This is a genomic window from Umezawaea endophytica (assembly GCF_025061645.1).
In the GTDB taxonomy this organism is placed as follows: Bacteria; Actinomycetota; Actinomycetes; order Mycobacteriales; family Pseudonocardiaceae; genus Umezawaea; species Umezawaea endophytica.
Genome location: NZ_JANYMP010000001.1, coordinates 492,277 through 549,947 on the forward strand (window position 1 = coordinate 492,277; position 57,671 = coordinate 549,947).

Here is a 57,671-nt window from a genome sequence, read left to right on the forward strand (position 1 = left end):
ACCTTCAAGGGAGGTGTCGAACGAGAACACCGCCGACAACGCCACCCGCAACCGCCGACCCCGAACAAAATCTTCACGGTGGTTCACCAGCAGGTTCACCAGACTGCGATGCTCGACCACCACACCCTTCGGCCGACCCGTCGACCCGGACGTGTAGATCACGTAGGCCGCGTGGTCCGGACGCACCGGCGGCAGTTCCGAGGAGTCCTGGTGGTCGGACGCGGGCAGTGTCCCGCGCACCACCAGCACCGGCCTCGCGTCCGCTAGCAGGAACTCCACCCGATCAGCGGGCAACGCCGGATCGACGGGGAGGTAAACCCCACTGGCCTTCCAGATCGCCAGCAACGCCACCACGAACTCCACCGACCGCGGCAACATCAGCGCCACGAGCCGCTCCGGACCGACCCCTCCGGCCAGGAAGACCCGCGCGAGCCTGTTGGCCCACGCGTTCACCTCGGCGAACGTCAACGACCGGTCGCCCACCACGAGAGCGGTCGCGTCCGGCGTCGCCCGAACGGCGGCCTCGAACAGGTCGACCAGGGTCCCCGCCGGCACCTCACCGGCCGTGTCGTTCCACTCCACCACCACTCGGCGCCGCTCGTCGTCCGCCATCAACGGCAGTTCGGCGAGGGTCCGGTGCGGGTCGGTCGCCAGGTTCTTCAGCAGCACCAGCAGGTGCGCGGCGACGCGCTCGACCGTCTCGGCGTCGAACAGGCGCGGGTCGTAGTCGAGTTCGAGGCGCAGCCGGTCACCCAGGTTGGCGCTCAGCGCCAGCGGGAAGCTCGTCGTGTCGGCGCCTTCGACGTCGAGCACCCGCACGCCCTGCTCGGCGTCGAGCAGTTCGTCCACCGGGTAGTTCTCGAACACCACGGCGCTGTCGAACAACGACGACCCGGCGGGCACACCGCTCCACGACCGCAGGTCCGACAGCGACACGAAGTCGAACCGCCGTGACTCCCACTGCGCGGCCTGGACCTCCCTCAGCCAGGTCAGGGCGTCGGCGTCACCGCGCACCGCGATCCTGGTCGGCACGGTGTTGATGAACAGGCCCACCATCGACCCGACACCCGGCAGTTCCGCCGGACGACCCGACACCGTCGTACCGAACACCACGTCGGACTCGCCGGTGTAGCGGGACAGCAGCAGCGCCCAGGCGCCCTGCACCACCGTGTTGGCGGTCAGCCCGGCGGCGCGGGTGACCCGGTTGAGGTCGGCCGACCGCTCCGGGTCCAGCTCCACCCGGACCGACGCGCTGGACTCGGCGCGGTGCGCCTCGACCGGCGGGCGGTCCCACGGCAGCGGCGTCGGCGAGTCGACCCCGCCGAGCACCTGCCGCCAGTGCCGTTCGGCCGCCGCCGCGTCCTGGTCGGCCAGCCAGCGCAGGTAGTCGCGGAACGGCCGCCGCGCCGCGAGCCTCGGCTCCCGGCCGTGGACGAGGGCGGCGTACTGCTCGCACACCTCCGCGAGCACCTGGGCGAAGCTCCACCCGTCCACCAGGACGTGGTGCGCGGTCCAGAAGAGGGTGACCTCGTCGTCGGTCAGCCGGGCGATGGCCAGGCGCAGCAGGGGCGGCCGGGTCAGGTCCAGGCCCTCCGCGTCGCCCTCGGGGCGCGCGGCCTCCTGCTCCTCGGCGGACAGGTGGCGCCAGTCGTGGTGGGCGATCGGCACGTCGACCCGGTGGCGCACCACCTGCACCGGGGTTTCGACGCCCTCCCAAACCACCCCGGCGCGCAGCACGGGGGTGCGGTCCACGACGCGGCGGCACGCCTCGGCCAGCGCGTTCGGGTCGGACACGCCGGACAGCCGCAGCCGGAACCGGTTGAAGTACGCCGTCGACGTGTCGTCCACCAGCGCGTGGAACAGCATCCCCGTCTGCAACGGGGTCAACGGGTAGACGTCCTCCACGTCCCGGTCGACCAGCCGGTCCACGGCCGCCTGGTCCAGGCGTGCCAACGGGAAGTCCGACGGCGTCCGGCCTCCCGAGTCCGGCAGCGCGCAGTGCGCCACGATCTCGCGCAGCGCGCCCGTCGTCGCGTCGGCCACCGCCCGCACGGTCGACTCGTCGTGCACGTGCTCGGAGTAGAGCCAGGACAGCACCAGCTCGCCGTCCTCCACCCCGCCGACCACGTCGAGCAGGAACGCGCGTTCGCCCTCCTCGGTTCCGGGGCTGTCCAACCGCTTCCGGAACAGACCGCTGTCCTCGGCCGACGCCACGTCCCACCGACCGTGGTAGTTGAAGCTGACCGGCGGCAGGGCGGTCCCGGCCAGGTCGGCGGCCGATCCGAGCTGCCGCAGCGCCTCGAAGCCAAAGCCCCGGCGCGGCACGGCGCGGAGCTGTTCCTTCACCGACTTGAGCACCGCGCCCCAGTCGCCGTCGGGCACGGTCAGCGCGACCGGGTACTGGGTGGTGAACCAGCCGACCGTGCGGGAGGTGTCGACGCCGTCGAGCACGTCCTCACGGCCGTGGCCCTCCATCGTGACCGCCACGCGGTCCCGGCCCGTCCAGTCCGCCAGTGCCCGGCCCAGCGCGCTGAGCAGCACGTCGTTGGCCTGCGTGCGGTAGACGTCCGGAACGCGGTGCAGCAGGGCGTCGGTGTGCTCGCGGTCGAGCCGGACCGACACCACCCTGATGGAGCCCGCGGTGTTGGGCCCGTCGCGGTCCACGGGCACGACACCCGCCGCCCGGTCGAGCGCGGCGGTCCAGTGGGGCAGTTCGTCGTCGAACGCCCCGGACCGCACGTGCTCGGCCAGCCGGTGGGCCCACTGGGTGAACCGGGTGCCGACCGGCTCCAGCTCCACCCGCTCGCCCGCGACGGCCTGGCGGTAGGCGGTCTCCAGGTCACCGAGCAGGATTCGCCAGGACACGCCGTCCACGACGAGGTGGTGGACCACGAGGAGCAGGCTCGGCCGTTCGCCTTTCACCAGCCGCGCGCGCAGCAGCGGGCCGCGGGTGATGTCCAGGCCGGTGTCCGCCCCGTCGTGCTCCACGAGGTGACCGGGCTCGGCCGGGACGACGTCCTGCCGCCAGTCGCCGTCCACGCGGGTGAAGCGGGTGCGCAGGCCCTCGTGGTGCGCCACGACCGCGTCCACGGCCCGCGACAGCGCCGCCGGGTCCACGTCCTCGGCCAGTTCCAGGTGGAACGACATCGTGAACGCGTGGGGGTCGTCCGGGTGGGAGTCGAGGTACCAGCGCTGGATCGGCGTGAGCGGGGCCGGTCCAGCGATCTCGGGCAGGTCCGCCTCCGGACCGCGCGCCCGCACGACGGTCGCGAGTTCGGCGATGGTCTGGTGGGTGAACACGTCCTTGGTGACCAGCTCCAGACCGGCCTGGCGGGACCGGGACACGATCTGGATGCTCAGGATCGAGTCGCCGCCCAGGCCGAAGAAGTTGTCGTGGACGCCGACCCGCTCGACGCGCAGCGCCTCCGCCCAGACGCGGGCGAGTTCCCGCTCCACGGGCGTGCGCGGCGGCACGTAGCCCTGGGCGAGCCCGGCCGACGCGTCGGGCGCGGGCAGGGCGCGGCGGTCGACCTTGCCGCTGTCGGTCCTGGGCAGCTCGTCGAGCAGCACGAACAGCGACGGCACCAGGTGGTCCGGCAGCCGCAGCTTCAGCTCGGCCCGCAGGTCGTCCACCGCGGCCGTGCCCACGACGTAGCCGACGAGGCGGTGCGTGCCGGGCTCGACCTCGCGCGCGACGACGACGGTCTCCGCGACCCCCGGCAGGCCGATCAGGGCGGCCTCGACCTCTCCGGGTTCGACCCGGTAGCCGCGGATCTTGACCTGGTCGTCGGCGCGGCCCTGGTACTCCAGCGCGCCGTCGGCGGTCCACCGGGCGAGGTCGCCCGTGCGGTACACCCGTGAGCCGGGCGGACCGAACGGGTTGGCGGTGAACCGGTCCGCGGTCAGTCCGGGCCGGTTCAGGTAGCCGCGGGCCACCTGGTCGCCCGCCAGGTGCAGTTCGCCGGGCACGCCGATCGGGACCGGCCGCAGGTCGGCGTCCAGCACGTAGGCGCGCAGGTTGCGGCCGGGGCCGCCGATCACCGGGCGTTCGCGGTCGGTGATCACCGTCCACACCGAGTCCACAGTGGACTCCGTTGGCCCGTAGAGGTTGACGCCGGTGACGCCGTCGGCCTCGGCCAGCGCTCGCCACAGCGGTTCGCCGACGGCTTCGCCGCCCAGCGCCACCAGCAGCGGCCGGTGCCGCCTGCCGGTCAGCACGCCCTCGGGCAGTAGCTGCTGGAAGTACGACGGGGTGCAGCTCAGGAAGTCGATCCGGTGCCGGGTGATGTGCTCGACCAGCGCGCGCGGGTCCAGCCGCACCGAGTCGTCGACCACGTGCAGCTCGTGGCCCGCGGCCAGCAGGAGCAGCCCTTCCCAGGAGGCGTCGAACGAGTACGCGGCCGTGGCGATGCCGCGCAGGCGGGTCCCGTCGCGGGGCAGCAGGCGGGTGTGGTGGTCGGCGACGAGGTTGGCGAGGTTGCGGTGCTCGACCACGACCCCCTTGGGGCGCCCGGTGGAGCCGGACGTGTAGATCACGTACGCGGCGTGCTCCGGGCGCAGCGGTGCCGTGCGGTCGGCGTCGGTCGGATCGGTGGCCGGGCGGTCGGTGGCGGCGGGGTCGTCCAGCGCCACGCGCGGCAGCCCGCCGGGCACGGTCCCGCCGTCGCCGGTCGTGACCACGAGCACCGGCCGGGCGTCGTCCAGCAGGAACGCGACGCGCTCGGCCGGGTGGTCGGGGTCGACCGGCAGGTAGGCGCCACCGGCCTTGAGCACGGCCAGGACGGCGAAGACCATCTCGGCCGAACGCGGCAGCGCCAGCGCCACCACGGACTCGGGCCCGACCCCCGCGGCGATCAGGTGGTGGGCGAGCCGGTTGGCGTGGGCGTTCACGTCGGCGAAGGTCCACGACCGGTCGCCCGCGACCAGTGCCGTCACGTCGGGAGTGCGGGCGGCGCGGTCCTGGAACACCTCGTGGTACGCCGGGGCGGGCTCGTCGGCGGCGGTGTCGTTCCAGTCGTGCAGGACGTGCCGCAGCTCGTCGTCGGTGAGCAGCGGCAGGTCGGCCACGGCGTGGTCCGGGTCGGTGGTCGCCCCGTCGAGCAGCACGCCGACGTGCGCCACCAGACGCTCGGCCGTGACGGCGTCGAACAGCGCCGTGTCGTAGGTCAGCACCGCTTCCAGTCGGCCGTCGACCTCCTGGAACTGGAACGACACGTCGAAGCCCGCCGCGACCGACGGCGGCGGCAGCTCCTCGACGTCCAGGCCGGGCAGGCCCGGTCCGTCGTCCGGGGTGTTCTGGAGGACGACCATCGCCTGGAACAGCGGTGTGCGGCTGGGATCGCGCACGGGGTGCACCTCGTCCACGACCCGCTCGAACGGCACGTCCTGGTGGGCGAAGGCGTCGAGCACCGTCTCGCGGACCCGGCCCAGCAGGTCCCGGAACCCGCGGCGCGGGTCGACCGGGGTGCGCAGCACGAGCGTGTTGACGAAGAAGCCGACCAGCCCTTCCAGTTCGGTGCGGTCGCGGCCGGACACGACCGTGCCGACCGCCACGTCCCGCTGCCCGGACCAGCGGGCGAACAGCACCTGGCAGGCGGCCAGCAGCGCCATGAACAGGGTGCCGTCCTGCTCGCGGGCCAACGCCTTGAGCCTGCCGGTGACGTCGGCGGGCACCTGGAAGTGGACCAGCGCGCCCTGCTTGCCGCGGGTCGCGGGTCGGGGCCGGTCGGTGGGGAGTTCCAGCGGCCGAACGCCGTCGAGCGCGCGGCGCCAGTAGGACAGGTGCTCCGCGAGCGCCTCCTCGGTGGACTCCCGCCGCTGCCACACCGCGTAGTCCGCGTACTGCACGGGCAGGTCGGGCAGCTTCGCGTCCGCGCCTCGGGTGGCGGCCTCGTAGCAGGCGCCCAGTTCGCCGAGCAGCACGCCGTTCGACCAGCCGTCGGTGACGATGTGGTGCAGCACCAGGGAGAGCACGTGGTCGTCCTCGGCCAGCCGCGCCAGCAGCACCCGCACCAGCGGGCCCCGCCGGAGGTCGAACGGGGTGGTGGTCTCCCCGTCCAGCACCCGTTCCAGGTCGTCCTCGGACACCTCGACCACCGGGACCACGACCCGGTGGGGCGGGTGCACGACCTGCGCTCCCCGACCGTCCACGGTCTCGAAGGTGGTGCGCAGCGACTCGTGCCGCGCCACCAGCGCCGTCAACGCGGTGCCCAGGGCGTCCACGTCCAGGTGACCGCGCAGCCGCAGGATCGACGGCGTCAGGTACTCCACGCCACCGGGTTCGAACTCGTCGAGGAACCACAGGCGCTGCTGCGCGAACGACAGCGGCAGACCACCCTCGCGGGGCACGACCGGGATGTCGGACCGCCGGACGCCCTTGGCCTCGGCGACCAGTGCGGCGATGCCCGCGACGGTGGGGCTGGTGAACACCGACCGCGGCGACATCTCCACGTCGAACGCGGCCCGCAGCCGGGAGATCACCCGGATGCTGAGGATCGAGTCGCCGCCCAGGTCGAAGAAGCTGTCGTGGACGCCGATTCCGGGCACGCCCAGCACCTCGGACCAGATGTCGGCCACCTCCCGCTCCACGTCCGTGCGGGGCGCGACGTGGTCGGTGCCGGTGGCCGTCAGGTCGGGGGCGGGCAGGGCACGGCGGTCGACCTTCCCGTTGGCCGTCATCGGGAACTCGTCCAGCGCGACGAACGCGGAGGGCACCAGGTAGTCCGGCAGCCGCTCGGCCAGCCACGCCCGCGGGTCCGCCGCCCCGGTCGGGGTCACGTAGGCGACGAGCCGCTGGTGACCGCCGTCCTCCCGTGCGACGACCACCGCTTCGCGGACGTCGGGGTGGCGGACCAGGGCCGCCTCGACCTCGCCGGGTTCGATGCGGAAGCCCCGGATCTTGACCTGATCGTCGGTCCGACCCAGGTAATCCAGGGTGCCATTCGCCAACCACCGCGCCCGGTCACCGGTGCGGTACATCCGCTCCCCCGCACCACCGAACGGATCCGCCAGGAACCGATCAGCCGTCAACCCCGGACGACCCAGGTAACCACGAGCGACCTGGGCACCGGCCAGGAACAACTCCCCCGGTACACCAACCGGAACCGGCCGCAACCGCTCGTCCAGCACGTACGCCCGCACGTTGCGCAGCGGACGCCCCACGACCGGCGGCCCGTCCCCTGCGATCAGGCAGGACAGGGCGTCCACAGTGGACTCGGTCGGGCCGTAGAAGTTGTAGCTCTCGGTACCGGGCAAGTCGGCCAACCGCCGCCATAACCCTTCACCGATCGCTTCTCCGCCCAACATCAGCACCTTCGGCCGGTGCTCGCCGTCCAACAGCCCCGCCTCCAGCAACTGCCGGGCATAGGACGGCGTCAGGTCCAGGAAGTCGATCCGCAGATCCACCACGTACTCCACCAACGCGGGCGGGTCCAACCGGATGTCCTCGTCCAACACGTGCAACTCATGACCATCGGCCATCAGCACAACGCCCTCAAGGGACGTGTCGAACGAGAACACCGCCGACAACGCCACCCGCAACCGCCGACCCTGAACAAAATCTTCACGGTGGTTCACCAGCAGGTTCACCAGACTGCGATGCTCGACCACCACACCCTTCGGCCGACCCGTCGACCCGGACGTGTAGATCACGTAAGCCGAGTGGTCCGGACGCACCGGCATCAGGTTGTCGGAGCCGTGACCGTCGACCTCGGGGAGCGCTCCGCGCACCACCAGCACCGGGTTCGCGTCCGCCAGCAGGAACTCCACCCGATCGGCGGGCAACTCCGGATCGACGGGGAGGTAAACACCACCCGCCTTCCAGATCGCCAGCAACGCCACCACGAACTCCACCGACCGCGGCAACATCAGCGCCACGAGCCGCTCCGGGCCCACGCCTGACGCGACGAAGGCCCGTGCCACCCGGTTTGCCCACGCGTTCAACTCCGCGAACGACAGCGACCGGTTCCCCACCACCAGCGCGACGGCGTCCGGCGAGGTTCGGGCCTTGGCCTCGAACAGGTCCACGATCGTCGCGTCCGGCACCTCGCCGTCCGTGGCGTTCCACTCCACGACCACCCCGCGCCGCTCGTCCTCCGTCATCAGGGACGGCTCGGACTCCGCGGCGATGGCGTTCACCAGCAGGAGCAGGCGGTCGGCGAGGCGGTGGGCCGTGTCGGCGTCGAAGAGGTGCGGGTCGTAGGCGAGGTCCAGGCGCAGCCGGTCGTCGAGGACGGCGCTGAGGGTGAGCGGGAACGTGGTCGTGTCCCGTGCCCGCACCTCGGTCGCCCGGATGCCGCCGACCTCGGCGACGTCGTTGAGCGGGTAGTTCTCGAACACGACGGCGCTGTCGAACAGCGACGACCCCGCGGGCACGGCGCTGTACGACCGGAGTTCCGGCAGCGACACGAAGTCGAACCGCCGCGCTTCCGTCTGCGCCGCCTGCACCTCCCGCAGCCAGGCCGCGGTGTCGCCGTCGTCGCGCACGGAGACCCTGGTCGGCACGGTGTTGATGAACAGGCCGACCACCTGCTCGACGCCCGGCAGTTCCGCCGGACGGCCGGACACCGTCGTGCCGAACACCACGTCGGACTCGCCGCTGTGCCGGGACAGCAGCAGCGCCCACGCGCCCTGCACCACGGTGTTGACGGTCAGGCCGTGGCGACGGGCGGTGCGGCGCAGCCGGTCGGTCTCCTCGGTGCTGAGGGCCACGAGGACCGCCTCGGAGGACTCGGTGGCGTGGTCCGGCCGCGGCTGCCGGTCGTACGGCAGGGCGGTGGGCGCGGAGAAGTCCGCCAGCACCTCGCGCCAGTGCCGTTCGGCCTCGGTCCGGTCCTGGTCGGCCAGCCAGCGCAGGTAGTCGCGGAACGGCCGCCGCGCGGCCAGCCGCGGCGGCCGGCCGTCGGTGATCGCCCGGTACTGCTCGCACACCTCGGCGAACACCTGCGCCAGGCTCCACCCGTCCAGCAGGACGTGGTGGAACGTCCAGACCAGCAGCACCTCGTCGTCCGACAGCAAAGCGATGGCGATGCGCATCAGCGGCGCGCGGCGCAGGTCGAGGCCTTCGGTGGCCAGCACGTCGAGTTCGCGCGCACGGTCCTCTTCGGACAGTCCGCGCCAGTCGTGGTGCGTGGTGGGCAGGTCGACGCGGGACCGGATCACCTGCACCGGGCGCTCGACGCCCTCCCACACCAGCGCGCCGCGCAGCACCGGCGTGCGGTCGACGACGCGTTGCCACGCGGTGGCGAGCGCGCGTTCGTCCTCGACGCCGGTCAGCCGCAATCTGACCTGGTCGAAGTAGGCCGTGGACGACGGGTCGGCCAGGCCGTGGAACAGCATCCCCTCCTGCAACGGGGTCAGCGGGTAGACGTCCTCCACGTCGACGGGCAGCCGGTCCACGGCCGCCTGGTCCAGGCGTGCCAACGGGAAGTCCGACGGCGTCCGGCCGCCCGAGTCCGGCAGCGCGCAGTGCGCCACGATCTCGCGCAGCGCGCCCGTCGTCGCGTCGGCCACCGCCCGCACGGTCGACTCGTCGTGCACGCGCCCGGAGTACAGCCAGGTGAGTTCGAGTTCGCCGTCCTCGACCAGGCCCACGACGTCCAGCAGGTGCGCGCGGGTGTTGCCGGGCGCGGTGTCCCGGCCGATCGGGGCGCACCGGGCCCGGTAGAGGCCGTCGTCGTCGGCCGCCACGTCCCACTGGCCGTGGTAGTTGAAGCTGATCGACGGGTGCGGGTCGTCGCGCAGGACCTCCGTGGGACCGAGGTACCGCAGCGCCGCGTAGCTCTGGCCGCGCCGCGGCACCGCGCGCACCTGCTCCTTGACCGACTTCAGCACGTCGCCCCAGCCCCCTGCGGGCACGTGCAGGGCAAGGGGGAACTGGCTGGTGAACCAGCCGACCGTGCGGGACACGTCGAGGTCGTCCGGCACGTCCTCGCGCCCGTGGCCCTCCAGCCCGACCAGGACGCGGTCCCGCCCGGTCCAGTCGGCCAGCGCCCGGCCGAGCGCGCTGAGCAGCACGTCGTTGACCTGCGTGCGGTAGACGCCGGGCACCTGGTGCAGCAGCTCGTCGGTGTCGGCCCGGCCGAGCCGGACGGTGACCGCGCGGACGTCCTGGGCGGGGTCGCCGTCCGCGTGGTCCACCGGGAGGTCGGCCGGGGCGGACGCGGCGAAGCCGGTCCAGTGGGCGAGGTCGGCGTCCAGGTCGCCTGCGGCCACCCGGTCGGCCAGCCTGCGCGCCCACGTGGCGAACGCCGTGCCCACGGGCTCCAGCGCGACCGGTTCGCCGCGGGACACCTGGTGGTAGGCGGTGTCCAGGTCGCCGAGCAGGACGCGCCAGGACACGCCGTCCACGACGAGGTGGTGCACGGCCAGGAACAGCCGGGAGCGGCCCGCGCCGAGGCGGAACAGCAGGGCCCGCACGAGCGGCCCGGCGGTGAGGTCGAGGCTCGACTGGGCGGTGAGCGCGTCGGCGTCCGCGGCCTCCCGCTGTTCGCGCTCGTCGAGCCCGGTCAGGTCGCGCACGCGCAGCACGCCGGTCGGCGCGGTGGGTGCGACCTCCTGGACCCACCGGTCGCCGTCGCGGGTGAAGCGCGTGCGCAGGGCGTCGTGGTGCGCCACGACGGCGTCCAGCGCGGTGCCCAGCGCGCGTTCGTCGAGGTCCGGGGGCAGCTCGACGTGGGTGGACATGGTGAAGTGGTGCGGGGCCCGCGGTGTGGTGTCGAAGAACCACTCCTGGATGGGCGTCAGCGGCGCGGGCCCGGCGGCCGGGGTGTCCGGCGCGTGGTCGACGGCGGCCGTGGCGGTCGCGGCCAGTTCGGCGACCGTGGGGTGCAGGAAGACGTCCTTGGACGACAGCCGCAGGCCCGCCTGTCGGGCGCGGGCCACGAGCTGGATGCTGAGGATGGAGTCCCCGCCCAGTTCGAAGAAGTTGTCCTCGACGCCGACCCGGTCGACGCGCAGCACCTCGGCCCAGACGCGGGCCAGTTCCCGTTCGACGGGTGTGGTGGGCTCGACGTGGCCGGTGTCCGGGCGGCCCTCCGGCGCGGGCAGCGCACGGCGGTCGACCTTCCCGTTGCCGCTCAACGGGAGCGCGTCCAGCGGCACGAACGCCGACGGCACCATGTAGTCCGGCAGTTCCCGCGCGAGCCACGTCCGCAGCTCGGCGTGCGCCAGGTCCGCCGTCGGCACGACGTAGGCGACGAGCTGCTTGCGGCCGTCGTCGGTGCGGGCGACGGTGATCGCCTGCGCGATGGCGGGGTGGCGGGTCAGCAGGGCGTCGACCTCACCGGTCTCGACCCGGAAGCCGCGGATCTTGACCTGGTCGTCGGTCCGGCCGACGAACTCCACCACTCCCGTCGCGCGCCACCGCGCCACGTCGCCGGTGCGGTACATCCGGGAACCGGGCGGGCCGAACGGGTCGGGCAGGAAGCGCTCGGCGGTCAGACCGGGTTGGCCGAGGTAGCCGCGGGCCACCCCGGCGCCCGCGAGGAACAACTCCCCCGGCACGCCAACGGGAACCGGCCGCAGGCCGTCGTCCAGGACGTAGGCCGCCATGCCGTCGAGCGGGCGGCCGACCGGGATCACGTCGGGCACGACGTCCGTCATGGGAAACGAGGTGGCGAACGTCGTCGTCTCGGTCGGGCCGTAGCCGTCGACCACGGTCAGGCCGGGGCACGCGTCGAGCACACCGCGAACGGCCGCGGCGGGCACCACGTCGCCACCGGTCCACACCTCGCGCAGCCCGGCGAACGCCTCGGGCGACTCGTGGGCGACCAGCCGGAATAGCCCGGCGGTCAGCCAGATCGCGGTCACGCCGTGCTCGGTTATGGCGCGCCGCACCGCGTCGGCGTCCACGTCGCCGGGTCGCGCGACGACGACCTGACCGCCGCGCAGCAGCGGCACCCACAGCTCGTAGGTCGACGCGTCGAACGCCGACGGGGAGTGCAGCAGCACGCGGTCGTGCGCGCCGCCGTCGAAACGGGAGTCCAACGCCAGCGCCACCACGTCCCGGTGCCGCACGGCCACGCCCTTCGGCGTGCCGGTGGACCCCGAGGTGTGCATGACGTAGGCGAGCTGGTCCGGGTGCACCGCGACGCCGGGATCGGGAGCACCGGGCAGGTCGCCGTCGAGCACCAGCACCTGTCCGGTGTGGACGGACGTGACGACCTCCTCCCCAACGGGGTCGGTGATCACCGCGGTCACCCCCGAGTCGGCCAGCACGCGCCTCAGGCGCTCGGCCGGGGCGCGCCCGTCCAGCGGCATGTAGGCCGCGCCCGCCTTGGCCACCGCCAGTTCGGCGACGACCAGGCCGACGGAGCGCTCCACGAGCAGCCCCACCGGGTCCTCGGCCCGGACCCCGAGGTCGAGGAGCCGACGCGCGAGGTGGTTGGCCCGCGCGTCCAGCTCGGCGTAGGTGAGGACCCCGTCGTCCGCGAGGACGGCGGGCGCGTCCGGGGTCCGGCGCGCCTGCTCGGCGAACAGGCCGGGAATCGTGGCCGCCGTCGGTGGGCGGTGGGCGTCGTTCCAGCCCGTCAGCACCTGCTCGCGCTCGGCGTCCGACAGCCACGGCAGCTCGCCGAGGGGCAGGCGCGGATCGGCCGCCACACCCCCGAGCAGCAGCACGAGGTGGTCGGCGAAGCGCTCGACCGTGGCGGCGTCGAACAGGTCGGTGTTGTACTCCAGCACACCCGCCAGCAGGCCGTCGCGCTCCTGGAACTCGATGGTCAGGTCGAACAGGGCGTCCCGCCTCGACAGGCCGATCGGCTCGACGCGCAGGCCCGGCAGCGACGGCGGCGTGCGTTCGGCGTTCTGGAGCAGCACCATCACGTCGAACAGCGGGTTGCGGCTGACGTCGCGGTCCGTCCGGACGGCGTCGACGAGCTGCTCCAGCGGTGCCTCGTCGTGGGCGAAGGCCTCCTTGACGGTGTCCTTGACCTGGTCGAGGAACTCGGTGAAGGCCCGACTGGTGTCCACTGTGGACCGGAGGACGACGGTGTTGACGAAGAACCCGACCAGCCGTTCCAGGCCGGGGTGGTCGCGACCGGTCGTGACGGTGCCGACGGCCACGTCCTCCTGACCGGCGTAGCGGGCGAGCAGCGCCTGGCACCCGGCCATGAGCACGGAGAACAGGATCGTGCCGTGCTCGTGGGCGAGGTCGCGCAGCGCGGTGGTGACGGGCGCGGGCACGGTGAACGGGTGCGTGGCGCCGTGGGTCGTGCGCACCGGCGGGCGGGGCCGGTCGGTCGGGAGGTCCAGCGGGGCCGTGCCCGCCAGCCGCCGCGTCCAGTGGTCGAGGTGGCCGCGCAGCACGTCGTCGGACAGGCGTTCGCGCTGCCAGGCGGCGAAGTCGGCGTACTGGACCGGCAGGGCGGGCAGCGACGCCTCCCGACCCGCCACGACGGCGCCGTACACCTCGCCCAACTCCTCGGTGAGCACGCCCATCGACCAGCCGTCGGTGACGACGTGGTGCGCGGTCACCAGCAGCACGTGCTCGTCCTCGGCGAGCCGGACCAGCAGCGCCCGCACCAGCGGACCCGCCTCCAGGTCGAAGGGGCGGGAGTACTCGGCGACCAGCACGTCGTCCAGCCCGGCGGGGTCGTCCTGGCCGACCACGGGCACGGGGAGGTCGAACGGCGGGTGCACGACCTGCGCGCCGCGCCCGTCGACCTCGGCGAGCGTGGTGCGCAGCGATTCGTGCCGGGCCACCAGGCCGGTGAGCGCGGCGGTCAGCGCGGCCACGTCGAGCCGCCCGGTCAGGCGCAGCGCCAGCGCGCTGTTGTAGCCGGAGCCGCCCGGCTGGAACCGGTCGAGGAACCACAGGCGCTGCTGCGGGAACGACAGGGGTAAGGACTGGTCGCGGCGGACCGGTCTGATGGTGTCGGCCTGCCCGGTGTTGCCGGAGAGGCGGCGGCGCATCTGCTCGCGCAGGTGCGGCGGAAGTGCGGCGACGCGGTCCTCGATCGACGACGACATGGTGTGGTGTCTCCTCACAGGTCCGGGGTGGCGCCGTCATCGAAGGCGACTCGTTCGAGTTCGAGCAGGATCTTCTCCTCGACCAGCCGCGCCAGGTCGGCGACCGTGCGCGTGGTGAGGACGTCGTGCGGGGTCAGCGGCACGCCGAAGGCGGCGCGGCAGCGGGACGTGACGAGCAGGCTGCGCATGGAGTCGCCGCCGAGGGCGAGGAAGTCGTCCTCGGCGCCCACGCGGGGCACGGCCAGCGCCTCCTGCCAGATCCCGGCCATCACCTGCTCGGTGTCGGTCCGGGGCGCCACGTACCGGGCCGCGGGGGCGGGCGCGGACGGCTCGGGCAGTGCGGCCCGGTCGACCTTCCCGTTGGTGCTCAACGGCAACGCGTCGAGCACGGTGAACACCGACGGCACCATGTAGTCGGGCAGGTGGCGGCCGGCGAACGCGGCGAGGTCGGCCGGGTCGGGCGCACGACCGGGATCGGCGGGCACCGGGTAGGCCACGAGCCGCTGGCCGCCGAGCGCGTCCGCGCGCACCACCACGACCACCCCGGCCACGTCGGGGTGGCGGCCGAGCACCGCCTCCACCTCGCCCAGTTCCACGCGGAAGCCCCGCAGCTTGACCTGGTCGTCGGCGCGGCCCGCGAACTCCAGGACCCCGCTCGGCAGCCACCGCACGACGTCGCCGGTGCGGTACATCCGCTCCCCCGGCGCGCCGAACGGGCAGGCCACGAACCGGGACGCGGTCAGGCCGGGCCGGTCGAGGTAGCCGCGGGCCAGTCCGGCGCCCGCCAGGTGCAGCTCGCCGGGAACACCGACCGGCACCGGGCGCAGCCGGTCGTCCAGCACGTAGGCGGACATGCCGTCCAGCGGCGTGCCGATGGGCACGGTGTCGGGCACGTGGTCGGTCATCCGGTGGGCCGACGCGAACGTCGTGGTCTCGGTCGGCCCGTACCCGTCGACGACGACCAGGCCGGGGCAGGCCGCCAGGACGCGGCGGACGGCCGCCGCCGGGACGACGTCACCGCCGGTCCACACCTCGGCCACGCCCGCCAGGCAGTCGGGCGAGTCCTGGACCAGCACGCGGAACAGGCCCGCGGTGAGCCACAGCGCGGTCACGCCGTGCCGGGTGACCAGGTCGCGGAGCACGTCGGCGTCGAGGTCCTCCGGCGGGGCGACGACGGCCGTGCCACCGCGCAGCAGCGGCACCCACATCTCGTAGGTGGAGGCGTCGAACGCCAGCGGCGAGTGCACGAGCACCGTGCGGTGGGCGGGACCGTCGAACCGGTGGTCCAGCGCCAGCGCCACCACGTCCCGGTGCCGCACGGCGACGCCCTTCGGCGTGCCGGTGGAGCCGGAGGTGAACTCGACGTAGGCGAGGCCGTCCGGGTGCGCGACCACCTGGGGCCGCTCCGCCGAGCCCTCGCCGTCCGGGACGACGACGTGGCAGCCGAAGGGCGTGCCGTCGCGGTCGGTGATCAGGGCCCGGCTGCCAGCCTGGTCCAGCACCAGCCGCTGCCGCTCGACGGGCGCGCGGCTGTCCAGCGGCAGGTACGCGGCTCCCGCCTTGAGCACGGCGAGCACCGCGACCACCACGTCGACCGATCGGCGCAGCAGCAGTCCGACGCGGTCCTCGGCGCGGACGTCGAGCGCGATCAGCCGGTGCGCCAACCGGTTCGCCCGAGCGTCCACTTCCGCGTAGGTGAGCGACGTGCCGTCCGCGACGACGGCCGTGGCGTCGGGCGTCCGGTCCGCCTGGGCGGCGAACAGCTCGGCGACCGTCACCTCCGGGACGGTGCCGCGGACGCGGTCGGGGAGGACGATCTGCCGGTCGGCGTCGTCGAGGACGTCGATCTCCCCGACCGCCCGGTCGGGGTCGGCGATCAGGCCGAGCAGGGCGCGGGCCAGGGTCGCGGCGACGCGCTCGACCGTGGCGGCGTCGATCAGCGCCGGGTCGTGGCTGAGCCGGAACTCCAGGTCCTCGCCTGGTCGGACGCCGACGCTGAGCGGGTAGTTGGTCGTCTCCACGGCGTCCAGGTCGCGCAGCGCGATCCCGTGCGCCGCGGCCTCGTCGACCGGGTAGTTCTCGAACACCAGGATGCTGTCGAACAGCTCGGTCCCGCTCCACGCCTGGAGGTCGGCGAGCGCCACGTGCTCGAACCGCCGGGCCTCGGCCTGGTCGGTCTGCAAGCGCCGCAGCCACACCGCGACCGGCTCGTCCTCCGGGACCTCGGTCCGGACGGGCAGGGTGTTGATGAACATGCCCGTGATGGCGTCCGCGCCGGGCAGGTCGGCCGGGCGGCCGGACACGGTGGAGCCGAAGCACACGTCGGTCTGCCCGCTGTAGCGCGACAGCAGCAGCGCCCACGCGCCCTGCACGACGGCGTTGAGCGTCAAGCCGTGGCGCTGGGCGAAGTCGCGCAGCCCGCCGCCGGGCAGGGTGAGGGTGGTCCACGCGGAGGACCGGGTGGCGTGGCCCTGCTCCGCCGGGCGGTCGAGCGGCAGCGGTGTCGGCGCGGTGACCCCGTCGAGCGCCTTCCGCCAGTGCTCCTCGGCCTCACGCGGGTCCTGTGTGGACAGCCAGCGCAGGTAGTCGCCGAACGGGCGGCGCTCCGCGGGTTCCGGGTCACGACCCGCGCTGAACGCCGCGTAGCAGGTGAAGACGTCGGTCAGCACCTGGAACGTGCTCCACCCGTCGAGCAGGACGTGGTGGAACGTCCACCCGACCCGCACGGCCGTGTCCGACTCGCGGGTCAGCACCAGCCGCGTCAGCGGCGCGGTGCCCAGGTCCAGTTCCCCACCCCCGTCGACCTCGGAGATCGGCAGGTCGACGTCGCGGCACACCACCTGGACCGGCCGGTCGACGCCCTCCCACACGACGCGGCTGCGCAGGATCGGTGTCCGCGCCACCACTTCCCGCCACGCGCGGGCCAGCACGGCGATGTCCGTGACGCCGTCTAGGACGAACGAGAGCCGCTCGGTGTAGAGGCCTTCGTGGCCGTGGGACAGGCTGTGGAAGACCATGCCCGCCTGCATCGGCGTCAACGGGTACACGTCCTCCACGTCCCGACCGTCACCGACGAGCCGGTCCACCGCGGCCTGGTCCAACCCCGCCAACGGGAAGTCCGACGGCGTCCGCCCACCCGCGCCCGGAAGCGCACAGTGCTCGACAACCTCCCGCAACGCCGTGGCCATCGCCTCGGCCAACCCGCGCACCGTCGACTCGTCGTGCACCTCGTCGCTGAAGTACCAGGTGAGCCGGAGGCACTTGTCCTCCACCGCGCCGACGACGTCGAGCAGGTGGGGCCGGGGCGTGTCGGGCGAGGCGTCGGCGGTCAACCCGCCGACCGCGCGGAACGTCGTCCCGCCCGCCGAGCCGTCGAACCGCCCGAGGTAGTTGAACGCCACGGCCGGGCTCGCGCCGCCGTACCGCGCGCCGTGGCCGATGCCGCGCCGGGGCACGGCCCGCAGCCGTTCCTTGGTCGACTTCAGCACGTCGCCCCAGTCGCCCGCCGGGACGTCCAGCGCCACCGGGAACACCGAGGTGAACCAGCCGACCGTGCGGGACAGGTCGACGCCGTCGAGGAAGTCGCCGTCGCGGCCGTGGCCCTCCAGGTCGACCAGCACCCGGTCGCGGCCCGTCCACCCGGCCAGCACCCGGCCGAGCGCGCTCAGCAGCACGTCGTTGACCTGCGTGCGGTACACGCCCGGCACGTCCTGGAGCAGGGCGCGGGTCAGGTCCGCGTCGAGTTCAGCGGTGACACCGCGCACGGAACCGGTCGTGGCGGTCCCGTGCCGGTCGACCGGCACGGTGGGGTCGCCGGTCACGCCCGTCCAGTGGTCGGCCTCGTCGTCGAACCCGCCGTCGGCGGTGTGCTCGGCCAGCCGGAGCGCCCACTCGCGGAACGCCGTGGTCTTCGCGCCGAGCACGACGTCCTCGCCGCGCACGGCCTGGAGGTACGCCGTTTCCAGGTCCTCCAGCAGGACCCGCCAGGAAACGCCGTCCACGACCAAGTGGTGCACGGCGATCAACAGCCCGCGCGACGTGAGCAGGGCCGCGCGCAGCAGCGGTCCGCGGGCGAGGTCGAACCCGCGGTGCACCTCGTCCGCACTGTCCACTTCGGACAGTACGTCGACCGGCGCGACGGGCGCGTTGTGCTGCCGCCACCCGGATTCCGTGCGCTCGAACCGCATCCGCAGCGCGTCGTGGTGCTCCACCAGCGCGGCCAACGCCGTCCGCAGCGCGGTCACGTCGACCTCGTCGGCGAACTCGACCCGGACGGACTGGTCGAAGTGCTCGGGCCGCGGCGGTTCGGTGTCGAGGAACCACCGCTGGATCGGCGTCAGCGGTGCCTCGCCGGTCACCGGCCCCTGCGGGACGGTCTGCTCGACGGCGGTGGCGGGCACGGCGGAGGCCAGCGCCGCCACCGTCGAGTGGGTGAACAGGTCGCGCGGCACCAGGCCGTACCCCGCCTGCCGGGCGCGCGACACGACCTGGATGCTGACGATGGAGTCGCCGCCGAGTTCGAAGAAGTCGTCCTCGACCCCGACCCGCTCGACCCCGAGCACCCGCTCCCAGATCTCCGCGAGCACCCGTTCGGCCTCCGTGCGGGGCGCGACGTACCGGCTGCCCGCCGCCTCCCACTCGGGAGCGGGCAGCGCCGCGCGATCGAGTTTCCCGTTGCCAGTCAGGGGAAGCCGGTCGAGGTGGACGACCGCCGAGGGCACCATGTGGTCGGGCAGCGTCCGGGACAGGAAGCCGCGCGGGTCCGCGAGCGGGCGCGCCGCGACCACGTAGGCGACGATGAGGTCGCGCCCGGCGTGCTCGCGGACGACGGCCACGGCGGCGGACACGTCCTCGTGCGCTTCGAGGGCGGCCTCCACCTCCCCCAACTCGATGCGGAAGCCGCGGATCTTGACCTGGTGGTCGGCGCGGCCGAGGTAGTCGAGCCTGCCGTCGTCCCACCGGGCCAGGTCGCCGGTGCGGTACATGCGCGTGCCGGAGTCGCCGAACGGGTCCGCGACGAAGCGGGACGCGGTCAGGCCGGGCCGGTTCAGGTAACCGCGCGCCAAACCCGCGCCCGCCACGAACATCTCGCCGACGACACCGGGCGGCACGGGCCGCAGGTCGTCGTCCAGGACGTACACGCGCAGGTCCGGGATGGGTTCGCCGACTGAGCCGTCCGCGGGCGTCCACGTGACGTGCACGGTGGTCTCGGTGATGCCGTACATGTTGACCAGCTCGCCGGGGCCGTCCCACGCGGCCAGCCTGCGCACGTCCAGCGCTTCGCCGCCGAAGACGACGTACCGCAGGCTCAGACCGGTCGGCCGCTCGGCGATGAGCTGGTAGAACGCCGACGGCGTCTGGTTGAGCACCGTGACGCGCTCCCGCGCCAGCAGCGCGCCGAAGTCGGCGGGCGACCGGGACACCTCGTGGGGCACGACCACGAGCCGTCCCCCGTGCAGCAGCGGACCCCACAGCTCCCACACCGAGAAGTCGAAGGCGTAGCTGTGGAACAGCGTCCACACGTCGTCCGGTCCGAAGCCGAACCAGTGGTCCGTCGCCGAGAACAGCCGGGCCACGTTGGCGTGCGGCACGACGACGCCCTTGGGCTTGCCGGTGGAGCCGGAGGTGTAGATGACGTAGGCGGGGTTCTCCGGCCGAAGCGCCACCTCCGGCGCGGTGGCGGGCCAGCCGGACAGGTCCGGCAACTCCGTCAGCAGGGCCACCGGACGGGTGTCCTCGACCATGCCGGAGATCCGGTCGGCCGGGTAGGACGGGTCGATCGGCAGGTACGCCGCGCCGGACTTGAGCACGCCCAGCACGGCCACGACCAGGTCGAGCGAGCGGGGCAGCTTCAAGGCGACGTACCGCTCCGGTTCGGCGCCCAGCTCCACCAGCGCGTGCGCGAGCCGGTTGGCGCGGGCGTCCAGCTCGGCGTAGGTCAGGCCCTCGCCCCCGCAGGTGACGGCTACGGCGTCGGGGGTGCGGGCGGCCTGCGCGGCGAACAGGGCGGGCAGGGTGTCCACCGGGAAGTCCCGCCCGGTCGGGTTCCACTCCACCAGCACCCGGTGGCGCTCGGCGTCGTCCAGCAGGCGCAGGTCGCCCACCGGTCGTGCCGGGTCGGCCAGCACGTCGTCCAGCAGCATCAGCAGGTGCCGTCCCAGCCGCCGCACCGTCGACTCGTCGAACAGCGCCGGGTCGTGGTCGAGGTCGACCACCAGCCGGGGACCGGGCGACACCACGACGGTGAGCGCGTAGTTCGTCGGCTCGTGCGCGTGCACGTCGTGCAGCCGCAGGCCGTGCGCGGCCATCGCCTCGTCGTCGAACGGGTAGTTCTCGAACACCAGGATGCTGTCGAACAGGTTCGCGCCACCGGGCAGCGCGCTCCACCCGCGCAACTGGGCCAGCGACACGTGCTCGAACCCCCGCGCCTCGGCCTGGTCGGCCTGCAACCCGCGCAGCCACGACACCTGGTCGCGCCCGCGGTCGACGGCGACCCGCGTGGGCACGGTGTTGATGAACAGGCCCACCATCGACTCGACGCCCGCCAGGTCGGCGGGCCTGCCGGACACGGTGGTGCCGAACACGACGTCGTCCGCGCCGCTGTACCGGGCCAGCAGCAGCGCCCACGCGCCCTGCACGACGGTGTTCACCGTCAGGCCGTGGTGCTGGGCGGCCTCGCGCAGCCGTCGGGTGCCCTCGGCGGTCAGCTCGAACCGCACCGTGCCACCGGACTCCGCCCGGTGCGCCTCGACCGGACGGCGGTCGTAGGGCAGCGGGGTGGTCTCGTCGAACCCGTCGAGCACCCGCCGCCAGTGCCGCTCGGCCTCCGACCGGTCCTGCCGGTCGAGCCAGTGCAGGTAGTCGCGGAAGTCGGGGCGGGCGGTGGGCCCGGCCGTGCCGCCGGTCAGCGCCGCGTGGTGCTCGCAGACCTCCGTGAAGAGCTGGGCCGCGCTCCACCCGTCGAGCAGGACGTGGTGGAACGTCCACAGGACCAGCACCTCGTCCCGCGCCAGCCGGGCGATGGCCACGCGCATCAGCGGCGCGCTCCCGAGGTCCAGACCGGCGGCGCGGTCGCGTTCCAGCAGGCCTCGCAGCTCCTCGTCGACGTCGAGGCCGCTCCAGTCGAGGTGGGTCACCGGCAGGGTGACGCCGCGGCGCACGAGGTGCAGCGGCTCGGGCAGCGCCTCCCACACCACCTCGCCGCGCAGCACGGCGTTGTGGTCCACGACCCGCTGCCAGGCCTCGCCGAGTGCGCGCGGGTCGGTCACGCCGGACAGCCGGAACCGGACCTGGTTGAAGTAGGCGCCGGACACCGCTCCGTCGACCAGGCCGTGGAAGACCATGCCCGCCTGCATCGGCGTCAACGGGTACACGTCCTCCACGTCCCGGCCATCACCGACCAGCCGGTCCACCGCCGCCTGGTCCAACCCCGCCAACGGGAAGTCCGACGGCGTCCGACCACCCGCGCCCGGAAGCGCGCAGTGCTCGACAACCTCCCGCAACGCCCCCGCCATCGCCTCGGCCAACCCGCGCACCGTCGACTCGTCGTGCACCTCGTCGCTGAAGTACCAGGTCAGGTCGAGGCAGTCGCGGTCGACGGCGGTGACGACATCGATCAGGTGCGGTCGGGGGGCCTCGGGCGCGCTGTCGAGGTCCAGGCCGCGCACGGTGCGCAGCACACCGCCCTCGACGGCGGACCAGTCCAGCCTGCCGAGGTGGTTGACGCTGATCGACGGGCCGGCCGCGCCGGGCTCGTGCAGCGCGCCGTAGCCGATCCCCTTGCGCGGCACGGCTCGGAGCTGGTCCTTGACGGACTTGAGCACCGTTCCCCAGTCCCCGTCGGGAACGTCCAGCGTGACCGGGAAGATCGACGTGAACCAGCCGACCGTGCGGGACAGGTCCACGCCGTTGAGCAGGTCCTCACGGCCGTGGCCCTCCAGGTCGACCGGCACCCGGCGGCGGCCGGTCCAGTCGGCCAGCACCCGGCCGAGCGCGCTCAGCAGCACGTCGTTGACCTGCGTGCGGTACACGCCCGGCACGTCCTGGAGCAGCGCCCGCGTGGTGTCCCGGTCGAGCCGGACGGTGACCGTGCGAGTCGACCCGGCGGTGTTGGGCCCGTCGTGGTCGACGGGCAGCGACGGGTCCGCGGTCACGGCCCAGTGGTCACGCTCGTCGTCGAACCCGCCGTCGGCGGTGTGCCGGGCCAGCCGGTGCGACCAGTCCCGGAACGAGGTGGTCTTGGCGGCCAGCTCGACCGGCTCGCCGCGCGCGGCCTGGTCGTAGGCCGTGACGAGGTCCTCCAGCAGGACGCGCCACGAGACGCCGTCCACGACGAGGTGGTGGACGGCCAGCCGCAGCACCCGGCCGTCCAGCACGGCTTCGAGCAGCGGACCGGCGGCCAGGTCGAACCCCGCCGAGCGACGCGTGGTCAGGAGTTCGCCCCGCTCGTCGGGCGCGTTGTGCTGCCGCCACCCGGACCCGGTGCGCTCGAACCGCATCCGCAGCGCGTCGTGGTGCTCCACCAGCGCCGCCAACGCCCGCCGGAGCGCGTCGACGTCGACGTCCTCCGCCAGGTCGGCGGTCAGCACCTGGTCGAAGTGCTCGGGGTGGTCGGGGTTCGTGGCGAACAGCCACCGCTGCACCGGGGTGAGGGGGACGTCGCCCGACACCGCGCCCTGGTCGGTCTCGGAGCGGCCGGCCGTGGTGGTGACGGCCGCGAGGGCTGCCACGGTGGGGTGCCGGAACAGGTCGCCGGGGGTGAGGGCGAGTCCGGCCCGGCGAGCGCGGGACACCACCTGGATGCTCAGGATGGAGTCGCCGCCCAGCTCGAAGAAGTTGTCGCGGGCACCGACGCGGTCAACGCCCAGCAGGTCGGCCCAGATGCCGGCCAGCACGGTCTCCGGCCCGTTGGCGGGCGCGACGTGGGTGGTGCCCGCCGCCCACTCCGGTTCGGGCAGCGCGCGCCGGTCGACCTTGCCGCTCGCGTTGAGCGGCAACGAGTCCACGACGACGAACGCGGAGGGCACGAGGTAGTCGGGCAACCCGAGGGCGAGGAAGTCCTTCAGCCCGGCCAAGTCCGGCGGTGCGCCCTCGGCGGTCAGGTACGCGACGAGGCGCTTGCGCCCGGTGTCGTCGGCGCGCACGACCGTCACCGACTGGGCGACGGCGGGGTGCCTCGACAACGCCGTGTCGACCTCGCCGGGCTCGACCCGGAACCCCCGGATCTTGACCTGGTCGTCGGTGCGGCCGACGAACTCCACGGTCCCGTCGGCCCGCCAGCGCACCAGGTCGCCGGTGCGGTACATCCGCTCCCCCGGCGCCCCGAACGGGTCGGCGACGAACCGGGAGGCGGTCAGGCCAGGACGACCCGCGTAGCCGCGCGCCAACCCGGCGCCCGCGATGAACAGCTCGCCGGGCACACCGACCGGGGCGGGCGACAGCGACTCGTCCAGCACGAGGACGCGCATGCCGTCCAGCGGGCGGCCGATGGGCACGACGTCCGGGACCGCGTCGGGGTCGGTCATCCGGTGCGCGGTGGCGAAGGTGGTGGTCTCGGTGGGGCCGTAGCCGTCGACCACGGCGATTCCGGGGCACGCCCGCAGCACCCGCCGGACCGCGGGCGCGGGCACGACGTCCCCGCCGGTCCACACCTCGCGCAGCCCGGCCAGGCAGCCGGGGTCGTCCTGCGCGACGGCGCGGAACAGCCCGGCGGTCAGCCACAGGCCCGTCACGTCGTGCCGGGTGACGAGGTCGCGGAGCACGTCGGCGTCGAGGTCCCCCACCGGGGCGACCACGACGGAGCCGCCGCTGAGCAGCGGCACCCACAGCTCGTAGGTGGTGGCGTCGAACGCGGGCGCGGAGTGCAGCAGGACCCGGTCGTGCGCCCCGCCGGAGAACCGGTCGTCGCGGGCGAGGTCGGTCACGTCGCGGTGCCGCACCGCCACGCCCTTGGGCACGCCGGTGGACCCCGAGGTGTGCATGACGTACGCCAGGTCGTCCGGGCGCACCGTCACGTCGGGCGCCTCGGCGGGCTCCGCGGCCAGGTCCGCGGTATCCAGCACGACCACGCGGCCGTCGTGGACCTCCCGCGCGGTGTCACACCACGTCCCGTCGGTGACGACCACCCCGGCGCCGTTCTCGGCCAGCAGCACGGCCAACCGCTCGGCGGGCGCCCTCGTGTCGAGCGGGACGTAGGCCCCGCCCGCCTTGACCACGGCCAACTCGGCGACGACGAGGTCGGCCGACCGGCCGACGAGCAGCGCCACCGGGTCCCCGACGCGCACCCCGTGGCGCAGGAGGTGGTGGGCGAGGCGGTTGGCGCGCGCGTCCAGCTCGGCGTAGGTCAGTGTCGTGACGTCGGTGACGACGGCCGGGGCATCGGGCGCGCGGCGGACCCGGTCGGCGAACAGGGCGGTGATCGTGGTCGGCGGCCGGTCGTGGCGGGTGCCGTTCCACGCCTCCAGGACCTGGTGGCGTTCGGCCGGTCCGAGCAGCGACAGGTCGCCGAGCGCCCGACCGGGGTCGGCGGCGACCGCCTCCAGCAGCACCCGCAGGTGTCCGGCCATCCGCTCGACGGTGGCCGCGTCCCACAGGTCGGTGTTGTACTCCACGGAGAGGTCCAGCGAGTCGTCGCCGGGCCAGAACTCCACCAGCAGCTCGAACCGGGCTCGCGGCCGGGGCAGGTGGTGCTCGACCACGCGCAGCGCGTCGACGGTGGTGGGCCGCACCATCCGCTGCTGGAGCAGGACGAGCGCCTGGACCAGCGGCGTGCGGCTGGGGTCGCGGTCCGGTCGCAGCTCGTCGACCAGCCGGTCGAAGGGCACCTCGTCGTGGGCGAACGTGTCGAGCACGGTTTCCCGGACGTCGGCCAGGAACTCGTCGAACGGCAGAGCGGGGTCCACTGTGGACCGGAGGACGAGCGTGTTGACGAAGAACCCGACCACGTCGTCCAGTTCGGGCCTGCCGCGGCCCGCCGAAGCGGTGCCGACGGCCACGTCGCGCCGCCCGGTGTAGCGGGCCAGCAGCACCTGCACGGCGGCGGCCAGCGTGGTGAAGAGGGTGGCCCCGCTGTCCCGGCCCACCTCGGTCAGCCGGGCCACCAGCGGGGCGGGCAGCGACTCGCGGTGCACGGCGCCCGCCGTGGTGCGCCGGGCGGGGCGGGGCCGGTCGGTCGGCAGGTCGAGCGGTTCGAGGTCGGCGAGCCTGCTCCGCCAGTGGTCCAGTTCCCCGGCCACGGCCGGGTCGTCGAGGCGGTGGCGCTGCCACACCGCGAAGTCCGCGTACCGCACGGGCAGGGGCCGGAGGTCGGCCGGGGTTCTTCGCACGGCCGACCGGTAGAGCTCCAGCAGGTCGTCGACCTGCACCCGGAGGGACCAGCCGTCGGTGGCGATGTGGTGCTGGTCGAGCAGCAGCACGTGCTCGTCGTCGGCCAACCTGGCGAGCACGGCACGGGCGAGCGGGCCGACCCGGAGGTCGAACGGCGTGGTCAACTCCTCCGCGCACAGCCGGTCGAGGGCGTCGTCCCGCTCGTCGGGCGCCACACCGGACAGGTCGGCCACGCGCAGCGGCACCGTCCCGTGTGGAGCGACGACCTGGACGCCGACGCCGTCGACCTCGTCGAAGGTGGTGCGCATGGCCTCGTGCCGCGCGGCCAGACCGTCCAGCGCGGTCCGCAGGGCGTCGACGTCAAGCGGTCCGGACAGCCGCAGTCCGACGCCGGTGTTGTAGTCGGTGGCGGTCGGGTCGACTCGGTGCAGGAACCACAACCGCTGCTGCGCGGGGGAAAGCGGGACCACGCCGTCGAGCGCGGCCGGAGCGATCCGGTCCTCCGCGTCGACGGGTCGCCGAGCGGCGACCACGGCGGCGAGGCCCGCGACGGTCCGCGCGTCGAACAGGTCCCGAGAGGACAGCGGCACGTCCAGCGCCGACCGCAGCCGGGAGACCACCCGCATGGCCTGGATGGAGTCGCCGCCGAGGGACACGAAGTCGTCCTCGGCGGCGACCCCGTCGGGGGCCAGCCCGAGCACCTCGGCCCAGGCGCTCGCGACCGCGCTCTCGGCTGGGGTCCGGGGCGCGACGTGCCCGCCGCGACGGTCCGCGTGCCACTCGGGCTCGGGCAGTGCCTTGCGGTCGACCTTCCCGTTGGAGTTCAGCGGGAGGCGGTCCAGTGCCACGAACGCCGACGGCACCATGTAGTCGGGCAGCGAGCGCAGCACCACCTCGCGCAGGTCGTCGTCGGAGGGCGGCGGTCCGCCGTTCGCGACGACGTAGCCGACCAGTCGCTTGGTGCCGGTCCGGTCGACCCTGGTCAGGACGGCGGCCTGCGCGACACCGGGGTGGCGGGCCAGCACGGCTTCGACCTCGGCGGTCTCGATCCGGAAACCGCGGACCTTGACCTGGTCGTCCGCGCGGCCGACGAAGTCGACGGCGCCCTCGGGCGTCCACCGGACCAGGTCGCCGGTCCGGTACATCCGCTCCCCCGGCCCGCCGAACGGGTCGGCCGGGAAGCGGTCGGCGGTCAGGCCGGGGCGGTCGAGGTACCCGCGGGCGAGGCCCGCGCCCGCGATGAACAGCTCACCGGTCACGCCCTCCGGCACGGGGCGCAGGTCCTCGTCCAGCACGTGCAGGCGCATGCCGTCCAGCGCGGTGCCGATCGGCAGCACCTCGGGGACGGCGTCGACGTCGGTCAGCGGGTGCGAGGTCGCGAACGTAGTGGTCTCGGTCGGACCGTAGACGTCCACCACGACGGTTCCGGGGCAGGCCCGCAGCACCCGCCGCACGGCCGCCGCGGGCACGACGTCACCACCGGTCCACACCTCGCGCAGCCCGGTGAAGCAGGCCGGGTCCTCCTGCGCCAGCAACCGGAACAGGCCCGTGGTCAGGAACACCCCCGTCACGCCGTCCCGGTCGACCGCCTCCCGCAGCACCCGCCCGTCCACGTCACCGGGAGGCGCCACCACGACCGCGCCGCCGTTGAGCAGCGGCACCCACACCTCGTAGGTCGACGCGTCGAACGCCACCGGCGAGTGCACCAGCACGCGGTCGTGCGCGCCGTTGGCGAACCGCGCGTCACGGGCGAGGTCGACCACGTCGCGGTGCCGCGCCGCCACCCCCTTGGGCACCCCGGTCGACCCCGAGGTGAAGACGACGTACGCGAGGTTGTCCGGGAGCACGACCGGTACGTCGACGGGGTCCTCCGCCTCGTCCTCGTCCAGCAGGACCAGGTGTCCACCGTGGACGCGCTCGGCGGCCGTCCGCCACGTGCCGTCGGTCAGCAGCACCGACACCCCGGCCTCCGCCAGGATCGTCGCCATCCGCTCGTCCGGCGCGCGGGAGTCCAGCGGCACGTACGCGCCACCGGCCTTCAGCACGGCCAGCAGGGCGACCACGAGGTTCGCCGACCGCTCGGCCAGCACGCCGACGGGCCGTTCCGGCCGCACCCCGAGGCGCAGCAGGCGCCGGGCGAGCCGGTCGGAGCGCGCGTCGAGCTCGCCGTAGGAGCACCGCGCGCCGTCCGCGACCACGGCGGTGGCGGAGGGGTCTCGCAGGACCTGTTCGGCGAACAGGTCGAGGACGGTGGCGCCCGTGGGCGCGAGGTCGTGGGGTTCGGGGGACAACTGACCGCCTGCCACCGGTGCGGCGGGAGCGGTGCGGGGGATCGTCATGCCGTCCAACCTTTTTCGGGCGCGCAGCAGCGCCACGGGACCAGGGGGGTGTGCGTTCGGAGCCGTGCCGGGCCGTCAGGCCACTTCGCGTCCGTTCCGCTGCCTGCCCGCGACCCGCCCGCCGATCTGGATGCGGTCGATCCGACCGCTGCGGGGGTCGCGCAGGAAGCGACCGGGGTTGCCGGTCGCGCCGTTGGCCAGGTCGGTCACGGAGAACACGAACCCGTCGTGGACCGCGAGGCGCGCGGCCGGTTCGTCGTCCACGACCAGGTGGAGTTCGTCGTCGCGGACGACCACCGAGTAGGCGATGTCGCCGTTGACGTAGGTGCCGGTGCACTCGCGCGGGATCGCCGTGCGCGGTTCGGCGTCGATCGTCGCGGAGGGCTCGTCGATGTCGACGCCCGCCGACCGCAGTTCGGGGAGGAGTTCGCGCCACAGGGCCGAGCCGGTGGCGGAGTTCGCGGTGAGGGCCACCACGGTGCCCGACTCGGGGTCGAGGCGCAGGTGGCAGGACGTCCCATCGGCCGTTCCGTCGTGCCCGAGCCAGCGGGTGCCACCACCGCGGAACAGCGCGAAGCCGAGGCCCCAGCCGTCGGCGAGGCCGAACGGTTCGGCGCCGGGGACCGGGCGGCGCATCTCGGCCAGGTGGTCGGGGGTGACGAGGCCGTGGTCGCTGCCGCCGTGCCGGGGGCGCAGGTGCATCTTCGCGAGTTCGACCAGGTCGGCGGCGCTCGCGGCGAGGCCGCCCGCGGGCGCCTCCACCGACATCAGCTCCTGCTCGACCGGGCGGACCAGGCGCAGGGCCCGGTTGACGGTGTGGCCGCTCGCCGTCGAGGGCGCCGCGGGGAGCACGGGGTCGGCGCCCGCGATGAAGCCGAGGTTGATGCCGAGCGGCTTGAGCAGGATGGTCTGGACCGCTTCCGACCAGGTCATCCCGGTCGCCACCTCGATCAGGCGGCCGATGAGGGCGTACCCGGCGTTGGAGTAGGAGAAGCCCGCGCCGGGTGCCTGCACGACGTCGAGCAGGGAGGCCGCCAGCGGTGAGCGGCCGTCGGGGGACGCCGTCACCTCCGAGTGCAGTCCCCCCGTGTGGCTGAGCAGGTGGCGGGCCGTCAGCAGGTCGGCGATCCCGCCGCGGGCCTGCCGCACCTCCGGGAGGTACTCCGCGACCGGCTCGTCCAGTTCGACGTCGCCGTCGGACACCAGCACCATCAGCAGGGTCGCGGTGAAGGCCTTCGTGATGGAGCCGATGGGCACCTTGCTGTCCCGCGCCACCGCGCGTCCCGTGCCGTGCCGTTCCTCGCCGAACTCGAACTCCGAGGCGTCACCGCCGTGCCACACGACGAGTTGCGCACCCGGTACGTCGTTCTCGCGGGCCGATCTCTCCAGAGCCCTGTGCAAGCCTTCCACGATTCCCCTCCCTCACGGTGGTCTCCGCGCGTTTCCGCCGATCCGTCCACGGCGAAAACGCGCGTGCCACTGGTCCACGCACTTCTGACACCGACCTACTCGGAAGTAAATTATTCCTTCGGACAAGTTCGCCCACGATCGGTGGGCGAAGGTCCGACGTCGTCATGTACCCACTTCGACGAGCCTCCATGCCGATGAGTTCCTATTTGCTGGATTCCATCCGGCAAAGAAAAGATCAGCCGCCCTCTACTCAATCTCCAACGAGCCCGAGCGATCGAGGTTACGGGCCGCGAGAAGAGAACTTCGCCATTAGTCCACATTTAGTGGAATCGCACGGAAGGTAAGCGCGAGACAGTCGTTTTCACTCGAACGCCATGTTTGACCAAGCCGCGGCGCGGACCACCGGCACAGACGCCCGCGACGCGATGACACCAGGTCATCGCGTCGCGGAGGATCTCGGCACTCGAGGCCGGGGCGTCAGACCCGCGGGTCCAGGGCCATCCGTTCCCGCAGGCTGCGCGGCCGCATGTCGATCCACACCTCGTCCACGTGGTCCATGCACTCCTGCTTGGACCCCTCCTTTCCCGCACTGCGCCAACCATCGGGCAGTTCTTTCCCCAGCGGCCACAACGAGTGCTGCTCCTCATCGTTGACCAGGACCTGGTAGGTGGTGTTGTCGTCCACGACGCACTCCTTCTCCATCGACGATCACGGATGACACCGGACACGCCGGGGCCCGGCGAGTGAACACGGAGAAACCCCACGGGCGATCCGGTGGTGAACACAGACCAGAATACGGTGCCGCGCCCAATCCGCCACAGCTACCGCCGAAAGGACGAGCCTGCGCCCGAGTCCCAATAATTCGGCATCAAGGAATTAAATGTTTAGCCGCCCGGCAGGACGGGAACGCACCTCGACCGAGCATCACTCACATGTATTTAACGCCGACTATTTCACACAGGAACAACACGTTGTCCCGCCGAAGGAGACCATTCGGCACAGTCATTCGGCCAGGCGGTCGAACCGCGTTCAGCCGGTCTTCTCCAGGTCGACGTGGGCGAGGCAGATGTGCGCGAGCTCGTCCAGCGGGACGGTGAGTGCGCGGGCCAGCGCGGCGATCGTGGAGAACGCCGGGGTCGCCAGTCGACCGGTCTCGATCTTGCGGAGCGTCTCGGGTGAGATCGACGCCTCGCGCGCCACCTCGGCGAGGGTGCGCTCGCCCCGCGCCTGGCGCAGGTACGCGCCCAGGCGCTTGCCCGCCGCGAGCTGTTCCGGGGTCAACGGGAGGCGCACCACGCCGACAGCCTACCCGCTCCCGGTATGAAAATACCGACGCGTCCGCTAGGGTGGTATTTTAATACCGAACAGCGACCTACCAGGAGGACAAGACCGGTGCTGGAACTGAAGACGCCGCAGGAGATCGCGGCGATGGGTGTCACCGGCGCGTTCATCGCCGACCTGCTCGACGACCTCGCGCAGCGGGCCCAGCCGGGGGTGAACCTGCTCGACCTCGAACACCGCGCCCGCGACCTGATCGCGCAGCGGGGCGCCGTGTCCTGCTACTGGGACTACGCGCCGTCCTTCGGCAGGGGCCCGTTCCGCAACGTCATCTGCCTGGCGGTGAACGACGCGGTGCTGCACGGCCTGCCGCACGACTACGCGCTGCTCGACGGCGACCTGCTCACCCTGGACATCGCGGTGACCATCGACGGGTGGGCCGCGGACTCGGCGCGGAGCCTGGTCGTCGGCACCCCGCGCGCCGAGGACCTGCGCCTCATCGAGGCCACCGAACGCGCGCTCGCCGCGGGCATCGCCGCCGCGCTGCCGGGCAACCGCCTCGGCGACATCTCGGCGGCGATCGGCGGGGTGGCCGCCGACTACGGCTACCCGGTCAACACCGAGTTCGGCGGCCACGGCATCGGCCGCACCATGCACGAGGACCCGCACGTGTCGAACACCGGCCGCGCGGGCCGCGGGCTCAAGCTCCAGCCCGGCCTGACCCTCGCGGTCGAACCCTGGTTCGCCCGCACCACCGACAAGATCGTCTACGACCCCGACGGCTGGACCATCCGCTCCGCCGACGGGTCCCGCACCGCGCACAGCGAGCACACGATCGCCGTCACCGACGGCGCCCCGCTCGTGCTCACGGCGTCGAAGCACGCCGCGGCGTCCCCGCGCTAGCCGCGGGCGCCCTCACAGCAGGACGCCCGCGACGAACCCGACGAGAAAGGCGCAGCAGCACAGCCTGACGACGAACCTCGACGTGAGGACCAACCTCATCTCCCCTCACCTCCCCTCGACGGCCGCCTGCCGCCATTGGGGTGTCGGCCGTCCTGATCAGCGTCGGCGGCCGACGGGTCGGAGCACCATCGGAATCGAAGAACCGAACGATTCCGAGCGGGGGCGGGTGTGGCCGAGCAGGATCCCGACGATCACGTCCGGCGGCAGTTGCGCACGTTGCAGCGGGTGGTGGGCGGTCCCACCGACGCGGTGCTGGCCCGGCGCAGCGGGGTGGCCGCCGCGACGTTCTCCGAGGTGATGTCGGGGAAGCGGCGGCCGCGGGAGGAGTTCGTGGCCAAGGTCGTCTCCGGCTGCCTGGTGGTCGCCCGCGCCTCCGGTCACGCGCCCCTCGACGAGCGGCGCGTGCTGCGGGCGCTCCGGCTGCCGGGGCACACCGCGTCGGACAGCGGGATCCTGGAACGCGACGACGACCTCAGCCGCTGCTCGGCGGTCCTGGAGTCGGTGCGGACGCGGGCAGGCGCCACGATCGTCGTCGAGGGTCCCGCGGGGATCGGCAAGTCGGAGGTCGTCGCCCGCGTGTGCGCGGAGGCCGCGGTGCGGGGCATCGTGCCGCTGGCCGTGCGCGGCAACCAGCGGGACCGGACGCTGGCGTTCGGCGCCGCCCGCACCCTGCTGGCCCGCTGGGTCGCCGGTCGCGGCGCCCGTGAACGGGAGGCCCTCTTCGCGGGGGCCGCGGCCTTCGCGCGCGTCCCGCTCGGCCTGCCGCACCCGCGCGGCACCGGCGCGACCAGCGTGATCGGGTTGACCGAGGCGCTGTACTGGCTCGTGGTCAACGCGACCTCGCTGCTGGGGGCGGGCCACCGCGAGGACGGCCTGCTGCTCGCGGTCGACGACGCGCACTGGGTGGACGACGAGTCCCTGCACTGGCTGGAGTTCCTCGGCGACCGGCTGTCCGGGCTGCCCGTCGTGCTGCTGCTCGCCAACCGCCCGCACGAGGGGACGCCCGCGCCCGCGCGGATCGCGCTGCACGCCGCGGAGGTCGTGCGGCCGCTGCCGCTCGGGCCGGACGCGGTGCGGACGATCGTCGGCCACACCCTGCTCCCCCGCCGCACGACCCGCGAACCCGACGCGCGGTTCTGCGCCGAACTCCTCCGGCACAGCGGCGGCAACCCGTTCTACCTCCGTTGGATGCTCGACGTCGCACGGGAACGCGGCCTGGCACCGACGGCCGTCAACGCCGACGCGGTCGGCACGCTGACCCCTCGCCACGTCGTCCTGCACGTCGCCGAACGCCTGCACGACCTGGGCCCGGCGGCCCGGCGGCTGGCCCACGCCATCGCGGTGCTGGGTCCAGGCCGCGCGCTGCGGCACGCCGCGCGGTTGGCCCACCTGACACCCGACGAGGCCAAGCTCCAGTACGACCGGCTGTGCGCAGCGGCGATCCTGCACCCCGGACCCGCCGTGGACTTCCGCCACCCGATCATCCGCGCCGCCGTCTACGACGCCATCGACCCGTCCCGGCGCGGCGACGCCCACCTCGCGGCGGCCGAACTGCTGCACGGCGAGGACGCCGACGCCTACGCCGTGGCCGCGCACCTGCTCGCCGTCCACCCCGCGGCCAACCCGTGGGTGGTCGAGCGGATGACCGCGGTGGCGGCCTCCGCCGCCGAGTCCGGCCTGTCGGCCACCGCGGCCCGCTACCTCAAGAGGGCGATCGACGAGCCGCCACCGGCGTCGTCGGTGTGCCGGGTGCGGTTGCGCTACGGCCAGGCGCTGGCGCTGGGCGAGGTGGCGGTGGCGCTGCCGGAGCTGCGCGCGGCCTACGACCAGGCCCCGGACGACGTGCTGCTCACCGAGGCGGCCATCGCGCTGGCCAAGACCCACGGCTACGCCGACCAGCTCGGTGACGCGGTCCGGCTGCTGGACGCCGCGCTCGACCGCTGCCGGGACGAGCCGCTGCGGGAGCGGCTGCTAGCCGAACAGGTGCTGTGGGCCACCTGGTGGGCCGACGACCCGCTCCGGTCGGACCGGACGGGCCTGCTGGACCGGATCGCGCCCGCGCTGCCGGGCACGACCCATCCGCAGAGGCTGCTGATCACCGCCCACGCCTGGAGCCTCGTGCAGCGCGGCGAGCCGCTGGCCGGGGCGGTGGCGGCGGTGGAACGGGTGGTCCGGCGCGGTGTCGTGTTCGCCGACGCCGACCAGGGCATGGAGGTGGCGACCATGACCGCGTTCGTCCACCTGTACTCCGAGCACCAGGACATCGCGCACGACCTGTTCGACCAGGGCGTCGACGAGTTCGACCGGCACGGCTGGCACGGCACCCACCTCGCCTTCGCGCACACCAACCGGGGCCAGGCGGCGCTGCTCACCGGACGGCTGGCGGACGCGGTCGCCGACGCCGACATCGCCCTGCGGATCGCGGACCGGAGCGGCACGGGCACACCGGCCCAGTGGTTCGCGACCGGCACCCTCGTCCAGGCGCTGCTGGCCCGCGGCGACGTCGACCGGGCCGCCGCCGTGTGCGCCGCCCGGAACTACCGGGGACCGCTGCCGGACGCGCTGATCCTGCCCGTTCCCCGTGCGGTGCTCGGCGCGCTGCTCCTGGCGCGCGGCGACCACGACCAGGCCGTCGGGGCGCTCCGCGAAGCCTGCCGGTGGCTGGACGCCGCTCCCCTGCGCAACCCCGCCGTGTGCCCGGCGCACCTCGACCTGGCGCTGGCGCTGCGGTTCTCCGCCCCGCACGAGGCGCACGAGATCGCCGTCGCCGCGCACCGGCGGGCCGAGCGGTTCGGCAACACCTCGACGAGCGGGCAGGCGCTCCGGGTGCTCGCCGCCCTCCGGCCGGACACCGAACTCGACCTCCTGGAGGAGTCCGCCCGCCTGCTGGAGAACTCGCCGAACCGGTGGCAGCGCCTGCTCACCCTCACCGACCTCGGCTCGGCCTTCCTCCGCTCCGACCGGGCCGCCGATGCCCGTCGAACACTTGGCGAGGCGCTCGTCGCGGCGGACGAGTGCGGTGCGGTCGCCCTGCGGGACGTCGTGGCGCGGGGGCTCGGCCGAACCGGGGTCACCCCCGACGGGCCGAAGCCGGTGAACCTGGTGTCACCGCGCCTGCGGCGGGTCGCCCACCTCGCGGCGGAAGGCCGGTCGGAGGCGGACATCGCGCACCGGACGGCACTCGGCCTGGACACCACGACCGCGCTCGTGCACGAGGCCCACGAGCGGTTCGGCGCCACCTCCCGCGCCGAACTCCGGCGCGCCCTGCACGCGTGATATAACCTGTCAAGGGCAAGTTTGGAGGTTAGGTCTATGGTGATCGAGGCCGACGAGGCGCTGCTGCTCGACCTGCTGAACACGACCCCGGTCCTCGACGGGGTCCCGAGCGACGACCTCGCCGACGCCGCGGCGGGTCGGCGGTGGCTCGCCGACCACGGCCAACCGTCCTCGGAGGACGAGTGGCGCGCCGTGCTCGACGCGCGCTCGACCCTCCAGGACGTCGTCCGCGGCGACGCGCTCCCGGTGGCGCTCACCCCGTTCGTCGACGGCGTGGGTTACCGGGCCGCACTGGCGGGCGAGGGTGTCGAGTGGACCCTCGACCTGCCGGCGGGACGGACCGCGGCGGCACGGGCGGTGCTCGCCTGGGACGCGCTGCGGGTGTCCGATCCGGGTCGGCTGCGACCGTGCGCGAACCCCGACTGCCGGCTGTTCCTGGTCGACCACAGCAAACCGAACAGCGCCCGCTGGTGCTCGATGGCGGTGTGCGGCAACCGGATGAAGGCCCGCAGGCACTACCAGCGCAGCCGCCGGGGAACCGTGGACTGACGTTTGCCCGACGCGCGCGGGGGAATCCCCGTGCACCGGGCAATCGGGCCCGGTCAGGCACGAGGAGCGGACGTGGTCGAAGAGACTCGGGACGTCGACACGGCGGGGATGGACGAGCGTCTCGCCCAGTCCCAGCACCTGATCGACGAGGCGAAGGAAACGGCCGCGGAACTGGCCGAGACCAACCCCGACCCCTACGAGACCGACCGCGAGGACGACCCGCCCTCGGGGTTCGAGTCCGATGTGGACGATCAGGGCAATGAGCCGCCCGGCGCCGTGCGGGCACCTCGCCAGAGCTGATCCGCTCCCGATGGCTCCCGCCGCGGTGGGAGCCATCGGCCGCTCACCTGCCCAGGTCCGCGACGAGGTCCTCGGGCCGCGCCACCGTGACGGTCAGTCCGGGGTGGCGGATCAGTCCCCACGGGTCGATGCCGCGCACGGGTTCGCGGAACGTCAGGCACACACCGGACCGCGTGGACGACCCGAAGGTCAGTCCCCTGTCGCTCACCGACATCCGCACGCCCACGGCCGTCCACCACCGGTACGGGCCGCCGACCGAGGCGCTGACGACGTTGGTGAGCGGCGTGCGCACCGTCCACGGCCCGAAACGGGCGGTGAACCACTGCTCGTCCACCACGACGGCGGAATTGCGCCGGGTGATCCCCGCGAGGCGCAACCCCACCTCGGGGTTCCGGTCGAACGCGAACTCGAACCTCATCCGGGCGCACCTCTCGTTCCACCGGGCGACGTCCGGTGGGTTACCGCCCGACGGGGTGGCGCAAACGCCGGTCACCCGAGTGCCGGATCACGTGCTCAGCTCGCCGGGTACTGGTCCGCCTTCAGCAGTCGGGCCAGGTGGGCGGCGTTGGCGGCCAGGGTCTTCGTGGTGCCCGCGGTCGCCTTCGGCGTCTCGTCGAGATCCTTGTAGTCCTTGCCCTGCATCGCCTCACCGTTCCAGTACGTCACGCCGCCCGCCGGGATCGTGAACCCGACGTCGTTGAGGCACTGGTACAGGTCCGCGCTGATCTTGTGCGCGCCGTCCTCGTTGCCGACGACGGCCACGACGCCGACCTTGCCGTAGGTCAGCAGTCGACCCTCGTCGTCCTCTTCGGACAGTTCGCCGTCCAGGCGCTCCATCGCCCGCTGCGCCACGCTGCTGTGCTGGCCCATCCAGGTCGGGGTGGAGACGAGCAGGATGTCGGCGGCGAGCATCTTCTCCCTGATGGACGGCCACTCGTCGCCGGTGCCCATGTCCGTGAGCACACCCGGCTTCACGTCGTGGTCGACCAGCCGGACGGTCTCCCCGGTCACGCCGTGCTCGGAGAGCGCGTCCAGCACCTGGTCGGCGATCAACTGGCTGCTGGACTCGGCCGGTGAGGGTGACAGGGTGCAGACGAGCGCGAGGGCGCGCAGCGGAGGGGTTGAGGTTGTCATGCCGACGAGTTACCCCTGTTCGGCGGACCCCACACGGCCCGATCGGGGGTATCGGTCCTGGAAGAAGTCGGCGAGCGCGGTCGCGAGGTCGTCGGGGGCCTCCTCGGCGACGTGGTGCCCGGAGTCGATCCCGTGGCCGCGCACGTCGGGCGCCCAGAGCCGCCAGATCTCCAGCGGGTCGCCGTAGAGGTCCTCGAGGTCGTCCCGGAGGGACCACAGCGCCAGCGCCGGGCACCGGATCCCGTTCCCGGCGGCCCGGTCCGCCTCCTCGTGGCGCCGGTCGACGGTCAGCCCGGCCCGGTAGTCCTCCAGCATGGCCCGCACGACGTCGGGGTTCCTCACGGCTTCGCGCCACTCGTCGTGGTTCTCCTGCCCCATGACCTGGGGATCGCCGCGGTACCAGCGGTCGGGGTCGGCGTTGATGACCCGCTCGGGGATGTCCGGCTGGGCGAAGAAGAACCAGTGCCACCACGCGGTGGCGAACTTCGCGGTGATGCGCGACAGGTGCTCGCTGATGGGCAGGCAGTCGATCAGCGCGATCCGGGACACCGCGTCGGGGTGGTCGAGGACGAGGCGCAGCGCCACCGCCCCGCCCCGGTCGTGCCCGGCCAGCAGGAACCGGTCGTGGCCGAGCGAGCGCATCACGGCGACCAGGTCACCGGCGACCGCGCGCTTGGAGTGGGCCTCGTGGTCCGGGGTGGGCGCCGGTCCGCGAGATCGGCCGTACCCGCGCAGGTCGGGGCACACGACGGTGAAGCCCCGGCCGACGAGCAGCGGGGCGACGCGGTGCCACGTGGCCGAGGTCCTGGGGTGGCCGTGCAGCAGCAGGACCGGCGGCCCCGCTCCCCCGAACCGGGTGAAGATCGACGCCCCGTCCACCCGGATCCGCTTCGCCTCGAAGTCCTCGAACACCGCCCCAGCATCTCCCGTGGGGAACGGGCCCGCGAATCAGGTGGAATCGGCCGTCTGCGCTTCCGACGCGACCACCCAGGTGGGAAGACCGGTTCGCGGTTCCCGCTGCTCCGTTCGGGGTACTCGGCCGCTATGACCGCGAAGCCTCCGGACCCCGACCCGCAGCGCACCCCCGGCCTCGAACGGGGTGGTGGCGTCAGTCCCGGCGACACTCCCCCCGGCTCGGCCCAGACACCGGCGGGACCGAAGGATCCCCCCATCCCGTCGCGGGCGATCGGACCGGTCGTCCTGGTCGTCATCTCCGTCATGACCCTGATGGTGGTGATTTTCGTGGTCGCCGAGGTCATGAATTGGTCGACGTTGTTCTGATCAGGCGGAGCGAAGCGGGATTGACCCACTCGACCGAATCACCAGAGGGCCATCCGGGTCAATTCCGTCATCCTCCCACCAACTAGCGAAAAACTTTGAAAGTTCTTCATCACCGCAGGTAGCAGGCTTGCAGCAGACCATTCCCGGCGACTTGTACCCACCTTCCACGGTGCACAAACCCGTAACGTGGGCCCGCGTTCATTCCGATACTCCGGTCGTGATGAACAACGTCCGAGAAAATGCCGCGACCACCTTCCCGACCATCGCCGCCGCCCATTCCGCCGTGCAGGACCGCGCGACCGGGCGCGGTTCCCGTCAGAGGTGACGAAAGGATCGACCCCGCGGAACGACCCGGAGGAGGACCGCCGTGATGGCGCAATCGGAGGATGGCTTCTTCGTGGAAGTGGTTCGCCTGCCCGAAGCCCTGCTCGTCACCGCGTCCGGTGAACTGGACGCGGACACCGCACCCGAGTTGACCAGGGTCCTGGACGGCGTGGACGCCGGTGTCGTGGTGCTCGACCTGCGGGCCGTGCCGTTCTGCGACTCGGTGGGCCTCGCCTCCATCGTGACCCTGGTGGGGCGGGGCGCGGACGTCCGCGTGATCGGCTCGCGCCAGGTGGTCCGGCTGATGGCGCTGACCGGGATGGAGCACCACGTGGTGTTCGCCGCGTCGGTGGCCGAAGCCGTGTCCCCGCACGTCCACGAGGGCTGACCACGCTCAGGCGGGCACCAGCACACCTTCCTTGAGCAGCCTGCGCGCCAGCACGCGCTGGTCCTCGGCAGGCAGGCCCGGCAGGTCGCCGATCCGCACGACGCCGCCCTCCGCCAGCAGGTCGAGGGCGGCGGCGGTGCGGGCGGGCAGGGTCATCCGGTCGTGCGGCAGGTCGAGCACCACCCGGTCGCCCTCGGTGCTCAGCCGGAACCGCAGACCCGGCCGCCACCGCACCGCGTCCTCCTCGGCGGCCTCGCGCGCCGCCGTGGCCTGCGCGAGCGGCGCCAGCGGTCGCGGCAGGTTGCCGGACCACACGCGGCGGCGCACCCGGTCGGCCACGTCGCTCGGGTCGGCGTCGGCCAGCGCGCTCCCCAGCAGCTTCACGACGTCGGCGACGTGCGGGGCCAGGCGCTCCGGGTCGGCGACGTCGAGGCCGAGCGGCAGCGACGCACGCAGGTCGACGTCCCGCCCCACCAGGGCGAGCAGCGCCTCCACGAGGGCGTACCGCGTCACGACGTGCACGCCGACTGTCAGGTGCGCGCTGATCCCGCCTTCGGCGACCGCCGAGTGCAGGTACCCGCGCGGCAGGTAGAGGGCGTCACCCGGCGCGAGCACCTCGTCGATCAGGGGCGCCTGGTTCGCGCGCTCGGCGACGGCGTCCGCGTGGTCCGCCCACGGCTGGTCGCGCAGCGGGTCCTGGTGGACCGGCTCGTGCACGCGCCACCGCTTGCGCCCGGCAACCTGGAGCACGAACACGTCGTGCACGTCGTAGTGCGCCGAGAACCCCTGGGACTGCGGCGGCGTGAGGTAGGCGTTCACCTGCACGGGGTGGCCGAGGTCCGCGCCGAGGTCGGTGGCGAAGTCGATCAGCGGCGGCCACAGCCGGTGCAGCCCCTGGAGCACGAGCGTGCTGCCCTCGGCGAACAGCGCGGCCACGCGGTCGTCCGCGACCTGGTCGGAGATCTCCGCGCCCACCCCGCCACCACGGGTGAACTGCGACGACCCGAGCACGGACCCGTCGCGGGCCACCCGCAGGAACGGGGTGCGCAGCCCGCGCCGGGACAGCAGTTCATCGGCCTGGGCGAGGTCGAACAGGTCCCCGAACGGCCCCGGCAGGTCCGCGGCGGCCGTGAGCAGCGGCCGTCGGCCCCAGTGCTCGGCGGCGAACAGGTCGGGGTCGACGCCCACGCACCGGCGCAGCGCCCCCCGGTCCGAAGACCGGGAGGCGCCGCGCTCGGATGGATCGGCGGTCATCAGACCCGACCGCTGCCGGCACCGCCGTCTGCGCCGCCGTCGTGCTCGTTCGGCACGGCGTCGGCGCCACCGTCGGCAGGCCCCTCCGGACCCGCACCGCCGTCGGCCCCGCCGTCCTGCTCGTCGGGCACCGCGCCCGCGCCGCCATCAGCCGGACCCTCCGGACCCGCACCGCCGTCCGCGCCGCCGTCGTGCTCGTTCGGCACGGCGCCCGCGCCGCCGTCGGCGGGCCCCTCGGGACCGCCCGTGCCGCTGGTGATGTCGTCGTCGAGGCCCATGACTGTCTCCTGTGGATAGAAGGTGACCCCGGATGCCCGTTCTCACCGGAGCCAAACCGCACACCGTCCACGACTTCCGGCGGCACGACCGACCGTCCACTCCGGACGGGTGATCCTCCGGGCCCGCGCGCCGGACGTGCGAACGGCGCGGCTCACCTCCACGCCCGCCGGTTCCGGCTGATCGCGGCGGGATGGGTCGATACCCTGGGCCTGTGGCCCTCGATCTCCTCCTGCTGGCACGGGTGTCCTTCCGCGGCCGGGAGATCGCCGGGCCGCGGTTGCGGGGGCTCGTCGCGCTGCTCGCGGGCGACCTGCGCGCGGGCTGCGGCACCGGGCGGCTGGTCGACGGCCTGTGGCCGGACGAGCGGCCGGAGAACCCCGCCAAGGCCCTCCAGATCCTCGTGTCGCGGGCCCGGTCGCTGCTCGGCGCCGACGTCGTCGTGCGGACGCCGACCGGGTACCGGCTGGCGCTCACCGACGACCAGGTCGACAGCTCCGCGGTGCTGGTCGCGGCCGAGCTGAGCGCCCGGTGCTCGCGGGCGGGCGACCACACCGCCGCGCTCGCGCACGCCGAGTCCGCACTGGCGCTGTGGAACGGTGCCGGGCCCGACGACGCCGACGACCCGCTCACCGCGCTGCGGTCCGAGCGGCGCGGCACCCACCGAGCGCTCGTGCGGGCCCGAGCGCTCGCACTCGCCCGGCTCGACCGGCGGGCCGAGGCCGTCGAAGGACTGGCCGACCTGGCCACGGCGCTGCCGCGCGACGAGGAGGTGCTGGTCGAACTGCTGCGGTGCGAGGCGGCGACGGTCGGCCCGGCCACGGCGCTGGCCCGCTTCGACGAGTACCGGCGGGCGCTGCGCGACGATCTGGGCGCCGATCCCGGTCCGGAGCTGCGGGCTGAGCACGAGCGGCTGCTCCGCGGCGCCGTGCCCGTGGTCCGGCACGGGGTGGTGCACGACCCCAACCCGCTGCTCGGCCGGGACGCCGACGTCGTCGCCGTGGAGGCGTTGCTGCGCACCTCACGGGTGACGTCGATCGTCGGGCCGGGCGGTCTGGGCAAGACCCGGCTCGCCAACGTCGTCGCCCGCCGCGCCGGGGCGCCGGTGGTCATCGTCGTGCCGCTCGCGGGCATCGTCGCGAACGACGACGTGGCCCGCGAGGTGGCGGGGGTCCTCGGCGTGGGCGAGCACCGGCCGCCCGGCGCGGCCGGTCCCGTCACGGGCACCGGGGCCGCCGCCGTCGCGGCCGAACTCGCCGCCGGCCCGGCCCTGCTGGTGCTGGACAACTGCGAGCACGTGGTGGACGGCGTGGCCGACCTGGTCCGCGCGCTGGTGTCGCTGACCGCCGAGCTGAGGGTCCTGACCACCGGCCGGACGCCGCTGGGGCTGTCGTCGGAGTCGGTCCACCACCTGCCCGAGCTGAGCCTGCCGACGAGCGTCGAGCTGTTCGGGCAGCGGGCACGGGCGGCGCGGCCGGACGTCGACCTGCCCGCAGCGGCCGTGGAGGAGGTGTGCCGCCACCTCGACGGGCTGCCGCTCGCGGTGGAGCTGGCCGCCGCGCGGGTGCGGACGATGTCCGTGCCGGAGCTGGCCCGGCGGCTCGACGACCGGTTCGGCCTGCTGCGCGGCGGCGCCAGGGACGCGCCGACGCGCCACCACGCGCTGCACGCGGTCGTCGACTGGAGCTGGAACCTCCTGGAGCCCGCCGGGCGGGCGGCGATGCGCGCGCTGTCGGTGTTCACCGACGGCTTCACCGCCGACGCCGCCCGCGTGCTGCTCGCCGCGCCGCCCCCGGCGGACGTGCTCGCGGTACTGGAGCACCTGGTCGACCACTCGCTGCTCAAGGTGTCCGACACCCCGTCCGGGACCCGGTTGCGGATGCTCGAGACCGTCCGGGAGTTCAGCGCCGAGCGCCTGGCGGCGGCGGGCGGGGTCGACGACGTGACGACCGCGTTCCTGGGGTGGGCGCGGGCGTTCGGCACGACCCACCACGCGCCCCTGCTCGGGTCCGACCCTTACACCGCGGTCACCGCGGTCCAGGCGGAGCAGGAGAACCTGCTGCAAGCGCTCCGGGCGGCCCTCGACCGCGACGACCGCCCGACCGTCGCGGCGGTGGTCGCCGTCCTCGGCGGCCTGTGGACACTGCGGTCCGACCACGCCCGGCTCACGACGCTGTTCCGACGGACGGTGTCGGCGCTGTCCCGCTTCCGCCCCGCGCCCGCTCACGTCGAGGTGACCAGGGCGGCGCTGACCACAGCCGTGGCGTACGCGTTCGGCTCCGACGGCCCGCGGCCCGTCCGGGCGCTCGTGGCGCTGCGGAGGCTCGGCCCGGCCCGCCCGGACACGGTGGTGCGGGCGTTCGCGCTGGTGTTCGGCGCACTGGGTGATCCTGTTGAGCTGCAACGGTTGTGCGCGAGCGTCGAACCGCTGACGGCGGGCGCCGCGAACGCGGTCGCGAGCTACCGCCACGAGATCGCGGGCGACGTCGACGCGGCGCTGACGGCGGCCGAGCGGGCGCTCGCCGTGTTCACCGACCTGGACCTGCCGTGGCCGCGGTCGGTCGCCCACGGCCGGATCGCCGAACTGCACCTGCGGCTGGGACGGGGTGCGGAGGCCCGCGAGCACCTCCTCGCGGCGCTGCCGGTGCTCCAGCGGCTCGGGTCCACCACCGACGCGGTCGGCGTCCGGTCGTGGCTCGTGCTGGCGGCCCTGCACACCGGGGACACCGACGAGGCCGAGCGGTGGCTGGAAGGGCTCACCCGGATCGCGCTCGACGGCGACCTCGACCAGGACGACACCCGGACGGTCGGCTACGACCTCGGCATCCGGGGCGAGGTGCTGTTCGCCCGCGGTGAGGTCGAGGCGGGGCTGCGGTCGTGGCACCGCGTCGTCGACCTGCTCCGCGACGCCGAGGGCCCGGACCCGTGGGTGGTGGAGGCGCGGTCGGTGGCCGTCGTCGCGCACGCCAGGCACGACCGGGTCGACCTCGTCCCCGACGCCGTCGACGTGCTGCGCGAGAACCTGGCGCTCCTGGTCGCGCACCCGCCGCCGCACGGGGCCGGGCAGGCGCTGTGCGGCACCGCGCTGCTCGCCGTGGCCGAGGCGGACCTGGCGACGGGCGACCCGGCCCTCCGCCGGTCGGCGGCCCGGATGATCGCGCTGGCCGAGCGGTTCCGGTTCCTGCGCGGCTTCCAGCCGACGATGTCGGCCGAGTCGGCCCGCGCGGACGCCGTGCGGGCCGACCGGACGGCGTACGACGAGGCCGTGTCGTCCTACGCCGGTCTGGACGGGGCCGGGCTCCGCGCGGCGGCACTGGAGCTGCTGCGCGGAGCCCGACCATCCACTGAGGACTGATCAGCGGGTGCGATCCCTGTTGTAGAGCCACTTCGCCCACCCGTACCCGACGAGCGCGATCACCACGCACCAGCCGACCGCGACCACGGCGGTCGCGGTGCCGACCGGCGTGCCGAGCAGCAGTCCGCGCAGCGCCTCCATGATCGGGGTGAACGGCTGGTGCTCGGCGAACCACCGCAGCCCGGCGGGCATCGAGTCGGCGGGCACGAACCCGCTGCCGAAGAGCGGGAGCAGCGTCAGCGGTGTGGCCAGGTTGCTGGCCCCCGCGACGGTCCTCGCCGCCAGGCCCATCCCGACGGCCAGCCACACGAGCGCGACCGTCGTGGCGGTGAGCAGCCCGACGGCCGCCAGCCACCCCACCGCCGTCGCGCCGGGCCGGAAGCCGATGAGCACGGCCACGCCCAGCACGACGGCGAGGCTGGCCAGGACGTGCAGCAGGCTGCCCAGCACGTGCCCGGTCAGGACGGACACCCGTGCGATGGCCATGGTCCGGAACCGCGCGATGATGCCCTCGGTCATGTCCAGCGCCACCGCGATGGCGGTGCCCTGGACGGCTCCCGCGATGGTGATCAGCAGGATGCCGGGCGTGACGTAGGCGACGTAGGCGGCGCGTCCGCCGGTCCCTCCCCCGAGGCCGTCGCCGAGCGTGCCGCCGAGCACGAAGACGAACAGCAGCAGGAAGACGATCGGCACGGCGAGCAGCATCAGCAGCATGGACAGCGAGCGCGACATGTGCCGGAGTTGGCGGCGCAGCATGGTGGCCGAGTCGCGGACGGCGAGGATCACCGGGAGGTCACCTCCTCGGCAGCGGTCACGGCGAAGAACACGTCGTCGAGGTCGGGGGTGTGGACCGCCAGCCCGTCCACCTCGATCGCAGCGGCGTCGAGGCGGTCGAGGAGTGCCTTGAGCGCGCGGACACCGCCGTCGCCGGGCACCCGCAGGACCAGCGACTCGTCGGCCGGATCGGGCGAGACGCCCAGGAGCACGGCCGCCTCGGTCAGCGCGGGCACGTCGGCGAACCGCAGCTCGACGTGCCCGCCCGGCACCAGCCGCTTCAGCTCGGCCGGGGTCCCCTCGGCCACGATCCCGCCGCGGTCGAGCAGGGCGATCCGGTCGGAGAGCTGGTCGGCCTCCTCCAGGTACTGCGTGGTGAGGAAGACCGTCACGCCGTCCGCGACCAGGTCCCGGACGATCTGCCACATGTCCCGCCTGCTGCGCGGGTCCAGCCCCGTGGTCGGCTCGTCGAGGAAGACCACCCGCGGGTCCCCCATGAGCCCCATGGCGAGGTCGAGCCGTCGCCGCATGCCGCCGGAGTAGACCGCCCCGGCCTTGCGCGCCGCCTCCCCGAGCCCGAACCGCTCCAGCAGCACCGCGGCCCGCCGCCGCCCCTCGGCCCGGCAGAGGTGGTTCAGGTCTCCCATGAGCAGCAGGTTCTCCTCACCGGTGAGGAAGTCGTCGACCGCCGAGAACTGCCCGGTGACGCCGATCGCCGCCCGCACGCGGTCGGGGTCGCGCAGCACGTCGTGACCGCCGACGCGGGCCTCGCCCGAGTCGGCGCGGATGAGCGTCGACAGGATCTGCACGACGGTCGTCTTGCCCGCCCCGTTGGGGCCCAGCAAGGAGAAGACGGTGCCCTCGGGCACGTGGAGGTCGATGCCGTCCAGCACCACTTGGGCGCCGTACGACCTGCGGAGACCGGTCACCGCGATGGCGGGCCCGGTCGAGGTGTTCGTCATGCCCCGAACGAAACCGCGGGCACGGATCACGGCGGTTTCACCGCGGTTTCAGCTCGCGCGGGCCTTGAGCGCGGCGTCCAGGCGCGGGAAGACGCGGCGGGCGTTGTGCTCGTAGACCTTCGCCCGGTCGGCCGGGGTGAGGGGCAGCGCGTCGACGTAGCGGCGGGTGTCGTCGAAGTGGTGGCCGGTGCGCGGGTCGAGACCGCGGACCGCGCCGAGCACCTCCGAGCCGAACAGGATGCCGTCCACGTCGACCACGTCGAATAGCAGGTCGACCCCCGGCTGGTGGTAGACGCAGGTGTCAAAGAAGACGTTGCCCGCCAACGCTTCCAGCGGTGGCCGGCCGAGCATGTCGGCCAGTCCCCGGAACCGGCCCCAGTGGTAGGGGACCGCGCCGCCGCCGTGCGGGATGATCAGCCGCAGGCCGGGGAACGCGCCGAACAGGTCGGCCTGGAGCAACTGCATGAACGCGGTGGTGTCGGCGTTGAGGTAGTGCGAGCCGGTGGCGTGGAAGTTGGGGTTGGTCACGGCGGACACGTGCACCATCGCGGGCACGTCCAGCTCGGTCATGGCCTCGTAGAGGGGGAACCAGCTCGGGTCGGTCAGCGGCGCCGACGTCCAGTGCCCGCCGCTCGGGTCGGGGTTGAGGTTGCAGCCGACGAACCCGAGTTCCTCCACGCAGCGCCGCAGCTCGCCGACGGCGCGGGAGGGTGGGACGCCTGGGGACTGCGGGAGCTGGCAGACGCCGGCGAACCTGTCCGGGTAGAGCCCCACCACGCGGGCGACGAGGTCGTTGCACGCCCGCGTCCAGGCGGCGCTGACCTCCCCGTCGCCGAAGTGGTGGCCCATCGCGGACGCCCGCGGCGAGAAGACCGTGAGGTCGACGCCGCGCTCGTCCATCAGGCGCACCTGGTTGTCCTCCACCGATTCGCGGATCTCGTCGTCGGACATGCGCGGGTAGGCGGGAGGACGCCGCCCCGAGCTGAACGCGTCCTGCTGGGCCTCGCGCCACGCCGTGTGCGCGGCGGGCGCGGTCGTGTAGTGGCCGTGGCAGTCGATGATCACGACGGGGTCTCCCGGTCTCGCAGTTCGACGAGCAGGTCGCGGGCCGCGGCGGCGACGAGCGGTCGCACGCCCAGCTCGGAGAGCTGTTCGCTCGCCGCGGCCATCTCGTCCGCGCGGCGCCGCGCGTGCCGGTGGGTTCCGCTGACCAGCCTGGTGATCGTGTGCTCGTCGAAGCCCACCAGCTCGGCGCTGATGTCGCCGTGCAGCCACGACGCGCACCCGGCCGCCTCGGCGCCCGCCAGCGCCTCCAGCACGGCGGCGGCCAGTCCCTTGTAGAACACGCTGCGCAGCAGCTTGCGGGAGATCGCCTCCCCGACCGGGCCGGGCAGCACGGTCACGTCCGCGCCGAAGCCGGTCATGATCTCGGCGTAGCGGACCGCGCCCCCGCCGGAGACGAGCATGGGGGTGCGCACCCCCTTGCCGGGCACCGGGGCCATGAGCGCGACGTCGACGACCGGCACGTCCCGGCCCGCGAGCCGCTCCACCAGGCCAAGCTTCACCCGCGGTGACGCGGTGTTGAGGTCGGCCCAGATCGTCCCCGGAGCCAGCGCGGGCAGGGAACCGTCCACAGCGGACAGCGCGTCGTGCGCGCTGTTGACGCTCAGCACCAGGTCCGCGTCGCGGACGGCGTCGGCGTCGTCCGACCTCGGGTCGACGCCGTCCGGCGGGACGACCAGCGGATCGTGGCCGCGGACGTCCGCGCCCGCGGCGACCAGGTCGCGGGCGATCTCGCCGCCCGCCTCCCCCAGCCCCAGCACCGCGATCCTCGTCATGAGCCGGGCGGCGGGACGACGGGGGTGCCGTGGGTGTGGAAGGTGTCGATGGTCTTCAACCCCCACGCCTGCCCCTTCGCCCGCTCCTCGCGGTTCCAACTGATCGTCTTCCAGTCGGGGGCCAGCACGAGGCGCGCGCCCGCGTTGCAGATCTCGATCCGGTTGCCGCCGGGCTCCCACACGTAGAGGAAGAACGTCTGCTGGATGGCGTGCTTGTGCGGGCCGGTCTCGATGTGCACGCCCGCGTCGAGGCAGACGTCCGCGGCCCGGAGGATCTCCTCGCGGGTGTCGGTGGCGAACGCGACGTGGTGCAGTCGGCCGGAGGACCCGGTCCAGTCCTCGGTGTACACGAGGTCGTAGGTCTTGTTCCCCACCGAGTACCAGACGGCCTGCGGGCTCCCGTCGTCCTTCACGATCTGCTCGGTGCACCGCGCGCCCAGCACGTCCCGCAGGAACGCCGAGGTCGCGGGCACGTCCGCGGCCAGGTGGTTGACGTGGTCGAGGCGCCGGAGGTTCGCGCCCCGGCCGGGGTACGCCGCCGCCTGGTTCTTCAGCGCGGGCCGGTCGGTGTCGTCGGCCTGGTACCAGTCGACGTCCCAGTACAGCCCCATCTCGTGGCCGTCGGGGTCGCGGAACAGGTACACCTCCCCCAGGCCGTGGACGTCGGTGGTGACGCCGAGGCCGAGGCCCGCCGCGTCGATCGACGCGCGGAGCCGGTCCAGTGCCTGCGGGCTCGCGGCCCGGAGGTACGTGCGGCCGACGCCCGCCGCGTCCCGCCGCACCAGGCGGACGGTCCACGACTGGTAGTCGTCCCACGTGTGCAGGTGGACGGAGGTGTCGTCGCGGTGCACCTCGCGCAGCCCGAGCACGTTCACGAAGCAGTCGCGGGACTCCTCCAGCACGGGGGTGAAGAGTTCGACCGGCCCGACGTGGGCGATGTCCCGCCTGCGGTCCGGGTCGTGCGCGAGGCTCATCCGCTCGCCTTCCCACTTCGCGGCCACACGAGGCCGTCGGACAACTTGCGGGCGGTGCGGACGACGGCGCCGCGGCGGAGCCGGGTGCCCGTGCCGTCGCCGTCGAGTTCCACGGACACGTCGAAGAACCCCGTCGGGTGCTCGACGCGCACCGGGTCGCCGACGGTCGTGGTGGAGGCGACGGTGCCCGGCGCGAGCACGCCCGCCGCCACCGACACGGCGCCGAGCACGCCGATCGCGGTGTGCACCCGGTGCGGGATGAAGGTCCTGGTCGTCACGGCGCCGTCGTGCCGGGGCGGCGACACGATGGTGACCTTGGGGACGGTGGTGTCGCGGACGTCGCCCAACCCCATGGCGGGCCCGGCTTCCAGCCGAACGGCCTCCACCTTCGCGCGGAGCCCGGCATCGGCCTCCAGCGCCTCCGGCGGCTCGTCGCCCCCGACGCCGAGGTCGGCGGCGCGGACCAGCACCACGGGCATCCCCGCGTCCACGCAGGTGACCTCGACGCCCGCGAACCGGTCGACGAGCCTGCCGGTCGGGAAGACGGGACCGTCGCCCGCGGGGAACTCCAGGTGGATCGGCGCGGCCGGGAACGGCGTGCCCGCCATGGCGGTGTCGCCGTCGTAGCGCACGCGGCCACCCGGTGTCCGCACCGTCGCCTCGACGAAGCTCACCGCGGGGTTCACGACGCGGATGCGGACGGCGGTGGTCTCGCCGGAGACCGGCACCAGGCCACGCTCGATGGCGAACGGTCCGACGCCCGCGAGCAGGTTGCCGCACGTCTGGGCGTCGGTGACGACCGCCCGGCCGGGCACCACCTGGAGGAACAGGTAGTCGACGTCCGCGCCGCCGTCGGGGGACGGTCCGACCAGCGCCACCTTGCTGGTGAGCGGGTGCCCGCCGCCGATCCCGTCGACCTGCCGCTCGTCCGGCGAGCCCAGGACGCGCAGCAGGAGGTCGTCCCGCTCGTGCGGGTCGGCGGGCAGGTCCGCGGTCAGGAAGTACGCGCCCTTCGAGCTGCCGCCGCGCATCTGCATGCACCGGACCCCGTCGCCGCTCACCCGACACCGTCCGGCAGGCGGTCCACGTGCACGACGCCGAGGTCGGCCAGCAGCGGCCGGAGGTCGTACAGGTCGAGCCCGAGCGTCCCGGCCGCCAGCGCGGCGCGCTTGCCCTCCTCGACGGCCAGGCGCTTCGCCGCGGCGGCGGCCACGTCGGACGCCATCGCCACGGGCAGGGCCAAGACCCCGTCGTCGTCGGCGACGACGACGTCCCCCGGCCGCACCACCTGGCCGTCGACGACGACCGGGACGTTCACCGAGCCGGGGACGGCCTTGGCCGTGCCCTGCGCGTGCACCGCCCGCGACCAGACCGGGAAACCCAGCTCCCGCAACGAGGCGAGGTCGCGGACACCGGCGTCGATCACCAGCCCGACCACCCCGCGGGCCATCAGCGAGGTCGCCAGCAGGTCGCCGACCATCCCGTCGGTCGACCGCGAGGTCGTCCCCACGACCAGCACGTCGCCGGGACGGCACACCTCGACGGCGGCGTGGACCATCAGGTTGTCGCCGGGGTGGCAGGACACCGTGATCGCCGACCCGGCCACCACCGCGCCCGTCTGGCGCGCCCGGACCGCGGGGCCGAGCAGACCGGTCCGGCCCGCGGCCTCGTGGACGGTGGCGACGCCCGCCGCCCGGAGCGCGGCGACCGTTTCCGGGTCGGCGCGGTCGACGTGCCGCACGACGTAGTGGGGTGTCACGCGCGCCTCAGCTCGACGGTGAGGGGTGCGGGGTGGCCGTGGTCATCGGGTTTCCTCCCTCGGGGCGGGCGCACGCGCCGTGCCGTCACTGTCTACGCCCGACCCGCGATTGCCGTCAAGATTGTCCGCAGGATTGTTGACAATCAGTCGGACCCGGAGTTGATTACCATTGCCCGGTACCGCCGACACCGACGAGGAGCACCGACCGAATGTGGCCCGCCCGCGATGAGTGACGTGCTGGCCGACCTCCGGGCGGCCATCCTCCGCGGGGAGTACGCCCCCCGCCAGCGCCTCGTCGAGAGCGACCTGGTCGAGCAGTACGACACCAGCCGGTTCGTCCTGCGCACCGCCCTCACCCGGCTGGCCGACGAGGGGCTCGTGGAGCTGCGGCCCAACCGAGGCGCCCGCGTCCGCGAGGTCTCCGTGCAGGAGGCCGTCGAGATCACCGAGATCCGGTGCGCCGTCGAGGGGTTCGTCGCGGCGCGGGCGGCGGAGCGGATCACCGACGCCGAGGTCGTCGAGGTCCGGGCTCTCGGCGCGGAGATGGCCGCGGCGGTGGAGCGCGCGGACATGGTGCTCTACTCCGAGCTCAACGCCCGGCTGCACGGCAAGGTGCGGTCCGTCGCGGGGCACTCCTCCGCGACGCGGATCCTCGAACAGCTCAACGGGCAGATGGTCCGCCACCAGTTCCGGCTCTCCCTGGTGCCCGGCAGGCCGTCGGTCTCGCTGCCGGAACACCTGGCGATCGTCGACGCGATCTGCGCGCGCGACCCAGAGGAGGCCGAGCGGGCCATGCGGGTCCACCTCACGAGCGTGCTGCGGGCGCTCGAGGACTTCGCGGAGAAGGCCGCGGCTCCCCCGCTGTAGCGCTTGTCCCCCGTGCGAGCTACCCACGACTGTCCACCGCGAGGTGACGATTCCCGCCGGGCGGATCCCTAGCGTTCTCCCCAGCCGCGGTGCTCCCGCCGCGGACCTCGGGAACGGAGTCGTCATGCGTTTGGTGAAACAACTCTTGGCCGTCGCGGCGGTCGCCTTCGTCGGCGGTCAGGCCGTCGCCGCGGTGCGGGGGAACGCGTGGCTCACCCTGCTCCTCGGCGTCGCCACCGCCGTCGCCGCGATCTTCGTCTACACGTGGGTGGTGCGGCGCACCGAACACCGCGCCCCCGCGGAGGTGGACCGGGCCGAAGCCGTCGCCCGGACCGGTCGCGGCGTGCTGATCGGGTTCGCGATGTGCGCGCTCGTCGTCGTCAACATCGCCTTCCTGGGCGGTTACCACGTCGACGGGTTCGGGTCGGTGACCGGTGCGCTGGGGCTGTTCGGGTTGATGACCGCCGCCGCCGTGACGGAGGAGCTGCTCTTCCGCGGCGTCCTGTTCCGCCTCATCGAGGAACGGCTGGGGACCTGGATCTCCTTGCTGCTGACCGGTGTGGCGTTCGGCCTGCTGCACCTGTTCAACCCCGACGCCAGCCTCTGGGGCGCCATCTCCATCGCCGTCGCGGCCGGGTTCATGCTCGCCGCCTGCTACGCCGCCACCCGCACCCTGTGGGTCCCCATCGGCCTGCACTTCGGCTGGAACTTCGCCCTGGGCGGCGTGTTCGGCGTCGCGGTGTCCGGCAACGGCGAGTCCGACGGCCTGCTCGACGCCACGACGTCCGGCCCGGACCTGATCACCGGCGGCGCTTTCGGGCCGGAGGGCAGCGTCTACACGGTGCTGGCGGGCGTGGTGCTGACGCTGGTGTTCCTGCGGATGGCCCACCGCCGCGGCCACATCGTCCCCCGCCGCCGCCGCGCGAACGGCGACCAGGCGACCGCTAAGGTCTCCCCGTGATCGACCTCCGGAGGCTCCCCGCCCCGTGGCGTCGGTGGGACGTCGTGGTCCGGGACCTCCCGCTCGGACTGGTGCTCGTCCTCGCCGCGCTGATCCCCGCCCTGCACAACCACGGCACCCAGATCGGCGAGCTGCCCGGCCGCCCCTTCGACGCGCTGACCGTCGTGGCGATCGTGCTCCAGGGCCTCCCGCTCGCGATCCGCCGCCGCCTGCCCGGCCTCTGCCTCGCACTGGTGTCGCTGGGTTTCGTGCTCGACCAGCTCCGCGGCTACCACACGGTCGCGGGCACCGCGGTGCCGCTCGCGCTGCTGAGCGCGGCGGCCTACCTGGAGCACCACCGGCGCGCCGCGGTGCTGCTGACCACCGCCACCTACGCGGCCATGGCCGTCACCATGACCCAGCTCGGGGCGACCGAGAGCGTCATCGGCTACGTGACGTTCTACGCGGCGCTGGCCGCCTCGTGGGGCGTCGGGGCCTGGCTGCGGCAGACCAGGGCCGTCGAGGCGGATCACCGCCGCATCGTCGCCGAGACCACCCGAACCGCCGAGCGCGCAAGGATCGCGGGCGAACTTCACGACGTCGTGACGCACCACGTGACGGCGATGGTGGTGCAGGCCGAGGCGGCGCGCTACCTGACCGCCGCGCCCGACCGGCTGGACCAGACCCTGACCGCCATCACCGACAGCGGGCGGCGGGCGATCAAGGACCTGCGGCACCTGCTCGACCTGCTCAACCCCGAGCACGGCGCCGAGCCGCGGCTGCCGTCGGTCGGCGAGCTGTCCGCGCTGGTGGAGCAAACCCGGCAGGCCGGGCAGCCGGTGGAGTTCACCCAGGACGGCACCCCGGCGGAAACGACCGGTGGGGCCGAGATCGCGGCCTACCGGGTCGTGCAGGAGGCGCTGACCAACGCCCTCAAGCACGCCCACGGCAGCCGGATCACCGTCCACGTGCGACACGGCGAGCGGGAGACCACCGTGGAGGTCGCGAACGACGGCTCCGGGTCGCGCTCGGCGACTCCCGGCGGGAGCGGCCGGGGCCTCGCGGGGCTCCGCGAGCGGGTCGACGTGCTCGGCGGCGAGTTCAGCGCGGAGCCGCGGACGGGCGGCGGTTTCGTCGTGCGGGCCAGCATCCCCACGGGGAGCGCGTCGTGACCGCGCCGGTCCGCGTGCTGGTCTGCGACGACCAGCCGCTGATCCGCACCGGCTTCACGACGATCATCGACTCCCAGCCGGACCTCGACGTGGTGGCCGAGTGCGGGGACGGGCGCACGGCGGTCGTCCTCGCGGCCAAGCTGCGCCCGGACGTGGTCGTGATGGACGTGCGGATGCCGGTGCTCGACGGCATCGGGGCGACCAGGCTGCTGGCGGGCGCGGGCGTGGCCGACCCGGTGAAGGTGCTCGTGGTGACGACGTTCAACCTGGACGAGTACGTGTACGAGGCGCTGCGCGCGGGAGCGAGCGGGTTCCTGCTCAAGGACGCCCCGCCGGCGCGGTTGCTGCACGGCATCCGCACCGTCGCCACCGGCGCCGCGCTGCTGGCGCCCGAGGTCACCCGTCAGCTCGTGGGCCGGTACGCGACGCGGATCCGCCCCGGCGACGGCACGACCGGCGGCGGCTCGCTGACCCCGCGCGAGCTGGAGGTGTTGCGGCTCATCGCCGGTGGCCTGTCCAACGGCGAGATCGCCGCGACGCTGGTGATCAGCCAGGAGACCGTCAAGACGTACGTGTCGCGCATCCTCACCAAGCTCGACCTGCGCGACCGCGTGCAGGCGGTGGTCTACGCCTACCGCAACGGCCTGGTGGCGTGACGACTCCGGGTGGTGCCGGACACCGCGGTCCGACACCACCCGAGCGCCGGTCGGTCACCGCCTCCGACCGGCCGCCAACCGCACCGACACGGCACCGAAGGACGAGCGGCCCGTGTGCGTCGAGCACTGGAGGCCGACGTAGCTGGTCTGCGGGATCAGGGTCGGGTCCACTGTGGACAGGACGAGGCGGTCGCCGTCGTGCAGCGTGAGGGTGGAACCGGTCAGCGTGAAGCGGAGCCGGTGGGTGGTGCCGGGGGTGATGGCGGTGGCGCTGCCGACCCCGGCGATCCTGGTGTTCACGCCGTCGGCGACGACGCCGATGGCGTACTCGTTGCCCCACGAGGCGATGCCCGCGTAGTAGTAGCTGTCGCGACCCGTGCAGCGGGCCATCAGGACGGTGTCGCGGTCGGCGACGTCGGTGCTGTGCGGGGTGACGTCGGCGGTCAGCTCGTAGTCCAGCGCCGGGATGGGCACGTTGCCCTGCAACGTCTGCGGTGAGCCCGCGACGCCGTTGCCCAGGGTCGTGGCGCGGTTGCCGCCCACGGTGAACGACGCGCCGCTGGGGATCGCCCAGCCCTGCGTCATGGTCCACTTCGCCGGGTCGACGATCTGCTGGGCCTCGCGCCAGATCGCCAGCTCGACCGTCTCGTTCCAGCCGGGGCGGTTGTTCTTCACGTTGTAGTACACGTGGTCCGCGCCCGCGTGCCGGACCACGAACTGCCGGTACACCATGGAGTCCTCCGGCCCGCCCGCGACGCCGAGGTCCAGTTCGTGGGCGGACCGCGTCAGCTCCCACTTCACGCCGTCGCGCGACAGCAGCTTCCCGCCCCGCGACGGGTAGTCGGCCTGCCAGCCCACGACGCGCATCTCGTACCCGCCGTCGTCGGTGCGCCGCACGTTCGGGCCGCCGATGCCCAGTGACGCCCAGCCGCCGTCGCGCATCGGCCGCACGACGGGGTTGGCCGGGTGCTTCACCCACGGCCCGGCGGGGTTCTTCGCGGTGGCGTAGCAGATGTACTCGGGTTCACCGCCCGCCGACGCGATCTTGCCCGCCGTGTACCAGATCTTCCACGTCCGCTCGCCCCGGTCGTACATCAGCGCCGAGTTGTAGACGTAGTCGTCCTCCCACGGCATGGTCGATTCGAGCACCACGCCGCGCTTGGTCCACGGTCCTCCCGGCGCGGACGCCGTCGCGTAGTGGACGCGGCCCTTGCCCTGGCCGTCGACGCCGAAGTACGTCATGTGCCAGGTGCCGTCGAGGTGCACGACGCTGGGCTGGTTCAGGTTGTTGCGGTCGCTGTCCAGCGACCGCACCAGCACCGGTTCCGCGGCCTTGGTCCAGTTCCGGCCGTCCTCGCTGGTGGCGTAGCCGACGTAGTACAGCGAGCCGTACCACATCTTGAACCTCGGACCGCCGCCCTCGTTGTAGACCAGGCAGGGGTCCTGGAGCAGGGAGGTCTCCCAGGGCAGCGACTGCCGGAGCACCACGCCCTGCCTCTGCCAGCCCGCGACCGGGCCGAAGGTGTCGCGCAGGACTTCTCGTCCGGGAGCGGCGGACGCGGTGGCCGTCGGCAGGCCGAGGCGCACGCCCGCCACGGCGGCGGCGCCCGCGCCGAGGAAGGTTCGGCGAGAGGGGTGGGACATCGTCGTCTCCAGTTCTCCAGTGGATCAGTCGGCGAGTGCTCTGATGACCGCCGGGTCGGCGGTGGTGAAGGCGCTGCCCAACGACACGGCGCTCGCGCCCGCGTCGAGGAAGGCCTTGGCGTTGCCCGCGTCCACCCCGCCGGTCGCCACGAAGCGCACCCCTGGGAACGGGGCGCGCAGCGCGGTGAACCACGCGGGTGTGAGCACGGAGGCCGGGAAGGCCTTCTGCCACACGCATCCGGCCGCGAGGGCGGCGGACACCTCGGTGCCGGTGGCGACACCGGGCAGGTGCGGCACGCCCGCCGCGGCGGCGGCTCCCACCACGGCGGGGTCGAAGCCGGGCGCGACGGTGAACCCGACGCCGAGCGCGTGCACCGCGCGGAGCACGTCGGGGGTGGTCACCGTCCCCGCGCCGATCCGCACGGCGGGCCGGTCGCGCGCCCAGTCGATCGCGGCGGTCAGCGACGGCCGGGATTCCTCGCCGTGCCAGGGGACCTCGACCAGCTCGACGCCGAGCGACGCGGCGTCGGCGCAGAGCCGGACCGTCGTCGCGGGGTCGTGGCCGCGCAGGATCACCATCACCGGGAAGCTCCCGAGGTGGGTCGTGAAGAGGTCAGCCCGCACTGCGGCCCACCCCCGCCGGGCCGGTCCAGCCGAGTTCGCGGGAGATCTCCGACGCCACCGCCCACAGCCGGGGCAGGTGGCGGCGGAGCTTCTCCAGCCGTTCGATGGCGCACAGCGCCGTGATCGACACGCCCGCCCGGATGGCGCCGCCGCCGTCGCGCACCGGCACGGCGACGCAGGCGAGGTAGCTCTCGTACTCGCCGTCGTCGACGGCGTAGCCCTGCTTGCGGACCTTGGCGAGTTCGGCGGCGAACTCGGCGCGACCGGTGATCGTCGAGTCGGTGAAGCGCTCGAACGTCGCCGACGCGAGCACCGCCTCGCACCGGTCGGGCGGGAGCCCGGCGAGGATCGCCTTCGCCACGCCCGCGGTGTGCACCTGGACGGGCGCGCCGATGCGGGACGCCATCCGCACGGCGCCGTGCCCCTCGACCTTGTCGACGTAGACGATGTCGTGCCCGTCGAGCTGCGCGAGGTGGATGGTGTGGCCGATCTCCTGCCCCAGCCGCTCCAGCCGCGGCCGGGCGGCGGTGCGCAGGTCCATCCGGTCGAGGGTTTCCACGGCCAGTCCGATCAGCCCGTAGCCGATGGTCCAGGTGAGGTCGTCGAGCCTGCGCACCAGTCGGTGCCGTTCGAGGGTCTGGAGCAGCCGCAGCACGGTGGAGCGGTGCACGCCGAGCAGGTCGGCGAGGTGGGTGAGCCGCTGCGGGCCGGGCGCGCAGGCGTCGAGGATGGCGGCGGCCCGGTCGACGGACTGGGACATGTCAGCTCCCTGCTGCCGTGGCCCGGTCCGCCTCGCGGACCAGGTCGCCGGGCGGACGGGTGATCGTGCCGTGGTCGGACAGCGAGGTGAGCGCCGCTCCGGCCATCAGGTGCCCGAGGCGCAGCCGGGCCGGGTGCGGCAGGCCGATCAGCATCCCGTGCAGCCAGCCCGCCGCGAACGCGTCGCCCGCCCCGACCGGTTCCACGACGTCCACCGGCGGCGCGGGCTCGGTGAAGCGTCCCTCGGTGGTGAACGCGGTGGCGTCGACCGCCCCGTCCTTGACGACCACGGCCGCCGGTTCGGCGAGCAGCTCGCGCACCTGCTCCGGTGTGGTCGTGCCCCACAGCGCCGCGGCCTCGTCGAGCCCGACGAACACCACGTCGGCCCGCTGCGCCAGGGCGCGCAGGGTCAGGGCGGCGGCACGGGGATCGGGCCACAGCACCGGGCGGTGGTTGACGTCGAAGCTGGTCGACACCCCGTGGGCGGATGAGAGCGCGTACCGGACGGCGTCCCGGCAGGACGCCGACAGCGCGGGCGTCACACCCGACAGGTGCAGGTGCCGGGGGCGGGCGGCGAACGCGCGGTCCACGTCGGCGCGCGACAGGTGCGACGCGGCGGACCCGTCGCGGTAGTAGGTGACCCGCGACCCGTCCGCCGCCGGGTCCTTGAGGAACAACCCGGTGCGGTCCCGGTCGCGGCGCCGGGTCAGCGACACGTCCACGCCGGAGGCCGCCACGTCGGCGAGCACCCGCGAGCCCAGCGCGTCGTCGCCGACCAGGCTGACCCACGCGGCCGTGCTGCCGAGCTGCGCGAGCCCCTGCGCCACGTTCGACTCGGCGCCCGCCGTGGTGAGCACGAAGCTCTCGGCCGAGCGCAGCGGCTTGCCGTCGGCGGGCACGAGCTGGGCCATGCTCTCGCCGAGGCACACGACGTCCGGCCTCATCCCGCCGCCACCGCGACGAACGCCCCGTCGCGCTCCAGCGAGTCGACGGCGGCCAGCACGACCGCGAGGTCGGCGAGTCCTTCCCGGCCCGGCACGACCGCTTCGCCGCCGACGTCGATCGCGCGGAGCCAGTCGTCCACGATGACCCGGTGGCTGTCGTAGTAGTTCTCGGCGCCCCGGTTCCCGCTCCCGTCGGGCGTCCACAGCCGGCAGCCGCCTTCGTCGCCGTCGTAGTCGACCACGACGTCGAGCCGCCCGCCGGTGCCCACCACGGCCGCCTCGACCTGCGCCGCCGGTCCGGGGCTGGACCAGGTCAGCAGGGTCTGCGCGACTCCGCC

Annotated in this window: 33 protein-coding genes (2 of these 33 only partly in view); 11 read left to right on the plus strand and 22 right to left on the minus strand. The window is 73.7% G+C overall.

Annotated elements, in window-relative coordinates:
- From NZH93_RS01940 to NZH93_RS01960, 5 genes are all read right to left on the minus strand, one after another.
- A protein-coding gene (locus NZH93_RS01940) for a non-ribosomal peptide synthase/polyketide synthase (RefSeq protein WP_259621110.1) crosses the window boundary here: on the minus strand, positions 1–13,968 show its 5' portion. The gene continues 5,541 nt to the left of window position 1, outside the view; 13,968 of the gene's 19,509 nt are visible here — the first part of the coding sequence; its start codon is at positions 13,966–13,968; the stop codon falls past the left edge of the window.
- A 14-nt stretch (positions 13,969–13,982) separates the two neighbouring features.
- The gene (locus tag NZH93_RS01945; protein ID WP_259621111.1) at positions 13,983–27,632 is read right to left on the minus strand and encodes a non-ribosomal peptide synthetase; all 13,650 of its coding nucleotides are present in this window, start codon (positions 27,630–27,632) and stop codon (positions 13,983–13,985) included.
- 75 nt (positions 27,633–27,707) lie between these two features.
- Positions 27,708–29,042: a serine hydrolase domain-containing protein gene (locus tag NZH93_RS01950; protein WP_259621112.1), complete on the minus strand. Its 1,335-nt coding sequence runs from the start codon at positions 29,040–29,042 to the stop codon at positions 27,708–27,710.
- A gap of 477 nt (positions 29,043–29,519) precedes the next feature.
- Complete coding sequence (locus NZH93_RS01955; protein WP_308214155.1) at positions 29,520–29,726, minus strand: MbtH family protein; 207 nt, start codon at positions 29,724–29,726, stop codon at positions 29,520–29,522.
- Positions 29,727–30,071: 345 nt separating this feature from the next.
- On the minus strand, positions 30,072–30,338 hold the full coding sequence (locus NZH93_RS01960) for a helix-turn-helix domain-containing protein (RefSeq protein ID WP_259621114.1): 267 nt from the start codon (positions 30,336–30,338) through the stop codon (positions 30,072–30,074).
- Between the two features lie 96 nt (positions 30,339–30,434).
- Here NZH93_RS01960 and map point away from each other — a divergent pair, with 96 nt between their 5' ends.
- The 4 genes from map (at position 30,435) to NZH93_RS01980 (ending at position 35,408) form a co-directional block, all read left to right on the plus strand.
- Positions 30,435–31,223, plus strand: coding sequence for a type I methionyl aminopeptidase (gene map / locus NZH93_RS01965; RefSeq protein ID WP_259621115.1), 789 nt, complete (start codon positions 30,435–30,437; stop codon positions 31,221–31,223).
- Positions 31,224–31,451: 228 nt separating this feature from the next.
- Positions 31,452–34,559 carry an ATP-binding protein gene (locus tag NZH93_RS01970; RefSeq protein ID WP_259621116.1) on the plus strand — a complete coding sequence of 1,036 codons (3,108 nt, stop codon included), beginning with the start codon at positions 31,452–31,454 and terminating at the stop codon, positions 34,557–34,559.
- A 36-nt stretch (positions 34,560–34,595) separates the two neighbouring features.
- A complete protein-coding gene (locus tag NZH93_RS01975) occupies positions 34,596–35,108 on the plus strand; it encodes a CGNR zinc finger domain-containing protein (RefSeq protein ID WP_259621117.1) in 513 nt (170 codons plus the stop codon).
- Between the two features lie 72 nt (positions 35,109–35,180).
- Positions 35,181–35,408 (plus strand): hypothetical protein, encoded by a 228-nt coding sequence (locus tag NZH93_RS01980; RefSeq protein WP_259621118.1) that lies wholly within the window; start codon positions 35,181–35,183, stop codon positions 35,406–35,408.
- 43 nt (positions 35,409–35,451) lie between these two features.
- Here NZH93_RS01980 and NZH93_RS01985 read toward each other — a convergent pair whose 3' ends face one another.
- From NZH93_RS01985 to NZH93_RS01995, 3 genes are all read right to left on the minus strand, one after another.
- Positions 35,452–35,826 (minus strand): hypothetical protein, encoded by a 375-nt coding sequence (locus NZH93_RS01985; RefSeq protein WP_259621119.1) that lies wholly within the window; start codon positions 35,824–35,826, stop codon positions 35,452–35,454.
- A gap of 95 nt (positions 35,827–35,921) precedes the next feature.
- On the minus strand, positions 35,922–36,542 hold the full coding sequence (locus tag NZH93_RS01990) for a flavodoxin family protein (RefSeq protein WP_259621120.1): 621 nt from the start codon (positions 36,540–36,542) through the stop codon (positions 35,922–35,924).
- 9 nt (positions 36,543–36,551) lie between these two features.
- Positions 36,552–37,454 (minus strand): alpha/beta fold hydrolase, encoded by a 903-nt coding sequence (locus NZH93_RS01995; RefSeq protein ID WP_259621121.1) that lies wholly within the window; start codon positions 37,452–37,454, stop codon positions 36,552–36,554.
- Positions 37,455–37,586: 132 nt separating this feature from the next.
- Here NZH93_RS01995 and NZH93_RS02000 point away from each other — a divergent pair, with 132 nt between their 5' ends.
- Together NZH93_RS02000 and NZH93_RS02005 are read left to right on the plus strand one after the other, a co-directional pair.
- Positions 37,587–37,823 (plus strand): DUF6480 family protein, encoded by a 237-nt coding sequence (locus tag NZH93_RS02000; RefSeq protein WP_259621122.1) that lies wholly within the window; start codon positions 37,587–37,589, stop codon positions 37,821–37,823.
- Between the two features lie 397 nt (positions 37,824–38,220).
- Positions 38,221–38,535: an STAS domain-containing protein gene (locus NZH93_RS02005; RefSeq protein WP_259621123.1), complete on the plus strand. Its 315-nt coding sequence runs from the start codon at positions 38,221–38,223 to the stop codon at positions 38,533–38,535.
- 6 nt (positions 38,536–38,541) lie between these two features.
- On the opposite strand, the gene NZH93_RS02010 is transcribed toward NZH93_RS02005, so the two are convergent.
- Entirely contained in the window at positions 38,542–39,789 is a 1,248-nt protein-coding gene (locus NZH93_RS02010) for a cupin domain-containing protein (RefSeq protein ID WP_259621124.1), read from the minus strand.
- Entirely contained in the window at positions 39,789–40,067 is a 279-nt protein-coding gene (locus NZH93_RS02015; RefSeq protein ID WP_259621125.1) for a hypothetical protein, read from the minus strand. The genes NZH93_RS02010 and NZH93_RS02015 overlap by 1 nt, the downstream gene beginning before the upstream one ends.
- Positions 40,068–40,279: 212 nt before the next feature.
- Here NZH93_RS02015 and NZH93_RS02020 point away from each other — a divergent pair, with 212 nt between their 5' ends.
- Positions 40,280–43,420, plus strand: a complete 3,141-nt coding sequence (locus tag NZH93_RS02020; protein WP_259621126.1) for an ATP-binding protein — start codon at positions 40,280–40,282, stop codon at positions 43,418–43,420.
- Here the strand turns inward: NZH93_RS02020 and NZH93_RS02025 are convergent, their stop codons facing one another.
- Genes NZH93_RS02025 through NZH93_RS02055 form a run of 7 tightly spaced genes read right to left on the minus strand, consistent with a single transcriptional unit; the run spans position 43,421 to position 49,727 of the window.
- A complete protein-coding gene (locus NZH93_RS02025; RefSeq protein WP_259621434.1) occupies positions 43,421–44,176 on the minus strand; it encodes an ABC transporter permease in 756 nt (251 codons plus the stop codon).
- A 26-nt stretch (positions 44,177–44,202) separates the two neighbouring features.
- Positions 44,203–45,156 (minus strand): ATP-binding cassette domain-containing protein, encoded by a 954-nt coding sequence (locus NZH93_RS02030; protein WP_259621127.1) that lies wholly within the window; start codon positions 45,154–45,156, stop codon positions 44,203–44,205.
- 48 nt (positions 45,157–45,204) lie between these two features.
- A complete protein-coding gene (locus tag NZH93_RS02035) occupies positions 45,205–46,221 on the minus strand; it encodes an amidohydrolase family protein (protein WP_259621128.1) in 1,017 nt (338 codons plus the stop codon).
- Positions 46,218–46,994, minus strand: coding sequence for an NAD(P)-dependent oxidoreductase (locus tag NZH93_RS02040; RefSeq protein ID WP_259621129.1), 777 nt, complete (start codon positions 46,992–46,994; stop codon positions 46,218–46,220). Before NZH93_RS02040 ends, NZH93_RS02035 begins: the two co-directional genes overlap by 4 nt.
- The gene (locus NZH93_RS02045; protein ID WP_259621130.1) at positions 46,991–47,968 is read right to left on the minus strand and encodes a VOC family protein; all 978 of its coding nucleotides are present in this window, start codon (positions 47,966–47,968) and stop codon (positions 46,991–46,993) included. The genes NZH93_RS02040 and NZH93_RS02045 overlap by 4 nt, the downstream gene beginning before the upstream one ends.
- The gene (locus tag NZH93_RS02050) at positions 47,965–49,029 is read right to left on the minus strand and encodes a 4-oxalomesaconate tautomerase (RefSeq protein WP_259621131.1); all 1,065 of its coding nucleotides are present in this window, start codon (positions 49,027–49,029) and stop codon (positions 47,965–47,967) included. The genes NZH93_RS02045 and NZH93_RS02050 overlap by 4 nt, the downstream gene beginning before the upstream one ends.
- The gene (locus NZH93_RS02055) at positions 49,026–49,727 is read right to left on the minus strand and encodes a 4-carboxy-4-hydroxy-2-oxoadipate aldolase/oxaloacetate decarboxylase (RefSeq protein WP_259621132.1); all 702 of its coding nucleotides are present in this window, start codon (positions 49,725–49,727) and stop codon (positions 49,026–49,028) included. The genes NZH93_RS02050 and NZH93_RS02055 overlap by 4 nt, the downstream gene beginning before the upstream one ends.
- Before the next feature lie 225 nt (positions 49,728–49,952).
- Between NZH93_RS02055 and NZH93_RS02060 the strand changes: the two genes are divergently transcribed.
- The 4 genes from NZH93_RS02060 to NZH93_RS02075 all read left to right on the plus strand — a co-directional run bounded on the left by NZH93_RS02060 (position 49,953) and on the right by NZH93_RS02075 (position 53,362).
- The gene (locus NZH93_RS02060) at positions 49,953–50,594 is read left to right on the plus strand and encodes a GntR family transcriptional regulator (RefSeq protein WP_259621133.1); all 642 of its coding nucleotides are present in this window, start codon (positions 49,953–49,955) and stop codon (positions 50,592–50,594) included.
- A gap of 124 nt (positions 50,595–50,718) precedes the next feature.
- Positions 50,719–51,555 carry a CPBP family intramembrane glutamic endopeptidase gene (locus tag NZH93_RS02065; protein ID WP_259621134.1) on the plus strand — a complete coding sequence of 279 codons (837 nt, stop codon included), beginning with the start codon at positions 50,719–50,721 and terminating at the stop codon, positions 51,553–51,555.
- On the plus strand, positions 51,552–52,706 hold the full coding sequence (locus NZH93_RS02070) for a sensor histidine kinase (protein WP_259621135.1): 1,155 nt from the start codon (positions 51,552–51,554) through the stop codon (positions 52,704–52,706). The genes NZH93_RS02065 and NZH93_RS02070 overlap by 4 nt, the downstream gene beginning before the upstream one ends.
- The gene (locus NZH93_RS02075) at positions 52,703–53,362 is read left to right on the plus strand and encodes a response regulator (RefSeq protein ID WP_259621136.1); all 660 of its coding nucleotides are present in this window, start codon (positions 52,703–52,705) and stop codon (positions 53,360–53,362) included. Before NZH93_RS02070 ends, NZH93_RS02075 begins: the two co-directional genes overlap by 4 nt.
- Before the next feature lie 54 nt (positions 53,363–53,416).
- Here the strand turns inward: NZH93_RS02075 and NZH93_RS02080 are convergent, their stop codons facing one another.
- The 5 genes in view from NZH93_RS02080 to NZH93_RS02100 are tightly spaced (at most 24 nt apart) and all read right to left on the minus strand, a layout consistent with a single transcriptional unit that may run on beyond the window.
- Positions 53,417–55,006 carry a glycoside hydrolase family protein gene (locus NZH93_RS02080; protein WP_259621137.1) on the minus strand — a complete coding sequence of 530 codons (1,590 nt, stop codon included), beginning with the start codon at positions 55,004–55,006 and terminating at the stop codon, positions 53,417–53,419.
- A 24-nt stretch (positions 55,007–55,030) separates the two neighbouring features.
- Positions 55,031–55,630: a bifunctional 4-hydroxy-2-oxoglutarate aldolase/2-dehydro-3-deoxy-phosphogluconate aldolase gene (locus NZH93_RS02085; RefSeq protein WP_259621138.1), complete on the minus strand. Its 600-nt coding sequence runs from the start codon at positions 55,628–55,630 to the stop codon at positions 55,031–55,033.
- Entirely contained in the window at positions 55,620–56,390 is a 771-nt protein-coding gene (locus tag NZH93_RS02090) for an IclR family transcriptional regulator (RefSeq protein ID WP_259621139.1), read from the minus strand. Before NZH93_RS02090 ends, NZH93_RS02085 begins: the two co-directional genes overlap by 11 nt.
- 1 nt (position 56,391) lies before the next feature.
- The gene (locus NZH93_RS02095; RefSeq protein ID WP_259621140.1) at positions 56,392–57,333 is read right to left on the minus strand and encodes a sugar kinase; all 942 of its coding nucleotides are present in this window, start codon (positions 57,331–57,333) and stop codon (positions 56,392–56,394) included.
- Positions 57,330–57,671: the 3' portion of a Gfo/Idh/MocA family protein gene (locus NZH93_RS02100; RefSeq protein ID WP_259621141.1), read on the minus strand. 642 nt of this gene lie beyond the right edge of the window; only the last 342 of its 984 coding nucleotides appear in the window; its start codon lies off the right edge, out of view; the stop codon is at positions 57,330–57,332. Before NZH93_RS02100 ends, NZH93_RS02095 begins: the two co-directional genes overlap by 4 nt.

What these genes read in the sequence shown, in the direction of transcription:
- NZH93_RS01945 (WP_259621111.1), bottom strand. Translation starts at nt 27,632, where the DNA reads ATGACGATCCCCCGCACCGCTCCCGCCGCACCGGTGGCAGGCGGTCAG.
- NZH93_RS01975 (WP_259621117.1), top strand. Translation starts at nt 34,596, where the DNA reads ATGGTGATCGAGGCCGACGAGGCGCTGCTGCTCGACCTGCTGAACACG.
- NZH93_RS01985 (WP_259621119.1), bottom strand. Translation starts at nt 35,826, where the DNA reads ATGAGGTTCGAGTTCGCGTTCGACCGGAACCCCGAGGTGGGGTTGCGC.
- NZH93_RS01990 (WP_259621120.1), bottom strand. Translation starts at nt 36,542, where the DNA reads ATGACAACCTCAACCCCTCCGCTGCGCGCCCTCGCGCTCGTCTGCACC.
- NZH93_RS02000 (WP_259621122.1), top strand. Translation starts at nt 37,587, where the DNA reads ATGACCGCGAAGCCTCCGGACCCCGACCCGCAGCGCACCCCCGGCCTC.
- NZH93_RS02010 (WP_259621124.1), bottom strand. Translation starts at nt 39,789, where the DNA reads ATGACCGCCGATCCATCCGAGCGCGGCGCCTCCCGGTCTTCGGACCGG.
- NZH93_RS02015 (WP_259621125.1), bottom strand. Translation starts at nt 40,067, where the DNA reads ATGGGCCTCGACGACGACATCACCAGCGGCACGGGCGGTCCCGAGGGG.
- NZH93_RS02025 (WP_259621434.1), bottom strand. Translation starts at nt 44,176, where the DNA reads ATGCTGCGCCGCCAACTCCGGCACATGTCGCGCTCGCTGTCCATGCTG.
- NZH93_RS02030 (WP_259621127.1), bottom strand. Translation starts at nt 45,156, where the DNA reads ATGACGAACACCTCGACCGGGCCCGCCATCGCGGTGACCGGTCTCCGC.
- NZH93_RS02040 (WP_259621129.1), bottom strand. Translation starts at nt 46,994, where the DNA reads ATGACGAGGATCGCGGTGCTGGGGCTGGGGGAGGCGGGCGGCGAGATC.
- NZH93_RS02045 (WP_259621130.1), bottom strand. Translation starts at nt 47,968, where the DNA reads ATGAGCCTCGCGCACGACCCGGACCGCAGGCGGGACATCGCCCACGTC.
- NZH93_RS02060 (WP_259621133.1), top strand. Translation starts at nt 49,953, where the DNA reads ATGAGTGACGTGCTGGCCGACCTCCGGGCGGCCATCCTCCGCGGGGAG.
- NZH93_RS02065 (WP_259621134.1), top strand. Translation starts at nt 50,719, where the DNA reads ATGCGTTTGGTGAAACAACTCTTGGCCGTCGCGGCGGTCGCCTTCGTC.
- NZH93_RS02080 (WP_259621137.1), bottom strand. Translation starts at nt 55,006, where the DNA reads ATGTCCCACCCCTCTCGCCGAACCTTCCTCGGCGCGGGCGCCGCCGCC.
- NZH93_RS02090 (WP_259621139.1), bottom strand. Translation starts at nt 56,390, where the DNA reads ATGTCCCAGTCCGTCGACCGGGCCGCCGCCATCCTCGACGCCTGCGCG.
- NZH93_RS02095 (WP_259621140.1), bottom strand. Translation starts at nt 57,333, where the DNA reads ATGAGGCCGGACGTCGTGTGCCTCGGCGAGAGCATGGCCCAGCTCGTG.